The organism is Chitinibacter sp. SCUT-21 (assembly GCA_041874755.1).
Classification (GTDB): Bacteria; Pseudomonadota; Gammaproteobacteria; order Burkholderiales; family Chitinibacteraceae; genus Chitinibacter.
Map to the genome: position 1 here is coordinate 2,305,243 of CP102611.1, position 57,671 is coordinate 2,362,913.

At 50.4% G+C, this 57,671-nt stretch carries 43 protein-coding genes, 3 tRNA genes and 1 riboswitch (2 of these 47 only partly in view); of the genes, 26 read left to right on the forward strand and 20 right to left on the reverse strand.

Features of this window, described 5'->3' with window-relative positions; translation table 11 throughout:
* From NT239_10760 to NT239_10815, 12 genes are all read right to left on the reverse strand, one after another.
* Nucleotides 1-977 carry the 5' portion of a DUF1513 domain-containing protein gene (locus NT239_10760; protein XGA70259.1) on the reverse strand. It extends 97 nt beyond the left edge of the window, so 977 of the gene's 1,074 nt are visible here — the first part of the coding sequence; it begins with the start codon at nt 975-977; its stop codon lies beyond the left edge, outside the window.
* Between the two features lie 3 nt (nt 978-980).
* Nucleotides 981-1,976, reverse strand: coding sequence for a hypothetical protein (locus NT239_10765; protein XGA70260.1), 996 nt, complete (start codon nt 1,974-1,976; stop codon nt 981-983).
* Nucleotides 1,977-1,985: 9 nt separating this feature from the next.
* On the reverse strand, nt 1,986-3,377 hold the full coding sequence (locus tag NT239_10770; GenBank protein XGA70261.1) for a c-type cytochrome: 1,392 nt from the start codon (nt 3,375-3,377) through the stop codon (nt 1,986-1,988).
* 67 nt (nt 3,378-3,444) lie between these two features.
* Nucleotides 3,445-4,584 carry an iron-regulated protein gene (locus NT239_10775; protein XGA70262.1) on the reverse strand — a complete coding sequence of 380 codons (1,140 nt, stop codon included), beginning with the start codon at nt 4,582-4,584 and terminating at the stop codon, nt 3,445-3,447.
* Nucleotides 4,585-4,770: 186 nt separating this feature from the next.
* Nucleotides 4,771-8,439: a response regulator gene (locus tag NT239_10780; protein XGA70263.1), complete on the reverse strand. Its 3,669-nt coding sequence runs from the start codon at nt 8,437-8,439 to the stop codon at nt 4,771-4,773.
* A gap of 74 nt (nt 8,440-8,513) precedes the next feature.
* The gene (locus NT239_10785) at nt 8,514-10,625 is read right to left on the reverse strand and encodes a methyl-accepting chemotaxis protein (GenBank protein ID XGA70264.1); all 2,112 of its coding nucleotides are present in this window, start codon (nt 10,623-10,625) and stop codon (nt 8,514-8,516) included.
* A gap of 11 nt (nt 10,626-10,636) precedes the next feature.
* Nucleotides 10,637-11,110, reverse strand: coding sequence for a chemotaxis protein CheW (locus tag NT239_10790; protein ID XGA70265.1), 474 nt, complete (start codon nt 11,108-11,110; stop codon nt 10,637-10,639).
* 6 nt (nt 11,111-11,116) lie between these two features.
* Nucleotides 11,117-11,476: a response regulator gene (locus tag NT239_10795; protein XGA70266.1), complete on the reverse strand. Its 360-nt coding sequence runs from the start codon at nt 11,474-11,476 to the stop codon at nt 11,117-11,119.
* A 30-nt stretch (nt 11,477-11,506) separates the two neighbouring features.
* On the reverse strand, nt 11,507-12,349 hold the full coding sequence (locus tag NT239_10800; protein ID XGA70267.1) for a response regulator: 843 nt from the start codon (nt 12,347-12,349) through the stop codon (nt 11,507-11,509).
* Between the two features lie 770 nt (nt 12,350-13,119).
* A complete protein-coding gene (locus NT239_10805) occupies nt 13,120-14,079 on the reverse strand; it encodes a DUF533 domain-containing protein (GenBank protein XGA70268.1) in 960 nt (319 codons plus the stop codon).
* An 81-nt stretch (nt 14,080-14,160) separates the two neighbouring features.
* On the reverse strand, nt 14,161-15,024 hold the full coding sequence (locus tag NT239_10810; GenBank protein ID XGA70269.1) for a lipid A biosynthesis lauroyl acyltransferase: 864 nt from the start codon (nt 15,022-15,024) through the stop codon (nt 14,161-14,163).
* Nucleotides 15,021-15,926 (reverse strand): lysophospholipid acyltransferase family protein, encoded by a 906-nt coding sequence (locus NT239_10815; GenBank protein XGA70270.1) that lies wholly within the window; start codon nt 15,924-15,926, stop codon nt 15,021-15,023. Before NT239_10815 ends, NT239_10810 begins: the two co-directional genes overlap by 4 nt.
* A gap of 213 nt (nt 15,927-16,139) precedes the next feature.
* Here NT239_10815 and metK point away from each other — a divergent pair, with 213 nt between their 5' ends.
* The 9 genes from metK to NT239_10860 all read left to right on the forward strand — a co-directional run bounded on the left by metK (nt 16,140) and on the right by NT239_10860 (nt 22,637).
* On the forward strand, nt 16,140-17,309 hold the full coding sequence (metK, locus tag NT239_10820) for a methionine adenosyltransferase (protein ID XGA70271.1): 1,170 nt from the start codon (nt 16,140-16,142) through the stop codon (nt 17,307-17,309).
* Nucleotides 17,310-17,440: 131 nt separating this feature from the next.
* Nucleotides 17,441-17,896 (forward strand): hypothetical protein, encoded by a 456-nt coding sequence (locus tag NT239_10825; GenBank protein ID XGA70272.1) that lies wholly within the window; start codon nt 17,441-17,443, stop codon nt 17,894-17,896.
* Nucleotides 17,897-17,974: 78 nt separating this feature from the next.
* A riboswitch (S-adenosyl-L-homocysteine riboswitch) is annotated at nt 17,975-18,062 on the forward strand.
* Nucleotides 18,063-18,153: 91 nt separating this feature from the next.
* A complete protein-coding gene (ahcY, locus tag NT239_10830) occupies nt 18,154-19,554 on the forward strand; it encodes an adenosylhomocysteinase (GenBank protein XGA72801.1) in 1,401 nt (466 codons plus the stop codon).
* Nucleotides 19,555-19,652: 98 nt separating this feature from the next.
* Nucleotides 19,653-19,937, forward strand: coding sequence for a Rho-binding antiterminator (locus NT239_10835; protein ID XGA70273.1), 285 nt, complete (start codon nt 19,653-19,655; stop codon nt 19,935-19,937).
* A gap of 9 nt (nt 19,938-19,946) precedes the next feature.
* Nucleotides 19,947-20,765, forward strand: a complete 819-nt coding sequence (locus NT239_10840) for a dienelactone hydrolase family protein (protein XGA70274.1) — start codon at nt 19,947-19,949, stop codon at nt 20,763-20,765.
* A gap of 208 nt (nt 20,766-20,973) precedes the next feature.
* Nucleotides 20,974-21,049: transfer RNA gene (locus tag NT239_10845), tRNA-Met, on the forward strand.
* A gap of 105 nt (nt 21,050-21,154) precedes the next feature.
* Nucleotides 21,155-21,230 (forward strand) — tRNA-Met (locus NT239_10850).
* Nucleotides 21,231-21,319: 89 nt separating this feature from the next.
* A tRNA-Met gene (locus NT239_10855) sits at nt 21,320-21,395 on the forward strand.
* A 537-nt stretch (nt 21,396-21,932) separates the two neighbouring features.
* A complete protein-coding gene (locus NT239_10860; GenBank protein XGA70275.1) occupies nt 21,933-22,637 on the forward strand; it encodes a hypothetical protein in 705 nt (234 codons plus the stop codon).
* Nucleotides 22,638-22,735: 98 nt separating this feature from the next.
* On the opposite strand, the gene NT239_10865 is transcribed toward NT239_10860, so the two are convergent.
* A complete protein-coding gene (locus tag NT239_10865) occupies nt 22,736-25,108 on the reverse strand; it encodes a DNA polymerase II (GenBank protein ID XGA70276.1) in 2,373 nt (790 codons plus the stop codon).
* Nucleotides 25,109-26,107: 999 nt separating this feature from the next.
* Between NT239_10865 and NT239_10870 the strand changes: the two genes are divergently transcribed.
* The 5 genes from NT239_10870 (at nt 26,108) to NT239_10890 (ending at nt 29,310) form a co-directional block, all read left to right on the forward strand.
* Nucleotides 26,108-26,335, forward strand: coding sequence for a hypothetical protein (locus NT239_10870; protein ID XGA70277.1), 228 nt, complete (start codon nt 26,108-26,110; stop codon nt 26,333-26,335).
* Between the two features lie 2 nt (nt 26,336-26,337).
* Nucleotides 26,338-27,591: a site-specific integrase gene (locus NT239_10875; protein ID XGA70278.1), complete on the forward strand. Its 1,254-nt coding sequence runs from the start codon at nt 26,338-26,340 to the stop codon at nt 27,589-27,591.
* The gene (locus NT239_10880; GenBank protein XGA70279.1) at nt 27,588-27,719 is read left to right on the forward strand and encodes a hypothetical protein; all 132 of its coding nucleotides are present in this window, start codon (nt 27,588-27,590) and stop codon (nt 27,717-27,719) included. The genes NT239_10875 and NT239_10880 overlap by 4 nt, the downstream gene beginning before the upstream one ends.
* A gap of 4 nt (nt 27,720-27,723) precedes the next feature.
* Nucleotides 27,724-28,716, forward strand: coding sequence for a TraI domain-containing protein (locus tag NT239_10885; GenBank protein ID XGA70280.1), 993 nt, complete (start codon nt 27,724-27,726; stop codon nt 28,714-28,716).
* A 135-nt stretch (nt 28,717-28,851) separates the two neighbouring features.
* The gene (locus NT239_10890; protein XGA70281.1) at nt 28,852-29,310 is read left to right on the forward strand and encodes a hypothetical protein; all 459 of its coding nucleotides are present in this window, start codon (nt 28,852-28,854) and stop codon (nt 29,308-29,310) included.
* Nucleotides 29,311-29,348: 38 nt separating this feature from the next.
* Here NT239_10890 and NT239_10895 read toward each other — a convergent pair whose 3' ends face one another.
* From NT239_10895 to NT239_10905, 3 genes are all read right to left on the reverse strand, one after another.
* Nucleotides 29,349-29,963: an HAD family hydrolase gene (locus NT239_10895; GenBank protein XGA70282.1), complete on the reverse strand. Its 615-nt coding sequence runs from the start codon at nt 29,961-29,963 to the stop codon at nt 29,349-29,351.
* A gap of 220 nt (nt 29,964-30,183) precedes the next feature.
* Entirely contained in the window at nt 30,184-31,578 is a 1,395-nt protein-coding gene (locus tag NT239_10900; protein ID XGA70283.1) for a DUF2130 domain-containing protein, read from the reverse strand.
* Between the two features lie 113 nt (nt 31,579-31,691).
* A complete protein-coding gene (locus NT239_10905) occupies nt 31,692-33,548 on the reverse strand; it encodes a WYL domain-containing protein (GenBank protein ID XGA70284.1) in 1,857 nt (618 codons plus the stop codon).
* A gap of 306 nt (nt 33,549-33,854) precedes the next feature.
* Here NT239_10905 and NT239_10910 point away from each other — a divergent pair, with 306 nt between their 5' ends.
* From NT239_10910 to NT239_10965, 12 genes are all read left to right on the forward strand, one after another.
* Nucleotides 33,855-34,235: an HIT family protein gene (locus tag NT239_10910; GenBank protein XGA70285.1), complete on the forward strand. Its 381-nt coding sequence runs from the start codon at nt 33,855-33,857 to the stop codon at nt 34,233-34,235.
* Nucleotides 34,232-35,209: an HNH endonuclease gene (locus NT239_10915; GenBank protein XGA70286.1), complete on the forward strand. Its 978-nt coding sequence runs from the start codon at nt 34,232-34,234 to the stop codon at nt 35,207-35,209. Before NT239_10910 ends, NT239_10915 begins: the two co-directional genes overlap by 4 nt.
* Nucleotides 35,210-35,297: 88 nt before the next feature.
* On the forward strand, nt 35,298-38,954 hold the full coding sequence (locus NT239_10920) for an ATP-binding protein (protein XGA70287.1): 3,657 nt from the start codon (nt 35,298-35,300) through the stop codon (nt 38,952-38,954).
* The gene (locus NT239_10925) at nt 38,947-39,573 is read left to right on the forward strand and encodes a DUF4194 domain-containing protein (GenBank protein XGA70288.1); all 627 of its coding nucleotides are present in this window, start codon (nt 38,947-38,949) and stop codon (nt 39,571-39,573) included. The genes NT239_10920 and NT239_10925 overlap by 8 nt, the downstream gene beginning before the upstream one ends.
* Nucleotides 39,570-40,820 carry a hypothetical protein gene (locus NT239_10930; protein XGA70289.1) on the forward strand — a complete coding sequence of 417 codons (1,251 nt, stop codon included), beginning with the start codon at nt 39,570-39,572 and terminating at the stop codon, nt 40,818-40,820. Before NT239_10925 ends, NT239_10930 begins: the two co-directional genes overlap by 4 nt.
* Nucleotides 40,805-41,644: a hypothetical protein gene (locus NT239_10935; GenBank protein XGA70290.1), complete on the forward strand. Its 840-nt coding sequence runs from the start codon at nt 40,805-40,807 to the stop codon at nt 41,642-41,644. The genes NT239_10930 and NT239_10935 overlap by 16 nt, the downstream gene beginning before the upstream one ends.
* 113 nt (nt 41,645-41,757) lie before the next feature.
* Entirely contained in the window at nt 41,758-42,657 is a 900-nt protein-coding gene (locus tag NT239_10940; GenBank protein XGA70291.1) for a WYL domain-containing protein, read from the forward strand.
* A 6-nt stretch (nt 42,658-42,663) separates the two neighbouring features.
* Nucleotides 42,664-46,206, forward strand: a complete 3,543-nt coding sequence (locus tag NT239_10945; protein XGA70292.1) for a helicase-related protein — start codon at nt 42,664-42,666, stop codon at nt 46,204-46,206.
* Nucleotides 46,197-47,573: an AAA family ATPase gene (locus NT239_10950; GenBank protein ID XGA70293.1), complete on the forward strand. Its 1,377-nt coding sequence runs from the start codon at nt 46,197-46,199 to the stop codon at nt 47,571-47,573. Before NT239_10945 ends, NT239_10950 begins: the two co-directional genes overlap by 10 nt.
* Entirely contained in the window at nt 47,566-48,174 is a 609-nt protein-coding gene (locus NT239_10955; GenBank protein XGA70294.1) for a TIGR02646 family protein, read from the forward strand. Before NT239_10950 ends, NT239_10955 begins: the two co-directional genes overlap by 8 nt.
* A gap of 12 nt (nt 48,175-48,186) precedes the next feature.
* The gene (locus NT239_10960) at nt 48,187-51,066 is read left to right on the forward strand and encodes a DUF1156 domain-containing protein (protein XGA70295.1); all 2,880 of its coding nucleotides are present in this window, start codon (nt 48,187-48,189) and stop codon (nt 51,064-51,066) included.
* 18 nt (nt 51,067-51,084) lie between these two features.
* Nucleotides 51,085-53,910: a DUF499 domain-containing protein gene (locus NT239_10965; protein ID XGA70296.1), complete on the forward strand. Its 2,826-nt coding sequence runs from the start codon at nt 51,085-51,087 to the stop codon at nt 53,908-53,910.
* Between the two features lie 603 nt (nt 53,911-54,513).
* Here the strand turns inward: NT239_10965 and NT239_10970 are convergent.
* The 4 genes from NT239_10970 to NT239_10985 all read right to left on the reverse strand — a co-directional run.
* Nucleotides 54,514-55,833 (reverse strand): type II toxin-antitoxin system HipA family toxin, encoded by a 1,320-nt coding sequence (locus NT239_10970; protein ID XGA70297.1) that lies wholly within the window; start codon nt 55,831-55,833, stop codon nt 54,514-54,516.
* Nucleotides 55,763-55,942, reverse strand: coding sequence for a helix-turn-helix domain-containing protein (locus NT239_10975; protein XGA70298.1), 180 nt, complete (start codon nt 55,940-55,942; stop codon nt 55,763-55,765). The genes NT239_10970 and NT239_10975 overlap by 71 nt, the downstream gene beginning before the upstream one ends.
* 328 nt (nt 55,943-56,270) lie before the next feature.
* Nucleotides 56,271-57,059, reverse strand: a complete 789-nt coding sequence (locus tag NT239_10980) for a hypothetical protein (protein XGA70299.1) — start codon at nt 57,057-57,059, stop codon at nt 56,271-56,273.
* Between the two features lie 21 nt (nt 57,060-57,080).
* Nucleotides 57,081-57,671 carry the 3' portion of a site-specific integrase gene (locus NT239_10985; protein ID XGA70300.1) on the reverse strand. 4,869 nt of this gene lie beyond the right edge of the window, so the window shows 591 of its 5,460 coding nt (coding positions 4,870-5,460); its start codon lies beyond the right edge, outside the window; it ends in the stop codon at nt 57,081-57,083.

Consider the following 57,671-nt stretch of genomic DNA (forward strand, 5'->3'; position numbering starts at 1 on the left):
CCATTCTCACTGCTAATCCATGCTGTATTGTTGTGGCTAGCAATTCCCGCTGGACGAGGAAGTGAAAGGGTGGGCAAGGGCGCGCCATCACTGCGCCAACGCCCCAGTTGATTACCGCGCAGCGCAGTGATTAAAAACTCATTGCCGACAGCGGCAATACTCGCCCCATAGCCCATCAAGCCTTCGCTTTGCGCCGCCACTGTTAGCCGGCCTGATTGCGGGTTTAATAGCGCTAATAATGGCGCATCACGATGCTGCTTGGCGTTGGGGTACTCCGCCTGCATGGCGATTCCGAGCGTGCCGTCGGCTGCTAAGGCTAAATGGCGCAAGCTCAGTGCTTTATCGCTCAAACTAAATTGGTCAATTACCTTGCCCGAAGGCCATTCAAGCAAGGTGATACTAGCGCTCATCGCGCCCAGATTCAATTTGGTACGGCCTGTTTCGGGTAAAGTTAAAATACCACCGTTGGCAACGGCTAGTATCTTGCCCGGGCTTAGCCATAGCAATTCATGTGGGCCAATACCACCGGATGGTATTTCGCCCAAGCGCTTTAAACTCACTGCATCATAAATCCCGATCAGCCCTGCGCTGGTGTCATCATTATTCTCAGTGGTCAATAGCGTTGAGCCATCGGGCGTGAGTAAGCCATGACCAAAGAAATGCCGATCAAACGCAGCGTCAACCATCTGAAGCACTTCGCCGCGCTGCCAATTGATCCGTGCCAACCAGAGGCCCAGCCGCCGGCTCACGACGATGGCCTCACCATTTGGTAATGGCAAAATCGCATGGCCACGGCTGGGTAGCATGACCCGTTTACCACCTAGCGCACCAAAGCTCGGAGCGCTGATGCTGCCCTCGTTTGCCCAATCGGCACTTAATAAAGTCGGCGTGCTGTTAGCGGCCAAGGCTGGAGGATTGAGGAGTGATAATGCAGTTATTTGCAGCGAACTGCGCAGAAAATCGCGGCGATTGAGCATGACTTAATCCCCATCGCCCTCAGTAAAACCTAAACTCAGGTCTAGTTTTTCAGCAATTTCGTCTTGCAGGCGTTTTTTAAGCTGCACGATGGCTTTATTGCAGTTCATGCGCGCTTTGCTGCTGGCTTTGTCTAATGCGTCAGGTAGCTTGCCACATTCATTTTGCGCCGCACTAATGTCGCTTTGCATCTTTTGGGCCAGTGCCTTGCTGCCTGACTCGTTGAGTTGACGATTTACGCCTTGCATCGCCGTGGCAAAACCGCTGAGTTGCGCAAGTAGCTGTGCTTTAGCGCTATTGCTGCGCCATTCAGCAAATTGCTCGGCGTTGACTGTCTCGGCCGTCGGCATACGTTTGGCAAGACCGGTCAAGCTGGCTAGCATCAGGTTCACGTGCTCAGAAAACATATTCTGGCGAAAGAATGGGTTTTCTGCGCCCAGCTCTTCGCGATAAATCCGCCAGCCATCATCTAGGGTATGCGTTTCTAACGCAATTGCCTTGCTGGTTTTGACGAGATACTCGCAGCGAGTTGGATTTTTTAGCGTGGCTAAAATGGTTTTGGGCTGCGCATCGCCCCACAGCAAGTATTCCGCAGCGGCTAAACCTTGCGTAGCGACATTGCTCGCGCCGCCATTGATCGCAGCTTCGAGTTCAGCTACGCGCACTGGGCGAAAATCAATTTTGCGGCCCAGCCGCGCTAAAACCATCGGCCCAGCTGGTGCGCCATCGAGTGCGCGCCATGCGGTGCTGGTTGCCTGCCAAGCGCTGCGCGCTTGATTCAGTTTGGCATTATCGGGCGCAGCGCACAGCGCCGCGCTGCTGCTGGCCAATTGATCAGCCGCTTGGGTTAGCGCTTGCTGGCGCGGCAAATAACCTTGATCCAGCCAAGCTTGCGCCCACGCAGGATCAGGCACAGGGCCATCGGATTCACCTTCAGTTTGCGCCATGACTTGTGCACTAAGCAGTGCAGAGATGAGTAAAACGATTTGACGTTGTTTCATGGCATGCCCTTAAAGCGAATTTAAGAAGGTCAACAGGTTTTCCCTATCTGCCGCGTTCAGTTTTAGCACATATTGCTTGCTCGCTTCAGCTTCGCCGCCGTGCCAGAGCACTGCTTCCATTAAATTGCGCGCCCGACCATCGTGCAAAAAGCGCGTGTGCCCGTTCACAGTATGTACCAGCCCCAGGCCCCATAGTGGCGGCGTTTTCCATTGGCGACCATTGGCGCGGCCATCTGGTCGACCATCGGCCAAGCCTTCGCCCATATCGTGCAGCAATAAATCGGTATAAGGGTAAATCGTTTGCTTGGCGAGCTGTGGAATCGCTTTAAATTCACCCGTTTTATAGCTTGGCGTATGGCAGCTAACGCAGTTGGCGTCTTTAAAAATCTGTTTGCCGCGCAGCGTGGCTGGGCTGTCGGCGTCGCGGCGGGTGGGTACGGCCAGCGTTTGTGAATACAAAATCACTTGTTTCAGCGTTTTGTCGTCAATCTCCGGTTTACCGCCGCTAGGCGATTTTTTACAGTCTTTTTGCGCCGGCATGCAGTCTTCTTTCGGATTAACGCTCGATGTAATGCCAATATCGCCCAAGAAAGCCCCCGCGCTTTGGTGGCCAATCGATGCGACATTGGCTTTCCAGCCAAAGCGGCCGATCAGCTCTTTTTTGGCAAAGGCGTCGTACACGTAGTTGGGCACGCCTGCGATGCCTTTGTTGTCGGCCTTTTGTTTGGCCGCATTGGCAAGGATGTCGGTCTCGGGTATCGCCTCTAGTAGCCCTAGCCCAATCATCTGCGGAGCAATACGGGGGGAGAGCATCACGTCTTTATGCATAGGCCCGTAGGCTAGATCGGTGATGTGGTACTGAGGTTTGAGCAATTCGTACTTGGTGCCATCGGCAAACTGCCCCGCGATCGGCTCGTACTTAATCTGCACTTTGCCCTCGGGCTTCACATTGGGAATGGCGCGATTATTCAGTTGCCCACCGTAGACTGGATCAGGCTTTTGGCCGGGAATCGACAGGCGAATCAGCAAGGCCATTGGTTGATCTTGCTGGATGCCATTTTTAAAGTCGGGCGGTGCGCCGCGACCATCGAGTGTATGGCAAGCACCGCACGATTGGGCGACAAAGTGCGGGCCTAGGCCATCGCGCGCCTTGGTCGACGATGGTGCTTCTACCCAAGCCTTTTTAAAGAAAGAATTGCCGACGACAAAATCGGTTTTTTGCTGATCGGAGAGGCCGGGGTAGGGCAAGGAGAAAGCATTTTTGCCATGATCGTCGATGGTGCCCACTTCTCCGCCCGGTGTTTCCTCGGCCGGGTCAAACGCGGCGAGCTGCGCAGCGCCTTCAACGGCAAGCACCGAGCCTGCGAGCAAACAGGTGATAAGGGTGAGTTTGGTTTTCATCTTGTTTCCCTAATAATGACAAAACCCCAGCCCGAGGGCTGAGGTTTGGCGTGTCTATTTTTGTGGCTTAAGCGCTGGTATTCAGGCGCTTAATGCCCAGCTCTTTGGCTGCATTGACTAGATTTTTAGTTTGATTTTTCAGCGATTCAACCACCGCTTGCACGCGTTTGCGTCCCGGCGCGTCTTTTTTGCCGACGATTTCGCGATCAAACGGCGCTTGGATCGCTTCGGCTGCTTGCACACTCGTGGCCATATCGCGGCTGACCGCATCCGCTACGTCGGTGTTTTTCTGCGCGACCAAGGCTTTCAAGCTCGCGCCTTCGATCACTTCGCCCGAACGGCGAACAAAGCGACCTTCCCAGACGTTTTGAATGCCTTTGGCGTTGGCGACGATGTCGCGGTGCGTGTTATCCGAGAAGCATGAATGCTCGTCTTCTTGGTTTTGCGTATCCAGCGCCACTTCAATGCGCTCGCCCGCCAACTCACCACGGCTTAAAGTGCCTAGGCTGGTAAAGATTTTCTTAATGCTGTCGTTGCCGCCTTGTTCAAACTGGGCGCGGAAGTTCTTTTGATTGGGCTGCCATTCTTTTTCCACGCTGGCCAAGTCGTCGATCAGCATTTGCGTGACCAATTTCAGGTATTCGCCACGGCGTTTGGCGTTTGGCGCGGTGATGTAATCGGTAAATGGGCGCTGGCCAGCGCTATCGCGGCTCAAGTCTTGGCCCCACAGCAAAAACTCAATCGCATGCCAGCCGGTGGCGATATTTTCTTCGCCGCCGCGCTCGTTCAAGCTACGCAGTTTTGCTTCGGTAATTGGTGTTTTGCTATTGATAATGCCGGCTTTGGCCTTGCCTTTCACGCTGTCGATATACGCTTCGTCGAGTGGCCAAGCGTTGATAAAACCTTCCGGGCCGGTTTCCGAGTCGATCGGGCCACCATAAAAGCGGAAAGCTTCGGTCTGGCCATACCATTCGCGCGCTTCTAGCCACGCGGCTTGTGCGGCTTTTTGCGTGTCGGCAGATGGGTTGGCAAGAAAAGCGTCGATCTTGGCTTGCATCTCGCGCGCACTGCTCAAGCTATCTTGGTAGCCGGCTGCGACTTGAATCGCGTATTGATTAATCACGCTTTGGGTTGTGACTTCAGCTGCGCTAACTGCACTCGCCCACAACACCCCCGCGCTTACCAATGCCAAGCACAATTTTTTCATGACCACGACCATTCTTCGGAAAATTAGTTCCGGTATCCTAGCGCGATTTTTTTCTAAATGCAAATTGTTATCAATAGCAATTTGAGCGCTTGCGCATAATCAATGGGTATTGCTTTGTGGATATTACTTGATAATCTTTTACGGTGAATACCCTAGGTGAGTTGCTGGTCGCAACTCACCTAGGTCTTAGGCTACTTGCTGTTGCTCAAGTAGAGAGAAGGCGTTGTTGAGCAGTACTTCTTCATTAAATGGTTTCACCAGATAGCACGACACCCCAGATAATGTCGCCTGACGACGATGTTTTTCGGTTGAGCGTGAGGTGATCATAATGATAGGAATATGCTGCAAATGCGCTTGTGAGCGGAAATAGGCGGCCAATTCAAGACCATTCATCCTTGGCATTTCCATATCAACCAGCACAATATCAGGCAGCCAATTTTCCAACTGCTCAATTGCATCAAGGCCATCGAGCGCTGGGCGCACTTCAAAGCCTGCGTCGCGCATTACTTGCGTGGTGGCTCGTCGCGCCGAGATTGAATCGTCGACGACTAGCGCACGCGGTAATTGCAACTGACTCTCTTGCGCCGCTGCGCCTTGCAGCGCATTAAGGGCGATCAGCTCGTTATCGAGCAATTCACGCAAATCAACAACCGATGCCACGCCGCCGTCACCCAAAATCGTCGCGCCCAGCACGCCCGGAATACGCGGTACAAATTGGCCCAGATCTTTCACCACAATATCGCGCGAGTCGATCACGCGCTGTACTTGCACCGCTTTTAATGCGCCCGAATCAAGCTGCAATACAATCGCCGGCAGGCCCGATTTGCTGGCTGAAACCGGCGCAGCTGGCAAGCCAAATATCGACTCCAGCTCCAGTAATGGGATTTTATGCTCTGCAATTTGAATATAGCGCTGCTCGTCTTCGACCAGCACTTCGCTGCTTTCAAAGTAGGCCAAGTCCAAAATGCCGCTGCTGGAAATCGCAATACGCTGTTGCTGCGATTCAACCAGCAGTGCATGGCTTGCGACGAGCGAAACAGGGAAGCGCATTTCAATTTGCAAGCCTGTCGCTTGTTCGCTGTGCAAAATCAAATTGCCTTTTAAGGCGTTGACGGTAGAGAGCACGATGTCCATACCGATGCCGCGCCCAGACACTTGGCTGGCTTCGTCGCGGATCGAAAAACCATGGCGCAGAATCAGGCGTGCGGTTTCGTTATGGCTTAATGTGGTATCGGGCGTAATGATGCCGATTCGTTCTGCTTTGCGGCGAATAGCGGGTAAATCCAAGCCCGCGCCATCGTCTTTACAGCGTACAACAATCGAATTGCCTTCACGCGCAAACGATAGCGCGATTTGCCCTTGCTCTGCCTTGCCTTTGGCCGCTCGGAGTTCAGGGGCTTCAATGCCGTGGTCAATCGCATTGCGCAGTACATGCATCAACGGATCGATGATGGTATTGAGCAAATGGCTGTCGACCAAAGTAGTTTCACCTTGCAGCGAGAGTGCCACTTCTTTATCGAGCAAGCGTGCGGTTTGGCGTGCGGCGCGTTGTAGGCGCGCCTCGATGGTGCTGACTGGCACCATGCGGGTGCGCATCACGACTTCTTGGTTATTCACTTGCAAGCGGTGCTGTGCTTCGATCGCTTCGCCCAAGCGTTGATACAGCCCCTCTGTTTCCAAGGCCAGCTCGCGCGAGTCGGTGGTGGCCTCGGTCAGGCGACGTGAAATCGAATGCAGCTCGTTATAGCTTTCAAATTCAAGACTATCGAAATCTTGATGAGACGCCGCGCTCGTCTGACCCAAACTGCGCGCTTCGATGCGCTGCTCTAGCTCGCCAACCAGATGCTGTACGGTTTGATTTTGCGCGCGCATGCGTTGATTGACGGTGACTGATTGCGCTAATAGCTCACGCATTTGCGCGACCGAGACGATAGACTCCCCCAAAAGATTGAGCATTTCATCGACCAGGCGTGCAGGAATGCGCACCATCGCCTCAATCTGCTCCGTCTGTTCGGGCTGAGCAGGTGGTGTAGGGCTGTGAGGTATTGGTTGTGGACTATTTTCAATTGGCGCTTGGGCGGCAATACCCTCGGTGTCGATGTGATTGGCGCAATCGAGAATTCGCTGAAATAGTGCCAGGCTATCGCTTGGGGTGGGTCCAGCGCCCATCAGTGCTTCGGCCATGCTTTCGAGGCAATCGCCCGCTTCGGTCAGCAGATTGGCCGTGGGGGCGTCTGGCATTTGGGCCGCTTCCGATAAGGCAATCAGAATGTCTTCCAAATGATGCGTTAAATTCGCCACGCCCGCGATGCCCACAGTATTGGCTGCGCCTTTGAGTGTATGGGCGGCACGTTTGGCGATATCCAAATCGGCGAGCGTACCTCGGCCAGAAACAACTTTTTGCATCGCTTGGGCAAACGCGCCGGCTTGGATGGGTAATTCTTGTAGCAAACCTTCCATTAGCTCAGCGCTGATATCATCGGGTACGGCCAGTGATACATCCGCTGGGGCGGCGATTTTTTGGCGCTCAGGCCAATCGCTAGGCGCACTAGTGCTAATGGTTTGCGCCAGCAGCGCGCTGCGCAGCACTTCCAATTCCGCTTCACGCGTGTCGCCCAGCAATAACAAGATGCCCATTAGTGCATCCACGCACGCTTCGTCGTGCGGCGCGGTGCAGTATTGGCTGAGCCAAGGCGCAAGCTCAACTAAGCCGATACCGTAATCGGCAAGCCAGTTGGGCGCGGCAATGTCGCGCACGCAGCTTTGGATGGCTTGCAAATAGTTAGCCAAAGGATGCATGCCAATGGCTGCGCAAGCTTGTTCTAAACGCTCGAGCAATTCACACAGATCGTCTGCCGAATCTGAGTTTTGGCCCAGAATTTCATTCATTTGCTCTGCGATCAGAGCCAGCTCGTCGTGCAAGATGGCGAGCATTTCGCTATTGACCGATGCGGCGGCTTGCGCGTCGTTGATGGGCTCTGGCAGGGTGATTTCTTCGTCGACTACTGTATTTGCAGCAGGGGCCGCCTTATCCGCAGTGAGCGGAGCGGACAGAAAAAGCGCATCAATGCGCTGCAAGAGCGCATTCAGATCGTCCTCGGCAATCATGCTGGCATCGAGCAAGAGCAAAGGTAATTGCTCAGTGAGTACCGCGCGAGGTAATCCCTCGCAGGCATGGATGGACTGCAATAAATAGCGACTAACTGTGTCGAGCACGGTGTTGTGCTGGGTTTGTGCCGCGATCGAGACGGCGAGCAATGAATCGCATAGCGCAGTGCTGGACCAGTCGCTATTGAGTAGCAAGCCAATATCATCGAGCATGCTCAATACATCTAGCTCTTCAAGCTCGATCAATGCTGCGCTGGCCTCGAGCTCGGCTAAATCATTAAGCCATTGCTCACTACTTGGGCTTTCGTGCTGTGGCGCGGTGCTGGCATTCAAATTGAGTAATTGGCTGCTGATCACCGAGTCTTGCGTGAGCCAATCAGCAAAAATCGTCAGATCTTCGCCAGCTAAGGGGGCGCTCCAGGCGGCATCGCTCATTAACTCGAGCAATTGCTGCGCATGTGCTTGGCTCGGCTCGATGGCAAAGTTTGCGACCACGAGCGCGAGTTCCGCAGGTGGAGTGAACGCTGCGGAGTCGGCCGCGGATTGTTTGATTTGTTCGGCCAGCATATTACAGCTGCTCCAGAGACCTGCCTGATCCGCTTGTTCGGCGAAGATGGCCAGCTCATGCAGTGCGGCAATCGCAATCTGGAGCGAGGCTTGTCCTTGCTCGGTAGATTGAGCAGATTGGCAGTGGTCGATGGCCGTGGCAAGTGCTGTTAACGGCGCAGCAGATGATTCAGCGAGCACAGGTTACCCTTTGTATGACGAAGATGGAGAATCAATGGCAGTAGCTGGCGGGTGCGACGCACCCGCTCAGCTGATTAGCCTGGTAGTTTGAATACACGAACGGCGGAAAGAAGACCGCGGGCATACTCCACCAGACTATGCGTCTGAATAGCCTGATCTTTAAGCTTTACAGCCGTATACTGCGTGGATGCATTAATAGCTTCCGCACGAGTGACCAAGTCGCGATTCACTCGTACTTGCGCTTCGGATGCGGCTGCAATTTGCTGTACGGCTTTTACCAGTTGAGCCGTGTTTTGCTCAGTCACTTCCATCTGCTGACCAGCTTGCTCAGCCAGACGTGAGCCGTGAACGACCTGCTCAATCGCTTGATTCATCGCGCTCACCGTTTCTGCGGTATCGGCCTGAATATTGTGTACCAGCGATGAAATCTGTTGCGTGGCTTGGCGCGCATTTTCAGCCAGACGCTGTACCTCGTCGGCAACCACCGCGAAGCCACGACCTGCTTCACCGGCTGAAGCGGCGTGCATCGACGCGTTCAAGGCCAGAATATGCGTCCGTTCCGAGATCGAGTTAATCAAGTTCACGGCCAGTGAAATCTCTTGCGAGCGCTCACCCAGACGCTTAATGCGTTTTTCCGTTTCACGGATCGTTTCGCGGGTGTTGTTAATCCCGTTTACCGTGGTGTTTACCGTTTCCATCGCCTGACGCGTGGTTTTCATCGCATGCTCGGCCGATTGGTTGGCGCTGCGTGCAACGGCGGCAATCTTGGTCATTGAGTCGGCGGCGACGGTCAGTGCTTTGGCGGTTTTTTCGACTTCTTCACTTTCTTTGGCCGAGATTTCTACAATCTCATCACTGTGCTCTTTCACCAATAGCGATGCTTGCGTCACGTCGGCAGACAGATCGGATACGCGCTGCAATACTTTGGCGGTTTCAGATGACAGCAAGTTCAAGGCGTCGGCAACTGGGCCAGTTACGTCTTCGGTGACCGGTACTTTGTGCGTCAAATCTTTACGCGCCAAAACGGCTACGGCTTGCAGTAGGTTCAATACCGCGTCATTCAGTTTTTCATTTTCATCGACAATCGCTTGCTGAACGGCATTACGCTCGTCAATCATGCGGTCAAACGAGCGGCCTAGCTCGCCCAATTCGTCGAGTTGTTGCATGTCGGCGCGTACATCTTCGCCGCTAGCGAGTGCTTCAACGGTGTTGTGCAAATGCTCGACCGGCTGGCGAATGCCTTTGGCAATCACGCTCACCAAGGTCGCTAGCAAGATTGCGATGGCCAGCAAGACGATGGTAAATACTGTCGCAGAAATGTTTTTCAGCGTTTCACTGAATGATTTCTCGGCCTCGACCGCTGCAAGAGCCACTTTATCGAGCTCGGCAATCACCGTTTCGGGTTTGTCGGTGGCCTTATTGGCTTCTTTTTCGGCTTGACGTGCCGCCAGATAAGCATCGGCGTAGGCATCAAAGGCGAGGTTGTATTGCACAAATAAAGTGCTAATTGCGTCTTTATTTGGGATATTTGAGCGACTTAGAATTGCGCTAAATTTGGCGCGTTCAGCGACGTGTTGCTCACGATACTGATTATCTTCACGTTGAATAAAGTCTTTTTCATGACGACGCAGATTCAGTTTGGAAATCTCCAATTCAGCTGCGTTATTGCCAATTTGATCTTCAAGCTCACGAATGGCTTGGCGCATGACCTTGTGCAGGCCAGTGTCCTCATTAAAACCCGCTTCTTGTAGTTTGCGAGCGGATACGTCGAATTTTTCTTTGTACTGCTTAATCGCCTGCGCCATTTCACGCGCTTTATCGGTACTGGCTTGATCGGGTGACAAAGCAATCATGCTTTCGATAGCTTGCAATAGCTTGGCCACTTGCTCGTTATGCTGTTTTAAATAACGGGCTTTGTCGGTTTTAAAGGGTAGATAAAAGTTTTTCTCATCACGACGAACTTGTACGTAGTTAACGTCAGTTTCTTTGAGTGTCAGCTCAAACTGATTCATCTTGTCCGTACGATTTTCGGCGTATAAGTCCAAGGCAAAGGTCAGTACGTAAATTAAACCGAGCAAGGCAAAACCGCCGGTAATCACGCGCGAAAGCGTTTGGGTACGCCATGCAACCGAACGCTGCCCTAGTGCTTCTTCAAGCCGAAGCACTAAGCTTTGATACAAATTCATAATGGTGTCCTTTATTTGCTGGGGGCCTGCCGAGCGGCCAAATCACGAAATAGCGGTAAAAAATCAATTTCGAGCCAGTATTGCTGTTGCTGCTGCCAGATATTGCGCAGGTGCGGTTTGAGTATTTCGGGTACTGGAGCATCGGGCACAAGTACTAAATTGCTGAGTGCTTGCGGATAGCTCTGTACTAGCATCCCCACGGCACCGGGGTGTTGGCCCAGCATAAGTAGCTGTCCATCTTCCTGGCTTTGGCCGCCGATCAGCACGCCAAAGTCAAACACCGGGAGTAGGGCTCCGCGCACATTACTCACCCCACGTAGCGCCGATGGCGCTAATAGGACGCGTGTGATCGTCTGATCATGAAGTAGCTCAGCGGATAAACCTTGAGGGAGTAGCAAGTGCACGCCACCCGCAATCACGCCGTAAGCGCGTGATGCGCTGGGCGTGACTGAGGCTGTGAGCTTGGCTTGAATGGTGGCGTCCATTGGCGATTACGCGAGCGCTTTAAGCTGGTCGATTAATTGATCGGCCGAGTAAGGCTTAACCACATAGCCTTTTGCGCCCTGCATCTGCCCCCAAACGCGGTCGGCTTTTTGGCCTTTGCTGGTGACAAACACAATTGGAATATCTTTGGTTGATGGCTCTTCGCTGAGCAAGCGGCAAGCTTCGTAGCCGTCCATATCGGGCATAACGATGTCGAGGAAAATAATGTTTGGCTTATCGGCTTTGGCCTTTTTAACCGCTTCGCTACCGGTTGAGGCGGTCGATACAAAACAGCCTACATCGGTCAGGATGGTGCGCAAATTGGTCAAATCAGCTGGAGAGTCGTCAACGACGAGTACTTTTTTCATGGGTATTCCTTGGGGTAAAGGTGGACTGGTTTAAATGGGTTGAGCCGTTGGCATTAGCGGTAGATCACTAATGGCGTTTTGCGGCAGATATTTGTGCACGACTTCTTTAAAAAGCGTGCTATCAACAGGTTTGGTCAGATAAGTGCTGCAGCCGGCGAGCGTGCCGCGCACGCGATCAAACGGCGAGCTTTTACTCGTTAGCATGATGATTGGCGTGCTCTTGGTGCTGCGTTGTTTGCGAATCGTGCGACAAACTTGATAGCCATCGACATTGGGTAGGACCACATCGAGAAAAATCATGTCGTAGAACTGTTTTGCGGCAAGCTCCATCCCTAGCTCACCGGTTTCAGCGCAATCGACCACGCCCCCCAGCAGTTTCAAAAACAGCTCTAGCTGTTTGCGTACGGTTGGGCTGTCGTCGACGATTAAAGCGCGAAATGATTGACGGCTGGCTTGGCTGGAAAGCACTTGGCTGATCAAGTGGTTGTTATTTGAATCACGCTCTTGCAACTCCGCCGCGCCAATTCGTGCTAGCTCGGGCGTAAAGTTGTGCGCGGTAATCGTGACGGTTTCAAGCAGTTTCAATAGTGCACTGGGCAACATGGGGCGCTTTAAATGGAACCCTTGCTCGCTCGGGGTACGCGAGGCATAAATAACGGGCGAGTGATGCAGCTGTGCGAGCCGACGATGAATATCGAGCGCCGAGTCAGACTCGGCATTGACGATGTAAATGTCGGGTGTTTGCTGGAGATCATTCAGCACATGATAAGCACGTGGACGATTCGCGGTGAGTGCACAAATGCTTTTCACAAGGCGAATTTCAGGCTCGCTTAGGCCAATTAAGGTTATTGCAAAGGATCTGCGCTGGTTCATGGTGTTAGTCTGCTTTTGCAGCGCGCACGCACTCCACCCCGTTACCCAGAAAATAAGATCTGGCGGGACTACATTTTTTTGGGCCGCACAAAGCCAGCCTACGATAGGCGCGATTGCCAATCAGGAGGAGGGAAGTGTGATCCAGTAAAATAGCTTGAATTGATTAAGTTCTGATAATCAGTACTTTAGCTTGTGGTGTTCGGCGAGCTGCATGTAGGTTTGCGTACGTATAGTTATGTTATGTAATTATTATTACATACTAATAATTGGCAAAAATTAGCCGCTTGTCGGTGAGGTTGAACTTGATAATTACGTAATCAAACTACCAAAATGATTACGTCATATTTCGACCGTAATTACGTTATGCGAATGAAATGCGAAACAATGCAATGTTTGAAATGATCAATGTACAGGAAAACCCTAGTATTTTTGACAAAAATTCAGTCGTTCTTTCTTGGATGTTTTTGGGGGCTGTCTGCACTTTAAAGGTGTGATCTTGCTCACACTCTGTGCGGCGGGGGTGTTAAGTAAGGCGCGTATGGGGGATGAACGGTTGCTGCAGTGCGGCCAGGAAGGTAATCCAAGCCCGCATCAGTGTGATTTTGCGTACTAGCTAAGACGTATTGCGTCTTAGCCGAGGGCGCGCAATATTACAGATTTAACTGCATAAATGCAAATTACTCTCAGTTGTATTGATTGAGATGTTTGGCCCGCATTGAGGGGTATTGTTATGCGGGCTATCGGATATTGGGTATTTGACACTATACCTGCTAGCCTTTTACCGGCGACATAATCTCGCTGGCGTTCAAAGTACTGGCGCGACGCTGAATTTCGGGTAGGTATTGCTGCTGCAGATTTTTGGCGGGGCCCAAGGTGTCTTGGAACGATTGCTTCAGTAATGCGGCGCTCATCGTGCGGCCACCAGCGTAATAGCGTTTGGCCACTTGGCCGAGCGCATACGTTGACGCGAACGAGAACGCGATGCCTGTTGCCGCGCCGCCGAGGGTTTTGCCCCATTTGCCACCGACTTTGCCAAACAGCCCGCCGACCAGTTGGCGACCAAATTGCTCCAGATATTGCGAGGTAAGGCCGACGCCAACGGTGGACAAGAATTCGCGGATATGGCCTTGATCCAGTTCGTAGCCGTAGCGCTGGCCAATGTTGTAAACCAATTTAATTTGCAGCGGAATAATCGCGACCGACGCCCAAGTTTGCGGCAAGAGTTCGAGCGCGCCGTTCAAAATCGACGCTTTCAAAATTTGGCTATCCAGCGCCGCTTCGTCAACGCGGGCCTGCGGCGCAGCGTTTGGCGCTGGAATAGGTGCTGGAGTAGCTGCAGGGTAGGCGCTGTACGCGGCTTGCGCCAGATGATCGGCCTGCGTTTCAAATTCGCTGGTTTGTGCGCTGCCAAGCTGGAGCGCACTTTTGAGTTGCGCCAAAAATTCGCGCTCCGCTGCGCTGGTGCTGCCGTCGGCATCGCACACGCACACCGCCATTTCATAAGCAAATTGGCGCTCGGCTGGGTCTTGTAGCTGCTGGCACACTTGCGGCAAATTCACGCGCTTAAACAGCACATCTTGATACAGACGCGATAAATCCATGCTGGTGCTGGCACCGAGCGATTGCGCTAGGCCACGAATATGCTCGCGTTCGGTTTCGTCGTTATTGCCATCGGCAAATGCGGCCATCATGGCAATCGTCAGAATGGCTTGTTGTTGCTGAGCTTGCATGAAAAACCCTCTTTGCTAAGAAATGGTGACGATGTCTTGCTAGACCCATGTCAGCGCAGAGGGTTCCCGGGCTGGTAGTTTTTACTTATACAGGCTGGCTTCGCCTTCGGGGCGGGTTTTGAAGCGGCGGTGCAGCCAATAATATTGCGTTGGGTGCTCGATGGCGATTTCTTCGATAAAGCGATTCATTCGATCGGTATCGGCTTGTAAGTCGCCGCTCGGGTAGTTCTCCCACACCGGGTAATAACGCGAGACAAATTCGCCTTTGCCAACGGTGGTAATCACTGGTATCACCACCGCGTTGGTCATTTCAGCCAGCTTGCCGAGCATTGGGATCGTTGCCGCTGGAACGCCAAAAAACGGCGAGAAAATCGATTGCTGCGGGCCCATATCTTGATCGGGCAGGTAGTAAAACGGCATTTTCGATTTGAGCGTGCGCACAATCGGGCGGATGCCGTCGGTGCGTTTGATCAGCACTGGGTCGTTAAAACGCGAACGGATTTGCAGGCTGATTTCATGGAAAACACCGCGCTGCTCGGCGTACATGCTCGCGCCTTTGTGGTCCATCGTGTACGCAACGCCACCAAAATCTAAGCCGAGAAAATGCGGCACCAACATGATAATCGCTTTGTCCTGCTGCGCGGTGAAGTGCTCCATACCCTCTACGCGTATCAGCTTACGAAGTCGATTAGGGTTGGCGTGTAGCAAGATACTGTAGCCCAGCATCACGCTAGTCATATCAATAAAATGCTGGCGTAGCACTTGGCGGCGCTGCGCTTCAGACCAAGCGGGGAAACACAGCTCCAGATTGCGCAGGCCAATTTTGCGGCGGCGTTTTACCAACACAAATAGCAATGAGCCGATGGGAATCGCGATCCATTGCATAACGCGAAACGGTAGCCAGTGCAGCAGCCAGAGCAGGGCGGTGACGAGTTTAAGCTTCATGCTGCGTCTCCTGCATTGCTGTCTGATGGCGTTGAATCGGGTGGCAACGGCGCACCCGCTGGATGTTTATAGCGGCTATAGCTCCAGAAATATTGCTCGGGAATTTGGCGCACCAAATCTTCGATGTTTTGGTTCATCAGCGCTGCGTCGTGCTCGGCATCGCCAGTAAATTCGCCGACAAAGGGCTGGACATGAAAACGATAGCCGCGGCCAATGCCGAGGCGCTCGGTGTAGCAGGGCAGCACAATAGCGTTGCTGGCTTTGGCCATTTTAGCGAGCAAGCCCATGGTGTACGCCGGTTTGCCAAAAAACGGTACCCACGTGCCTTCACCGCCGCCTGGTACTTGGTCGGGCAGCAGGTAGGCGACACCGCCTTGCTTTAGTGTTTTGAGTAAGACGCGAACGCCCGAGGCGTTCGCCGGCGCAGGCTCAGCGCCGCCGCGCGAGCGCGAGTAAATCATCAGCGGCTCAAGATAAGCTTGCTTGGGTGGTCGGTATAGCGGTGCAAGCTTTTTCGGTATTAGCCCAGCGACACATACCCCGGTCATTTCTAGCGCGCCTAGATGTGGGGACATAAAAATAATCGGGCGCTCGCTCGCCAGCGCCGCTTCAACGTGTTCCCAGCCGCGCTTTTCTTTGACCAAGGTCAGCAGTTCATCAATTGGTCTCATCCAGTGCGGTAAAAATTCTAATGCTGCAACACCGTGCGCAGGAATACTTGACTTGATTAATCGGTTATAATCAGAGCTATTTTTTGCGATCGCACTTTGTTTTAGATTGGTTCGTAGCACGCGGCGGTGACGGGCGGAGCCCCACCAGACCAACCAGCCAACGATCCAGCCTAGCGCTTGCAGCAAGGGCAGTGGCAGTCGAGCAACTAATTTTGAGAGCGTCAGCAGCATATATTTATGTGGTGTTGGGTAATCTAAATTTTGAAAAACCGTCGCGAGCGACGAAAAGACGAGGAAGGCTTGTCGCGATAACCGAGATAGTATGAGTTATACATCGAGGTTTGAGCGAGAAACGGACGAAGTATTTTCGTTGCTCAGCAGGTTTGTGCCGATTGTAGCTGCGATTGGCCCATTAGGGGTCATGTAACCGAGGGTAATACAGCAATGAAAGATTTTTTATTTACATCTGAGTCGGTATCAGAAGGCCATCCAGATAAAGTAGCCGACCAAATTTCCGACGCGATTTTGGACGCCATCTTGGCGCAAGACAAAACCGCGCGCGTGGCGGCTGAAACGCTGGTGAACACCGGTCTGGTGGTTTTGGCGGGTGAAATTACCACTAGCGCCAATATCGACTACATCCAAATTGCTCGCGATACCATTAAGCGCATTGGCTACGACCATTCTGACATTGGTTTTGATTACAAAACCTGCGCGGTGTTGGTGGCTTATGACAAGCAATCACCGGATATCGCGCAAGGCGTCAACGAAGGCCAAGGTCTGGATCTGGACATGGGTGCCGGCGACCAAGGCTTGATGTTCGGCTATGCCTGCGATGAAACGCCGCAGCTGATGCCAGCATCGATTTACTACGCACACCGCTTGGTACAACGCCAAGCCGAGTTGCGCAAAGACGGCCGCCTGCCATGGTTGCGCCCAGATGCCAAATCACAGGTGACGCTGCGTTACGACGGTGAAACCGGTAAGGTCAAAGAAGTTGACACGATTGTGCTGTCGACTCAGCACCACCCAGATGTATCGCACGCGCAATTGTCAGAAGCAGTCATTGAGCACGTGATCAAGCCAGTATTGCCACCAGAGTGGATTACTGAAAACACCAAATTCTTGGTGAACCCAACGGGTCGTTTCGTTATCGGTGGCCCAATGGGCGATTGCGGTCTGACTGGCCGTAAAATCATCGTCGATACATACGGTGGTGCGGCACCACACGGCGGCGGCGCATTCTCGGGTAAGGATCCATCGAAAGTGGATCGCTCGGCAGCTTACGCAATGCGTTATGTGGCGAAAAACATTGTTGCGGCAGGCATCGCGAAACAATGTTTGGTGCAAGTGTCGTACGCGATTGGCGTGGCGCAACCGGTATCGATCATGGTCGATACTTGGGATACTGGCGTAATTCCAAACGATCAAATCGTTGAATTGATTAAAGCGAACTTCGATCTGCGTCCAAAAGGCATTATCCAGATGCTCGATCTGCAGCGTCCGGTGTACAGCCGCACTGCAGCGTACGGCCACTTCGGTCGTGAAGAACCTGATTTCTCTTGGGAGCGTACAGATAAGGTTGAGCAGCTTAAAGCTGCTGCCGGCCTGTAATCTCGCACCAGCCAACAAGCCGCCTTCGGGCGGCTTTTTTACGCCTTTTTGTATAGGAACGAGATTCAGATCAAGTTCATTGACCAGTCCATGTGCTGTAATAAGGCCATAAATAAATGAAGGAGAACAGCATGAGCATAGTCACTCGACTCGCATCCCCGCCCGAATACCGCAAATTGGCGTCGTGGTTTAAAGAGGCCGGTAAGGCCGAGCCCACACTTGCGGATATGGTTTTGCTCGCCGAAGAGGCCGAAAGTTTGTGCGGCGCTTTGCGGGTCGTGATGGCGCGCGGCCTGATTCGCATCGATAGCGTGATTGCGCGCGATGATGAAGTCTTGGCGATGCTGCTGCAGCAATCGGCACGCTGGGTTGGCCGTGAAAAATGCTGGGTCTTGGCATCGAATGCCGCTCTGCCAGTGTATTTGGCTGCAGGCTTTGTTCAGCAAGAGATTGCTGAAGATACCCTGAGGCAAGAGGCCGAAGTAAAAGGCATGCATGTTTTGGCGCGCGAAGCTGAATCACAGGCTGACGCCACCGAAGAGATCGCACAAGCGGCCAGCGGCGGCTCAGCGTTGGCGGCAGACTAGCCGATTTGCCTAACCGTTAATCGGTATTTTCACGGTAAGCTGGGCAGCCAGCTGCGCTTTTTTGCGCTAGAATTGCGGCTTACCGAGGGGCGCTGCAGCCGCTGGTCTTATCCAGACCATGCGTGTCAGGCTCGGTTCTATCCAATTCCAACGGCGCTCACCTATCGTAAACCCTGCCGGGTTCGATGACCGTCGCGCAGCTAATCGCATGCTGTCGACTTAAGGTGAGCATCGACCCGGCCACATGGAGCATTATCGTGGCCGAATTTAAAGACTATCACGTAGCCGATATTAGCCTTGCCGCCTGGGGCCGCAAAGAGCTGAGCATTGCCGAAACTGAAATGCCGGGCCTGATGTCTGTGCGCGACCAATTTGGCGCACAGCAGCCATTGAAAGGCGCGCGCATTGCCGGTTCATTGCACATGACGATCCAAACCGGCGTTTTGATCGAAGCGCTGAAAGCTTTGGGCGCTGATGTACGTTGGGTATCGTGCAATATTTTCTCGACGCAAGATCACGCAGCTGCGGCGATTGCTGCGGCGGGCACGCCAGTATTCGCGTACAAAGGCGAATCGCTGGAAGAATACTGGGAATTCACGCACCGTATTTTTGACTTCGGTAACGGCGAATTTGCCAATATGATTTTGGACGACGGCGGTGATGCAACGCTGTTGCTGCATTTGGGCGCGCGCGCTGAAAGCGATCTGAGCCTGGTTGCCAATCCTACCAACGAAGAAGAAACCGTACTGTACGCAGCGATCAAAGCGCAAATCGCCAAAGATCCAACCTGGTACTCAACACGCCTGAAACACATCATCGGTGTAACCGAAGAAACCACCACCGGCGTACACCGTCTGTACCAAATGCACGAGCAAGGCAAGCTGGCTTTCCCTGCGATCAACGTGAACGATTCGGTTACTAAATCAAAATTCGACAACCTATACGGCTGCCGCGAATCATTGGTTGACGGTATCAAGCGCGCGACTGACGTGATGATCGCCGGTAAAGTGGCGGTGGTCTTGGGCTACGGCGACGTGGGCAAGGGTTGTGCGCAATCATTGCGCGGCCTGGGTGCTACGGTTTGGGTTACAGAAATTGACCCAATCTGCGCGCTGCAAGCGGCAATGGAAGGCTACCGCGTCGTTCGCATGGACGAAATCGCTGGCGAAGCTGATATTTTCGTTACGACCACCGGCAACGTTGGCGTGATTACGCACGATCATATGAAAGCGATGCGTCACAACGCGATCGTTTGTAATATCGGCCACTTCGACTCTGAAATCGAAGTCGCGAGCCTGCGCCAATACAATTGGGACAATATCAAGCCACAAGTTGACCACATCGAATTCCCAGACGGCAAACGCATCATCTTGTTGGCCGAAGGCCGCTTGGTGAACTTGGGTTGCGCAACGGGTCACCCATCATTCGTGATGTCAAACTCGTTTGCTAACCAAGTTTTGGCGCAAATCGAGTTGTTCACTAAACGTGAGCAATATCCAGTCGGCGTTTACGTGCTGCCAAAACACTTGGATGAAATGGTAGCGCGTCTGCACTTGCAAAAAATCGGCGCGAAGTTGACGGTATTGTCGGCCGAGCAAGCTGCCTACATCGGCGTGCCAGTGGAAGGCCCTTACAAGCCAGCTCACTACCGCTATTAATTGCTAGGGTTGTGATAAAAAAACGCCCCTTGTGGGCGTTTTTTGCATTTTGGCGCCTTGGCGACCAAACTGTATTTCTGTCGAAATTGAAGTGAAGCATGATGAGTAGCGAATACCAGCCAATTGCTTGCGCCGCTTATGATTATCTAGAAATCGCTTGTATGCACCATGAGCCGGTTCGTATTGAATTGCACGACGGCTCGCAAATCGAAGCGACAGCCAGCAATGTGCGTGTCAGCGAACATGTTGAGTATTTTGATGTGCTGTGCGCAGGGCAAGCCCAATCAATTCGCTTGGATATGATTGCCGCGATAAGCTCATTGGCGCAGCCGCCGCGATTTCAAACCGTTCAAATTAGCCCACCACCTGATTCTTTAGATTGAGGAAGACGTATGAGCACAGATTCTCGCCGTGATTTTCTAAAAGCTAGCTTGGCCAGTGGTTTTGCCCTGGCCGTAAAGCCTGTTGCTGCCAGCACGATTGTGACGGATGGCGAAGGCCTGAATGCGGGGATGGTGATGATTGGCGATATGCCTGCGTATCGTGCGCAACCGAATAATGCGCAAGGCACTTTGCCAACAGTGATTGTGATTCAGGAAATCTTTGGGGTGCATGAGCATATTCAAGACTTGTGTCGCCGTCTGGCCAAGGCGGGCTATTTGGCGATTGCGCCTGAGTTGTTCTTCCGACAAGGCGATCCGCGCTCGTACGCGGAAGTGAACGATTTGATTAAAGAGCTGGTGAGTAAAATACCCGATGCGCAGGTGATGAGTGATTTGGACGCGACCGCGGCATGGGCCGCTAACAATGGCGGCGATGCACAACGACTGGCGGTTACCGGTTTTTGCTGGGGAGGGCGCATTACTTGGCTTTATGCCGCGCACAACGCTAATTTAAAGGCTGGCGTCGCATGGTATGGCCGATTAATGGGGCAAACGTCGGAATTAACGCCAAAACACCCCATTGATGTGGCGAAACAGCTGAAAGCGCCGGTGTTGGGTTTGTATGCGGGTCAAGATAAAGGCATTAGCTTGGAGTCGGTCGAAAAAATGAAGGCTGCTTTAAGATTGCAGCAACAGCCCTATGGGATGTCGGTCTATGAAGAGGCAACTCATGGTTTTAATGCCGATTACCGCTCAAGTTATCACGCCGCCGCAGCGCAAGACGGCTGGCGCAGTATGTTGCGTTGGTTTCAGCGATTCGGGGTGTGATTTTTTCTAGGGTATATGTCTCTGGGTATTTACTGTAAATCTGTTTGTCGATATACCCGTGATAGATCTTGATTCGCAATGACTGATTTCGGTGCTTAGCCTAGGTTGCAAAAACGCGCACTGAAGCGCAAATAGGGGCGGCTCAAGCACTTGATTGGAAATTAAAATTGACAGGCGGGCTATTAGCCTATATAGTTCGCCCCTCTGTCGCGGGATGGAGCAGTTGGCAGCTCGTCGGGCTCATAACCCGAAGGTCACAGGTTCGAGTCCTGTTCCCGCAACCAGACAAATTCCTCAAAAATCGCTTCGATGTGCAACTTAGTCGCTGTGACAATGTGTGACGCAGCAAGCGGTTTTTCTCAGTAGCAATACTGATCGCCAAGTACAGACGCGGGATGGAGCAGTTGGCAGCTCGTCGGGCTCATAACCCGAAGGTCACAGGTTCGAGTCCTGTTCCCGCAACCAAAACCGCCAGTTTCCAATCATTTTCTTGTGACGTTGATGATTAAAACTGGGAATTTATTGGATGCGTCGACCAATAAATAGCAAACAGACGCGGGATGGAGCAGTTGGCAGCTCGTCGGGCTCATAACCCGAAGGTCATAGGTTCGAGTCCTATTCCCGCAACCAAAAATGAAAAAACCTAGGTCTCAAGCCTAGGTTTTTTTTCGTCCAGAATTTGCCAAAAACGTCACAAACTCGATTTGTGACGTTTTCTGTGCCAAATCTGTGACAAGCACCGTGACGAAATAGGCCATTTTTGACCTTAACCCACCTGTGACGTTTTTTACGTCGCACAGCACATTTGCGCTGTTTGAATATCACTCGAAAATGCTTCTCTGGGATGTAAAAGCACTTTATCTACTTTCGATATTTAGCCGTCTCGGCTCAGATGACTTTGATGGCGGAGCTACAGGAGCGGCTTCAGGGAGCTCATTGGCGGATCAGACAGAAGACCCCTCTACCAGCCTCTCTGGGTGGCTTTTACGGTCTGTTGTCAGGTGTGTTTCTCTACTCCGCCGAGATGGCTTAACTCCACCTGTTGTTACACCGCTTTGTTTGCATAAATACTGGCTGATGCAAGCATCCCATTTCCATCGCTTCAACTTTATGTGGATGGATCGCCATTCAGTTTACAATGGTGCGATCAATCGATAGAGCGCACGCATGATTTACTTCTTTACTGGCGCAGGCATGGCTGCTGATTCGGGTTTGCCAACATTTCGTGCGAGTGATGGCCTGTGGGAAAAGCACGATATCAATTTGGTCTGCAATTTCGATCGCTATCGCCTCGACACGAATGTCCGTGAGCTAACGCGTGAATTCTACAATGCTCGGAAACTTCAATACGGCGATGCACAACCGCACGCTGGTTACGCTGCAATTGCACAATTGCAGCGGAAAACACCAGTCACGGTCATCACCACCAATATTGATTTGCTCCATGAAAAAGCGGGAACTCAAGACGTCATCCACCTGCATGGGCAGGTGGATCAAATGTCCTGTGCCGCCTGTTTGCATTACTGGCACATTGGCGATGAGGCATTCCAACAAGATGATTGCCCCGCCTGCGGTAGTGGCATCACTAAACCGGGCATTGTCTTTTTTGGTGAGCCAGCGCCTCAATATGAAACCCTCTACCAAATTGCCAACGATTTAACTGAGAATGATATTTTTGTCGTCGTTGGTACTAGCCTGAATGTTGTCGACCCGATTCATCTAATCCGCTCGATGCAACGACTCCCGCGCATCGTGATGATCGACCCCAATATTCCCAATTCTGCACGTCAATATGGGGCGGAGTGTATTGCTGCACCAGCGCTACAGGGGGTTTGTGACTGGATAGCCTCTTTGGATGCCAATCAAGATTGATTGGGCCTTACAAGCTAATTCTAGTTACTGTAGTGGCACACTGAATCTTGCCACCTGATTCGAGGTGTTATGCGGCACATCGTCAGCGATTAGCTGACTCAGAATAGCTGCCGCTGACGACTAATTAAGCTTTCAAAGTTATCTTGAAGCAATGGTAATATCGCATCGGCAATTGGCTTGAGCTGAGATGCAATGTAGTGTTCGTAATCGATTTTTTGCCGGCGGGCTTCGAGTGGTTCAGGGCCTGTGCCTGTCATTACATAGCTGATCCACCCGCCTTTTTGATATTGCTGAGGGCGTCCATGCTGTCGGTTGTACTCATCAGCGATTCGCGCCGCGCGAACATGGGGTGGTACGTTGCGCTGGTAGTCTGCTATCGGCCGGCGTAGTCGCTTGCGGTAAACCAGCAATTCATCTAATTCGCCATTCAGTGTGCGCTCAACATATTCCCTGATGAAGTCCTGATAAGGTTGCTGCCTGAAAATCCGACCGTAGAGTGCCTGCTGAAACTGCTGGGCGAGTGGCGTCCAGTCGGTGCGCACGGTTTCCAGCCCCTTGTAGACGACTTCATCCGTACCATCTGCGCGCATCGTGAGACCTGCATAACGCTTTTTGCTGCCTTCTTCGGTGCCACGGATGGTGGGCATGAAGAAACGACAGTAGTGTTTCTCAAACTGCAGTTCGAGGGCGCTTTCTAAACCAAATTTCGATTGTAGATATTGCTGCCACCATTGATTAATGAGCTTCGCTAGTTGGTGGCCAATGTCTGCAGCCTGCTCCTCAGAATGCGCATGCTTTAGCCAGACGAAAGTCGAATCGGTATCGCCGTAAATCACGGCATAACCTTGCTGTTCGATCAACTCACGGGTTTTGTGCATAATTTCATGCCCACGCATCGTAATCGATGAAGCAAGGCGAGGGTCGAAGAATCGACAGCCGCTAGAGCCAAGCACCCCATAGAACGAGTTCATAATGATTTTCAGTGCCTGCGACAGCGGTGCATTAGATTCGCGTTTTGCGTCCTCCCTTCCTTGCGAGATTTGGCTCACAATCGCTGGCAAACAGTGTTTGGTGCGTGAGAAGCGCGCCCCCACAAAGCCCGGTACCGAAAACTCATCTTCTGGATGCTGTATGCCTTCGATCAAGCCCACAGGGTCAATCAAAAAACTGCGGATGATCGAGGGATAGAGGCTCTTATAGTCGAGCACCAGTACCGAATCATATAGCCCCGGCTGCGAATTCATCACAAACCCACCTGGACTGGGTTGCCCGTGAACATCGCCCCAATTTGGCGCCACATAGCCTAAGCGATGCATCAATGGCAGATAGCGGTGAGTAAATGCTGCGACTGAACCACCACTGCGATCGATTGCTAGGCCAGTGACTGTCGCGCGTTCGAGCAGAAAGGGGATGAGCTCGGTTTTCGCAAAAATGCGCGTAACCAGTTCGCAGTCTTTGAGATTGTATTTGGCCAGCGCAGGTTTATCTTGCTCGAAACGGCGTTGGATTTCATCCATCCGCTGATAAGGATTGTCACTGGCCTTGCCTTCGCCAAGCAGGGTTTGGGATACGTATTCCAAACTGAACGATGGGAAACTCCAGGTGGCGGATTTCAGCGCTTCGATACCGTCAATAATCAGCCGGCCTGCCACACTGGCAAAGAAATGGTCTTGCTGGGGATGTTTTCGCCATTCCATGGCGCTGCCGTCTCGCCCGAGGCGCAGCGGTATGCGATATTGCTCGGCGTGTTGTTGCAGAACGCGCAGATCAAACTGCACCAAATTCCAGCCGATAATGGCGTCTGGATCATGGGTCGTAATCCAACGATTTAATTGCTCCAGCAATTGAGGGCGGCTTTCACAGTAGGTGAGCGTGAAGTCAAGTGGCCGATCCTCCCCGTTTTGCGGGCCAAGCATATACACCTGCCGTTGGCCGCAGCCTTCTAGCGCAATCGAATACAGCTCGCCGCGTGCGCTGGTTTCAATATCAAGGGATACCAAGCGGAGCTGGGGACGATAGCCCGAATCAGGTCTAAGGTCGCTATTAATCACGGTACTTTTACCTTCGGGCTGATCATGAAACCAGACCGGTCCGGTGATGAAGCGCTCCATCAAGTAGCGATCGGGAGGAAAAATATCGGCTTCATAGACGTCGATGCCAGCCTGCCGCAATTGCCTCTCTAGCCTGCCCAGATGCTTGTATTGATGGGTATAAAGACCCAGTATCGGCCGATGCTGAAAATCAGATAGCGCAAGTGGGCGAAGTTCTGCATGTCGCATTTCGCCATGTTTTTGGCTACTTAAGATGGCTTGCGCCTGCTCGCGCTGGCAGGCCGGAATGAAGGCAGTAGAGCGCTGATGGCTTAAGCGCACGTGGCGTGGCCCACGATCGGTTGCCAGCCAAAAATCAAGCTCGGTCTCTGTCTCGGTATCGCGCCATTGGCGTGTCAGAAGAAATCCCTTTTGAAGCATGCTCTGGGATACGGCCTTGTTTCAATTATCTGGATAGTTTGCCTAGTCTTTGTGATCTTCGTCTGTGGTGGGTACGTAGACAATCAACTCCCCCACCTCACACCCGAAATATGCACACAGCTTATCAATATTATCAGTGACCGTACTGTAGCCTTTTTGGCCCGCAATTTTCGATAAAGTCATTCGGTTTATCCCACAAGACTCTGCGACTTCTACCAATGTAATGCGGCGATCTTCCTGAAACTCTTTCTCTGCCATGAGTTCTTTAACGCGAAATCTGAGCATATAGACCACCAAATGATTAAAAATATTATCAAAAGATACTTGATTTGCTCTTTTTGATGCTGTAGATTTTTATCACATGCTAATAATTATTAGCATGTGATAAAAGGATAGATCAAAGGAGTATTCCATGTCTCATAACTATCTTACTACTGAGCAGCTCGCAGAGCGACTTCAATATAACGGCCGCACAATCCATAACAAGTTGGTTGATCCGTGCTTGATTGGGGGGCGGCATTATGTCCGATCATTTGGCCGGCGCAAAATGCTGTCCATTTGGAAGCGATTCACCAAACTCACCCTCGAAATAAACAAAACGTGTTGGTCATCGTTCAGTCTTTTCATCGTCTGGGGCAGCGTCAGGGATGTACTCAAAGATGTCTTCTACTCGACACCCAAAATAGGCACACAACCTATTCATTGCATCCAGCTCAATTCGCACAGCCGTTTCTTCATACAGCAGAGTGATAGTCCCTCTATGCAGGCCTGTTGCGCGGGCCACATCAGCAACTCGAACTTTCTTTTCACCCATTAACCGGGATAGGTGACAACGAATCATGTTGTTTAATCCTAAATAATTTCGCCCTAAACGACATGTTTTGCTTGACGACGACGTTTTGTGGCGTATTATGTTATTCAGGACGACATAATTTTCTTGCAGTGAACTTTATTGTGTCCTGGCCTCTTTATTTGAGTTTATCACGAAGGAGTTTGATCATGAGTACCACTTACCTCACTACTGAAGAACTTGCTGCACGTATTCATTACGATGCTCGCACTATCCGTAATCAATTGGTTGATAACTGCCTTATTGAGGGCCGTCACTACATCAAACCATTTGGTCGCCGCAAATTCCTCTTCATTTGGGAAATGATTGAGCGCGACATGCTGGAAGGCGCAACGGATTCCATTGCAATGCCTACAGCAGAAGCCCTAGGGGAATAGCCATGGGCCAAATTAGGACACGTAAAGAAACGGGGACGCTCTATTTTGATTTTGTTTACAACGGTACACGTTGCCGTGAGCAAACCAATTTATTGCCGAGCACAAACAACCTCAAGAAGCTGCAAAAAACACTTGAGCGGATTGAGTTAGATATCGCAATGGGGCGCTTTGAATACGATAAGTTCTTTCCCAATAGCAGGCTAGCGGCCAAATTCGCGCCGGAACGAACGAATACCCCAAAGGCGGTTACAGTTGTTCCAGTCAAAGAATCTACTGCTGATGAAGGGAAAGGGCCTTTCTTTAACTCATTTATTTTGGAGTGGTTGCAGGAGAGCCAAATCAGTTGGCGTCGATCACACTTGGTGAACATCCAAGGCATGATTGATAAGTACTACATCCCTGCATTTGGTCATATTCGGGTCGGCGCTGTCACTCGCGCTGATTTGCTCAAATTCCGGTCATCACTCGCCAAAGTATCCGGCCGGAATGGGAACATTACTTTATCTGCTAACCGTATCAACAAGATCATGGATCCGTTGCGTAGGGTGTTTGAGGAAGCAGCCGACCGTTATGACTTTAACACGCCTTTTGTACGGATCAAACCGCTCAAGGTGCCGCGCTCTGATGTGCAGCCTTTTACGCTCGCTGAAGTGCGTCAAATTATCGAGTCGGTGCGACCCGACTTTAAGAACTACTACACGGTGCGTTTTTTTAGCGGAATGCGTACGGGTGAGATCGATGGCTTGAAGTGGAAATACGTCGATTTCGAACGACGCGTGATTATGGTGCGCGAAACGATTGTGGCTGGTGAAGAGGATTACACCAAAACCGATTCGTCTCAGCGTGATATCGCAATGTGCGGTCCGGTCTTTGACGCGTTAGAGAATCAATATCGGGCCACTGGGACTATGTCGGAATACGTGTTCTGCAATTTGCAGGGCTTACCGATTGATCATAACAACATCACCAAGCGAGTTTGGTATCCCTTACTTGCCCATCTTGGGCTAGAGAAACGCCGTCCCTATCAATCTCGGCATACCGCCGCAACGCTGTGGCTGGCGGCCGGTGAAGCACCAGAATGGATTGCACGCCAGATGGGGCATGCCAATACCGAAATGCTGTTCAAGGTGTATTCCCGCTATGTGCCGAATCTGACCCGTCGTGATGGATCGGCATTTGAGCGTTTGCTGCTACAAGGTCAATCCAGTTTACCCAGCCAAGTTATCGAGGCAATCAAGCAGGAGGTACAAGCATGAGCGAGCACATCTATTTTGCCGAATCAGGCTTGCCCAAATTACGCCCTGATTATGCCGCTGCGCGCACCATCAATGTCGTACAGCGTTTGGTATTGCCATCAAATCATCCCAAAGCAGTAAAGGAGTAAAGTCATGACGCATACTTCAATCCTTGAACAAGCCGAGTTAGGCAAACTGTATGGCCTGCATCGAATCAAAGGCTATTACCGACTCACAGGTTTATTGGCTCATTTAGATAGCTACGGCCGGCCGTGGTGGCAAATCAGGCTCTCTGATTGCACTGGCACATTGGTCGTTGAATATCGTCCCAGCGAATTAAGCTCGTTCAGCGCCAATGACGCACCAGCAGCCTTGCCGTGGGGAATTCGTCATGGCGGCCTAGTACAGCTTGAGGCCAAAGTAGCGCAGCAAGATGCCGGTTACTTTACGGGGCGAGTAGTGTGGCTTCAGCCTGTGCTTGAGGTTCGCGTTCAGCCTATTTTGGCGAGATTACCGTTTCTCTCTACCTTGCCACGCAGCCATTGCCCTCGTACTGAATTACTCGATCGATTAGTTCATCAAGTGCGAACACTCAAAAGTGATTGCTTAAAACGTTTTGTCAGTATGGTCTTGGAGCAATCGCATGTCGTCGTCGGCTTTCTCTCTGTACCCGCCAGCTATCGGCATCATCATGCCTATGCTGGGGGATTATTGGCTCATTCGCTTGAAATGATGGCAACCCTGGCTGTCTTACCAGCGTTGAATGAGCAAGAGCGTGAAGTCGCCATGGTAGCTGGGCTATTGCATGATCTGGGTAAGGCTTGGACATTAAATGCCGAAGGTGAGCCCACTGACCTCGGCTACCTCGTCGCACATGAACACCTCACGCTTGAATTATGTGGACCTGCCCTAGTTTGGCTTGATGAACATGCACCTGAGCTGGCTTTGGCTCTGCGGCATATCTGGTGCAATTTAACTCCTAGCACCCGATTTAATGCTCAGCCTGTTCTGCCCTTGGTGCATGCAGTGCGAATGGCCGATCAATTGAGCGCCGATCTAGACCACAAACGATACTGGCCAAAGCGCTTCAATTTGACGACGGTGGCTAACGCCGATGTTGAAGTATTCGGTGCATTGCACGGCTAAAGAAAAGATCTGAGATTTAACACCATCAACGGCGCACAAAAGTGCGCCTTTTGCGTTTTGTGAGATCATCAGTCGCTAAATTTCGGTTATGGTAAGACACTAGCGCATTTCGCATTCAATCTGTTCTAGGAGCCGATGATGTACATGCAGGAAAGACAAACTCGTGCCCGCGACTTTGCTGCTTTTTTAAAAGAAGAAGGCTTTTTACCTAAAAATTTCGACTCTCGCCCTGTGGAGCAAATCATCATCACTGATTTGACTCACATTGATGCGCTTGCTGAAGTATCGCCAGAAGGTCGACCTGTCTATCTAAGTGGTGTGCTTGAAGGATTTGATTTACTGCTTTTGAAGGCTGCCGATTTGACCGGCAGCGTTGAGCAGTTTGAGGAGGTCTTAAGGCACTCACGTCTGCCAGCACCTGAAACGGCGGCCATTCGCAAAACAATGGGTGCCGTGCTACGAGAATGGCTTGATGAATACACACAAATCCATGGCGAAGAGTTAGTGCTCCAAATTGATGCGCGCGACGGATGTTGCTACATCGCTATACCATCAGAACTGCGTGTAGACATCTTGGAAAGTTTTTTGAGGTGAAAAATTGGGGCTGCTCAACAGCCAAGTTCATGAAGCGCTCACAAGACGTCCGCGAGCAGGTCCTTGAGCTGTTGGCCATGTAGCCGATCGAGTAATCGACCATCCATGCCCATCGTCTTGGCGCCATCCCGATCTGCGTACGCCGAGTCACCGATAAAAATACAGTCCCCAGCTGCTAGCTTAAGCTTGTCCAATACGTATTGGTAAATTTGAGGCTCGGGCTTGATGTGGCCGAGCTGATAACTCATTGCATATACATCCGCATCGGGTAGTAAATCCATTACTCTCGCTCCATAGGACTGAGCCAGATTTGAGCAAATAGCAATGCGACATCCGCGTTGGCGAAGCGCTGCGAATGTATCTGCCACGTCGGCAAAGCAGGCGATGCTGTTCAAATCGGCCAGCAAAGCGGCTTCACAAGCCGCCAATTGATCAGCGGACACCGTTACGCCCAAGTGCGCTGCTAACTCGGCCAGACCCCCGTCAAACGTCAAAATGGTACGTGAATCGTCTGCTTGAGGCTGTCGCCCTTGCGTGCGCAAATACCGCATCAGCAATAGATACGGATGATGCTGCTGACCGATTCCCAGCAAAGTACCAAAGACATCAAAAATGACCGCTTTGGGGTGATCAGACAATGGATTCATCATCATTTGGCAATTGACTCGCGCCATTTACGGCTGAGACGTGGGCCTTTTCTTGTTAGATCGCACAACAAGCCACAGCGCAGCTAAGGCAAAGATCAGTAGTAAGCCCAGGGCAGGCAATAGATCAGTGATGGTCATATTTTCTCCTTATCGTTTTCTGTACTGGTCGATCTAACGATAGTTGTTCAAGTAACCTTGTTGCTAAGGTGATGCCCTGGCGTTGTAGTTAATCCAGATCTTTCAGCTCAGCAAACTTGCTGGCCATCGTTGGATTATTGCGCGTGAGCTTTTTGATCGTGACGTCTTGGGCCTTATCATTGGCGAGGCGCAGATTCCGGTCGGTGCCGAGCAGTGCTTCTTTGGTTTTTTGTAGATGGTCGATTGATTTATCGATTTCATCAATCGCCGTTTGGAAGCGTCTTGAGGCCAACTCATAGTTTTTACCAAACGCAGATTTGAAGTTATCTAGCTCCAGCTCGAAATTGGTAATGTCGATGTTCTGCGCTTTGACCAGGGCCAGCTCTGATTTGTACTGCAGCGAGTTCATCGCCGCATTGCGCAGCAGAGTGATGATCGGAATAAAAAACTGCGGTCGTACCACATACATTTTTGGGTAGCGGTGAAACACGTCGACAATCCCAGTGTTGTAGAGTTCGCTCTCTGGCTCCAGTAGTGAAACTAAAACCGCATATTCGCAGCCTTTTTCGGCGCGGTCTTTGTCGAGCTCTTTCAAGAAATCTTCGTTTTTCTTTTTGGTGGCGGTGGTATCGCTCTCGTTCTTCATCTCGAACATGATCGAAACGATCTCATTCCCCGCTTCATCGCTATCGCGGAAAATATAGTCGCCTTTACTGCCGCTGCGCGCGTCATTGTCTTTTTCAAAGTAGGCGCGTGGGAAAGCAGTCGCGCGAATGCGGTTAAATTCAACCTCGCAATGCTGTTCCAGCGTTTCACCAATCATCTTGGTCGATAGCTTGGCCTTCATGTCGCGCAGACGTTCAATTGCATCGTCGCGATCTTTGATTTGGGTTTCGTAGCGCTCTTTCAGCGATTGCTCGGCCAATGTTTTTTCTAGTTCAACGTGTTGAAGTCGGCTGCGCAGCGCTTCGCGCTCTTTTTCAACGGCGCTGACCGCTTGTGTGACCGCTAATTGTTGCGACACCTGACCAGCTTGCAATTGCGCTTTGAGTGCTTGGATTTCAGCGTCTTTGGTCGCGGCGGCTTTTTGCAACGCATTGTCGCGCTGCGCTTCAGCCAGTCTGGCTGCTGCTTCCATGTCTTGCTTGGCCTTGGCCAACTCGCTGGCCACCGCGTCACGCTGCTTTTCAACTTCTTTCAGGGCTTCACTCACCGCCAATTGCTGCGCCACGGCAGTGGCTTCGAGCTTGGCTTTCAATTCCTGAATTTCAGCTTCCTTGGTGGCTGCATCGCGTTGCAATTCGTTGGCAATTTGCGCTTGTGCTAGCGCGACGGCGTTTTTCTTATCCTGCTCGGCCAGCGCAAGGCGTTCGTGGATTTGTTTTTCAAAATCCGCATCGCGCACCTGCTTCAAAATATCGGCATAGCCTGCTTCGTCAATGGTGAAGGCGGTATTGCAATGAGGGCAGATGATGTCGTGCATGCTGGTAGCCTTTATCAAAAATGTAAATTCAATTGCACTGTGTGAGTATGGGGAAGCCGGTCACCCACGCGGATTTTTATGGTGAAGACCTTGGCATCGTGCAGTCTCAAGCCTTATTCGCGCGGGCGCATGGACTGAATCAATTGCAACCCATTTAAAGCGCCTGTTTGCAGGCTAATCGTGCCTGCTGGCCCATCGGGTTCGGTCGGGTTAATGCGAATCAGGCTTGGATTCAGCTGTTGTTGCTGAGTCAAAATGCGTTCATTCAAACGGCGAATGGTCGCTATCGCTGTGCCTGCACCCATTTCAATGATGACTAGGCGCTTGGGACGGTGCAGCCATTGATTCATCCGCTGCTGCTGTTCGACACAACGATCTTGCTGCCATTCCCAATCGCTAAACATCAGGATATTCGGGCGCATCAGTGCGCCACAATCAGGGCAGGTGGGCATTGTGCTTAAGATGCGGCACGCATCGGCATCGATCTGTGGTTCAAACCAATCTGCCGATTCAATCTTGCCGTTGCAAGCGTTGAGGCATTGTAGATGGTGAATCGAGCCATGACATTCGACGATTCTTTTAGAATCGAAACCCGCCTTTTGAAATTGCCCATCCACATTGCTGGTGTAGACCTGATAACCATGCTCTAGCTGTTCACCCCATTCGCGTAGCAAATGAAAGCCGGCGTGCGGAATTGTTGCGCGATACAGATTGAGCCGATGACCATAAAATCCCCACGCCAACGTTGGGTCGTTTTTGAAAGTGTGTGGGCTGGCGACATCGGTAAATGCAATCTGGGCTTTGCCTAGGGCAGGGTAGGCCTGCCAGAAACCGTGATCCCCCCGAAAATCAGGCAAGCCCGAATCAACACCCATGCCTGCGCCAGCGGTGATCAATAAGGCATCGGCTTGCTCAAGCACCTGCGCCGCCTGCTTGGCCGCAGCATGTAGTGGGCTTAAATTGAGCGCGGGCGCTGAGATGATTTTTGTATCATCACTCGCACTATATATGGCCTGCATCTGATTGATTTTATCGCGCAGCGCACTGCGCAAACCGCTGGGGGCTAGTACCTCAACATCCGCCCCATGGCGGAGAATATCCATTAACAGTTCGCGCTCATCGCTGTAGGGAATGCGCAATAAATAGCGTCCATCGGCTAACCATTCACTGTTTTGGTCTTGATGCCAAGTTTCTTTGCACACATAGCGGGCTCGCTCAGTCGAGAAACACAGCTCGGCCCATTGCACGGTTTTACCAGCAAAAATGCCGTAACCACTGCCTAGTTCGTCATCTAAATCGGCATCAGCAATCGTGAGTGCGGCATCATCGAGTAGCTGCACCGCTTCAATCGCATCCAGTGAAAATGAGCGCAGCGCATAACGCTCATGACACCAAGCATCCAAATACCAATTATCACGGTAATGCACCAAGCGTTGCGGTGAGACGAGTCGTTCACTGGCGGCATTGCGTGAACGGACAAAATAGTTAAAGCGCAATTGGCGGCGCTGCAATACCGCCATCGCAATCGGGCCAAAGTTGGCGGGCTCATACGGGCGGGACGTTGAACGCAAAATGCGAATACGCTGGCCGATCTGCTCGGCGGGGACATCGCTGGTATCGAGCATGGTATGCAAGCGCGACAGCAAAGGCGCAATTTGCGCACCGAGCAGGCTAGGCTCTAGCTGCTCAAGCAAATGCTGCATGGTGAGTAATGCATGCACTTCCGATGATGAAAACCACAATCCGGGCAATTCAAACTTTGGGCCAGTATATGCCTGAGCGAAACGATAACCGCCAGCTTCACGATCATACTCAATGGGGGCATTGAGCCTGTCGCGCAAGTATTCCAAATCGCGTTTGAACGTGGCCAGCGATATGCCTAGCTCATCTAGAAACACCCGACGCGGCACGACCTTGCGATCTTGCAGTAACTGGTTAATCCGGTAAAAGCGCTCGTTCTGGCTCATCATCAACTCACCGTTTAGCAATCAAGCTAGTGTAAGTGAAAAATAAGATAGTCGCACAAATACTAGCTCATCATATGAGCTAGTTATGAAGGTAGAGTGCAACCATTCATTTCAGGTGGGGGTGATCAAATGGATTACAGCAAAATCAGTGCCGATGGGTGGGTCTTGTTTGTGTGTGCGGCAGCCATCCCGTTTCTGTTGCACTTACTATGATTTACGCCAAGTGCAATATTGAGCACAATAGTCAGCATCAGTTTGGGGTTGCTGAAAGATTAATCAGAATTCCCCATTAATCAAAGAGCCCCTCTCATGTCCTGCCCATTTTGCGCTATACCCGCCGAGCGAATCATTGATCGTAATGAATCAGGCTTTGTCATTCGTGATGGCTTCCCTGTCTCACCGGGGCATACGCTGATTATTCCGCACCGGCATATCGGCTCGTTTTTTGAGCTAAGCCGACCAGAGCGTGATGATTTATTTGATTTGCTCGACCAGGCCAAACTTGTGCTTGATCGTGAATTCAAACCAAACGCATACAACATCGGCATCAACGACGGCCCTGCAGCTGGGCAAACCGTGCCACATTTGCATATCCACCTCATCCCCCGATTTGAAGGTGATATGGCTGATCCACGCGGCGGGGTGCGGTATGTGATTCCAGATAAAGCTAAATATTGGAAAGACGAATGACACTCGCGCAATACTGCAGCCAATTTCAAAAAATTCGTCGTGCCAACGGGACTGCATTTAGCGACTTAACGCTAAAAAAGGCGCCGCATAAACCGCTGCTACTCTTGGCTGTTTTGGATATGGTGGGGCGAAAACAAATTACTTCGCCTTTTATCAGCATCGCTGATGAAATGACTGAATTGAATGCTTTGTTCGGCAGTTTCTGGCATAAGCTGATGCCGGTGACCCATACCAGCAGTATTGGTTTTCCATTCTCAAAAATGGGGAATGAGCCTTTCTGGCATTTGGTGCCTCTCCCCGATAAAACAGTAACAAAAGAACTCATTGATAAGATGAGTACGGTATCTCAATTGCGCCAACATGTGATGGGGGCTCAGCTTGATGAGGCCTTATTTGTCTTAATGCAAGACGCACAATCTCGGGAAACCTTGATCGATACGCTCATTGGCACGCACTTTTCTCCAGAAGCTCAGGCGCTGCTACGAGCAGAAATGGGCGAGCAAGATACGATTTTCCAATACAGCCTAGAGCTAGAGCAGCAAGCCCAGCACAAAGTACGCGATAGCTCGAGCGTTGCAAAATACACCGTGCAAGTTAGAGATCAGGGTTTTCGCAAGGCCGTGGTGCGTTGTTATGACCATCGTTGCGCCATGTGTGGCACTCGCATCGTCACACCCGAAGGCTATACCGCCGTCGATGCCGCACATATCGAGCCATGGAGCGTGTCGCAAAACGATCAAATTACTAATGGCATGGCACTTTGCAAGTTGTGCCACTGGGCATTTGATACGGGTGTAGTTGGTGTGCGCACTGACTTTAGCATTGCGGTCGCGCGACAAATTGGCCATATGCCCAATGCGCCAGGTTTTATTCCAACCTTGGCAGGTCGCACACTGATACTTCCCAAGGAAGTTCATTTACGCCCCAAACCTGAAAACTTCGAATGGCATCGGAAGACGTTCTCAGTGGCATAAACCGCCATAACAGAACCCACCAAATGGGAGCTATTGCCTGATAGTTTCCAGTTTATCGGCACATTTTTGTATCTAGGAAACTAGCAAAATGGCATCAGATTTAATATCAAAACCCTGCTTTGAGCTCAAACGACTCATTCTGATCGACTCACTTAGCATCGGCAGGATTATTGAATTTCCCGTTGATGGCGGTGCCGTTTTGACCGGGCGTAATGGCCGTGGCAAAACATCAATGCTGCAATTATTGATGTTGTTTTACGGTGAAAGTCCGAATCGTATTGTGACCACCGAAGCGGGCAAGCAGAGCTTTACTGGCTACTATCTGCCTCGAACCACTTCTTATATTGTCTTTGAATATCAGCGCCCTGATGGTGGGCTGCGCATGGTGGTGGCGTATGCGGATAGGCATGGTGAAAAGGTATGTTTTCGTTTGGTGCGTGAAGGCTTTGATCCCAAGCAGTTCGTGACTGCTGATGGGGCGTTCGTGCCTGCGCCACAATTGGTGCGCCATTTAAAGCTAAATGGCTTTCGCTGTCATGAACAGCAGATTGAGTCTTTGGCTGAATATCGCGCCATCATGCTGGCCACACACAGCAGTACCGGCGATCGCAAACGCTTGCGTGAGATTCGTGAGTTATCTTCGGATTATGGTTTTACGGTGCCGAATAAACCGTTGCACCAGATCGAAAAAATCATCACTGGCATGTTTCGCCGCAAAACCAATTTTGAAGATCTGCAGAGCATGGTGGTGGAATGCACCAGTGATACTCAACAAACACTGAGTATGACGGCGGATCGCAAAAAGCTGGAAGATTGGCCGCGTCACTATGCCGCCTACACTTCGGTCATGATGCTTGAACCGGTCATGAACCAAGCAGATCAAGCGGCACAGCGGCTGGAAGCCACTCGAGCTAGTTTGGGCGAAGTCAAAGGCAAGCTGACTTCACTGCTCGCACACCTAGAAGACCAATCGTATTGCTTAGTAGAGCAAAAATCCAAGCTCGATAATGAGCATCAGCAGGCGCTTAATCGATACACCAAAGCGCGTGATCAACTAAATGGCAAAAAGATCGATGCCGGCAAGCATGCTCAGTATGCCGAAGGTAAAGCTACCGAGTTGCAGCAGACGTGGGATACGTATGAGCAACAAGGTATTCGGGCTAGCGATGAGTTAGTGAAGAGAGCCACTGATTTACGCGATGAAAAACAGCAGCTCGAAAAACGGCATGAAACGTTGCTGGGTGAGCAAAGTGAAATTGCACAACGTTATGAAACCCTAAAGCAAAAGCAGCAAGCTAGTTTCTATGCGATTAAAGAAGATCTAGATCAGCAGGCAGAGCAAGCGCGACAACAGTTTGAAGCGTTCCAACATCAGCTAGACCAAAAAGTAGCGGGTCAGCGACTTGATTTGGAGACTGCGCAAAAGGCGCAGCGAGAGCCATATTCCTCAGCCTTAGCCCACGCTCAAGTAGCGGTTGGTTCTTGGCAGGCACAACTCAACAACCCGCAAGTACCAGCAAAAGATCAGGCTTTGGTCGAAGCCAAGCAGCAGGCGCTGACCGATGCGTTAGAAAAGAAAAACCAACTCTCTACTGTCCAGCAAGAAAAAGCAGCTGCGTTTAGCGCGGCCAAAGGCAATTTCGAGCGGCAAGAGCGCAAAGTTGAAGACAAGAAAAAAGAACTCACCAAATTAGAGTCCGCACTGCTAGAGACGCAACGCTTTGCGATGCCTGAGCCGGGGACGCTCCTGCATTTCTTGCGATCTGAATGTCCAGACTGGACACAAGATATTGCCCGCGTGATTGATGGTGAGCTGTTAACGCGCACGGATTTAAGCCCGCAGTTTATTGAACGACTTGATTCGCTGTATGGGCTAAACCTTGATTTATCTAAACTGGCGCCGCATGAGCGGGCCGATGAATCGGCTGTGCAATTTGAAATTGAGCAGCAGCAACGCCACGTCGTTTTATGTCGTACCGCGCTGGAGGCAGAGGAAGCATCATTGCGTCAATCCAGCGCTGTGTGTACTCAAACTGAAACGGCGATGCGGCAACATGAGCAAGTCTTCTTACAGGCTAAAAATCACGTCGACAACATTAAGGGTGAATTGGCATCTGCGAAGCAGCAGCTGAATGAGCAACGCAATCTCGCCAAGGCGAATGCGGAAGCGGGCTTGGCCAAGGCCAAGCAAGCCTGCGAGAAAAGTCAGCTCACGCTTGAAGAGTTTGACCGTGCGTGTCGTGAGGCTCGTGATGAACTCGAGCAAAGAGCAAGGCAGGAAAAAATCGCGCTTTCGGAGCAAAAACGTATTGCGATCGATGCGCTCAATGCCAAAGAGAAAGCAGCCAGGTTCGCCCTCGATCAAACGCTGGAGCATTTGAATTCAGAATGCCGTTCAGCGTTGCAGGCGCAGGGAATTGATACTGCGCGATTGCAAGCAATCACAGATCGTTTGCAGGCGATTGATCAAGATCTTAGCAAAATCAAATCAGTCATTGAATTAGTGCAGGGCTGGCGACTCTGGCTGCGCGATGAATGGCCTAAACGCGAAAGCTGGCTAGAAGAAGGGCGCCAATATCGTGAGCAGGAAGAGGCTCTCAACCTGCAGCTCAAAACATTAGATCGTGAATGGAAAGAGGATGAGGCGCGTTATTTAGCGCAGTTTGAACAATTCAAGCAACAAATCCAAAAACTCGAACAGCAACAACAATTGACGCGAACTCGGCTGGACAAAATGGCGGTATATACCGCGATCGAAGCCAGTCAGTTTGATCCAAGTTGGACACTGGATCTACTGGTGGGGCTGGCGAATAAGGCTGAGGATGATGAGCGACAGAGCAAAGCCGAAGTGCGTCGTTTAGTCGGAGAGCTTAAGCGCGGTTTTGCGAAAACTCCAGGGGCAAAACCTTATGAGTTTATGGAGCTAAATCGCCTTGGACTGATCGATGCGCCCGATGAAGAGTGGGTGCCACTATTCAGAACTTGGTTTACTGATGAGCATCGAACTATGCAGCGAATTTTGCTGATGGATGCACGTTTGATTGCAGGCACCGTAATTCAATTTCATCGAACCATGGATGATTTCCATAAAAAGGTGCTGCAATTTAATCGCGAACTACAAAGCCATCTTGATCAGAATATTTCTTTTGAAAGCATCAGCCATGTGAAGGTTGAGGTAGTCTCAACGATCCGAGAGTTAGCCTATTGGCAGTCGATCTGCGACATGGCCGAGGCGAATCATCATTGGGTTAATGGCATGAGTAATGAGCTACCTCCTGCTGCGTTTGCGAAAACGCTGGATGACTTGTTGAGCCACTGGGAAACGAAATCCGGAATTCAGGCGGATTTAAAGCAGCTCATTCGGATTCAGGGTGAGGTAACTGAAAATGGTAACCAGCGCCAATTTAGGAAGGCATCCGATCTGGAAGCGGTCTCATCGAATGGCTTGTCCTACCTAGTTTTAGTCAGCATTTTTGTCGCCTTCATCAACCGAATTCGCCGTGATGCCAATGTCAATATTGTCTGGGCTTTGGATGAGCTTAAAGACCTCGATAGTGGCAATGTGGTGCATCTGATCGAGCTCTTGAAGCGTAATCAAATTACGCTGGTTTCGGCGTTTCCAGATCCTGACCCAGAAACCTTAGAGTTGTTTAATCATTGCTTTACGGTGGAGCCCGATCGACGCTTGATGCAAGTGCGCGTTGCCGATCCATTCTTACTGGACGAGGAGCCTGTTCATGTTTGAGCATACGGTGCGGCTTTTGCTTGAAGGGGTGTTTATTTGTGAGATTACGCATCATGAAGCATTTGCTTTTTTGAATCACCCCGCCAATCAGCAAGCTGTGAATGATTATTTGGGGAAAATCGGCTTAAGACTGGCCAGTACTGCGCACGGCGGGGCGTTTTTTGCTGCGCACATTGAAACAGGTGGACCTGAGAAAAAAGCGGCAAAAGAAGTGTTCACCAAAATAAAGCATGAGCTTCGCCCCTTGGTGGCCTTTCTGGAATTAGTTATGCGTGCCTCGCAAAAGGACGATGTGATTTGCGCAGGCTCTGTGATTGAAACAGCAAGCTTGATGTTGTCGATCGACAGTAATCCAACGCTGCGTAGTGATCTTCAATCACTGGCCAATTTGGTTAAAGGCCCCGCCGCTGATAGTTCAGATCGCGCCCGATTTAATAAAGTACTGAATCGCTTTAAGGATGAAGGATATTTGTTTCTGGCCAATAGTGAGCGCGAGATTTATCAAGTTACAGGCAAGATTGAATTCATTATGGAGGCCATTGCGTTCTTGTCTGAGCATGAAAAAATCGGTCTCGAAGACGAGGAAGCTGAAGTCACCAGCCAAGGATCATTGCTGTGACCACGGGTGTTGAGAATATTGCGGCCTATCTGGAGGTCCTCCATAAGCATCGGGATCTCGTCGCCGATGCGTACATCAATGGCGGTGTTACGCTGACCGATGAAACCCAGCGTGCTTTGTATTTACTCAAGCAACACCGAGCCCTAGTGCCCTCAATGCAAGATGAGTTTCGCCTCAATTCAAGTTTAAGCCGTCACTTGGATGAAGTGTTTCTGCGTCAGCGCAATTACGCCGTCAGTGCTAACTTTGCCGAGCAAATTGATCGTTTGCCACAATTGATTGATGAGTATCTGAAGGCGTGCCTTGATAATCGTTCTGAAGATCGAGATACATACTCTGACGACTTTAAATCGGGCGTGTTTGAACTCGCAGAAGGACTTGATTCGTTCTTGGCGTTAATGCGCTCTTTGGCGGATAACCGGTTTGCCAATGTCAGTACCCTTGAGCAGAAAAAACGTCAGAACGAGTTTTACCTCGGCAAGTGCGAACAAATAGGCATCGCTTTAGGTGCATTGCAAGCTACGGCATTACTAGAGCAGCTGACTGGCTCATCCTTATTGCAGCCTTTGCTGGATATCTATCAGAGCCAGATCCTAGAGCGTTTGCCGCAGTGGCGTGCTTCGCTCATGGATATTTCTACTGTCTTAAAAGAGTATCTGTATCGCTTGCGCCAAGTCGAGCCGCAGGCACAGCGCTTGCGTGCCTTTGCGCAGTTTCTGCGTAAAAATCCAGACTATAGTCTGCCCGATGTCGATGAGCTCAATCATTTGCCAGATTGGTGCTCGGTATATGCAGGGCTTAAATTAAGGACGCACGCCGATTTATCAGATAACACCAGCCGTGATGCTTTAGTCGAAGTCGCCCAATCTATCCCTGCGCCCAAGTTGCGATTCACCGTAGAACGGCAAGCTGGGCAAATGATTGCAGATGAGGCAAAAGAGCGCGTCAATATCATTGCGCCATCCCCCGTTCAGCGTGCGTTTGCTTTGTATTTAAAGGATGTACGAGCCGCTCAGAAGGCGATTTCGGCCATTGAATGGCTTCGGGCAACGCCCGAATATCAATCGGTGGATGAGGCCGCGTGGTTGATTTATGTATTGCATGCTTGGCAGATTTTAGAAGCCAAGAAGAAAACGAGCGATTTAACGCTGCGCCGCATGGAAATGAATGTCACCTATTCAGGTCTGAGTGAGGCGATGTCTGGAAATCTCATTGTGACTGATGTCGAAATATGGAAAAAAGCTTAATCAAAACCTTGCTGCGCATCGTGCATAGTCCCGATGAAAAAACGGCGTCTTCGCGTGGATTGGCGCAATTTGCCAATACACATCAAATTGGTCGCCAGCAGGGTAGAAGCTATATCTTTAGTTTGGCCGACAAGCAAATCATTAAAAAGCTGCTCAAAATCGAAGAAGGGATTGATGCTGACTCCACACAGCCTGATGCGTGGGATGGACTAAGTCGAACCGACAGTTTGGCACTAGGTGGTAATGAGAAACTGAGCCAAGCGTGTGTGCGATTAAACCGAGTTGCCGTTAAAGCTTTGCTGGGCAGGCCCTTATGCCTAGGTGATGAGAAGTTAAAACTACCTACCGCAAGTCATTTGGAATTAGATTGGCAGCAAGTGGCAGAACTCAATCGGCATGATGGTGTGATGCTGGTGGAAAACTGGGAAGCCTTTGAAAAGATTCACCAACTGCAGTTTGAGCCAAATATACCGAGCAGCAATCCACTTGTGCTGTTTCGTGGCATGCCGCAGGTCTATAGCCAAAATTATGTGGTCGCGCTCTTGGAACAACTAAAACTACCTGTCTTTGCTTTCGTAGATTACGACCCTGCCGGTTTGATGATTGCCGTAAACACCCCATTTTTCACAAAATTGGTCGTGCCGCCAGAGGCCATGCTTGAGGCCGCATTCAGTAAATGTACCAACTCAGAGCGCTTTCAAAAGCAGTTGCCAGAAACCCAAGCCCTGCTTGAACAATGCACCCATCCCGAGATTCGCCACTATTGGCAAATCTATAAACAGGCAGGAGTAGCCTTGCCTCAAGAATATGTTTGCCGAACCTGAGAACAAAGCTTGTGGGTTCTATATTTGCAAATTCGTTAGATTGTTATTTTGATAACCATATACTACGCAAAAATAATAGTATATAGTCCACAAAGAAGCTTTCAAAGACTGAAATGACCCCTTCCGAGCAACTGTCTTCTTTGTCCCAGTCCCAGCGCGATCGACTTGCATTTGTAGAGTTGCGCCTGTGGTTTATGGGTGACATTCGCCGTCAAGATATTGTTGATAGGTTCGGCGTTCAATCTGCCGCGGCCTCAAGAGATTTAGCAATCTACAAAGAGTTAGCGCCGCACAACATCGACTATGACCTAAAAGCAAAATCCTATACCTATCAGGATACATTCAAACCAATATTTGAACATGCGGTCCAGCGTGTTTTGACTTGGTTGACCGAAGGATTTGGCGATGGCTCAACAGTTGCACGACCAGTGCTAGGTGGTCTTGAGATTCCTGTTTCGATTTGCAAACCATCTTTGACAGTTTTGGCAGCTTTGACTAGAGCTATCAGTGCTCGTCGCCCAGTAACGATCAAATACTACTCGATGAGCAGCGGAGAGTCTGAGCGTGTAATCGTTCCCTTTGCGCTCGTTGATACGGGTCTTCGTTGGCACACCAGAGCATTTGACAGGAAAACTGGAGAATTTCGCGATTTCGTTGTCACTAGGATCGAAAATCTAGTTTTTCTTAATGAAGAGCCGAAACCTAACGAACTTCCAGATCAAGACTTTCAGTGGACGCGAGTTGTTGAGCTGGATTTGGTTCCGCACCCACGATTGTCTCGTCCTGAGATTATTGAGATGGATTACGGAATGCAAGATGGTGCTTTAAAGGTCAAACTCCGAGCGGCAATAGCTGGTTATACGCTTCATAAATGGAGCGTAGATTGTTCTGCGGATCATAGTTTGCGTGGACATGAATTCCGCTTGTGGTTAAAGGATCATTGGGCTGTATACGGTGTTAAAAGTATGCTGCTAGCGCCAGGCTATGAAATACCGACGATGGATAGAGGTTAATACACAGTGCTTAAACTTGAAGACATTAAAATTGATGCTCAACTTCGCGGATTAATTGCAGAAGAAATCGTACGTATTGTGCAGGTCATGCCTGTTGGTGAGCATGCCGTCACGGTGTACTACAAAGACAGTCAGGGACGACTTGGCGAACAAATGCTGTTTCGCAACGATGAGTTTCGACTTGAATTGGCTCAGTCGGGTCGTCCATGGTCATTTGACGCTTCAGGAGCAGAGTTTAAGTTAGGTTTAGAGGCCTACCGTATCAACCAAGCTCATCTTTTTGACCCAATGATGGCGGTTCATACTTCGAATGTAGAGCCATTGCCACACCAAATTTCAGCTGTGTATGAAGCAATGTTGCCTCGACAGCCATTACGCTTTGTTTTGGCGGATGATCCCGGTGCGGGCAAGACCATCATGGCGGGCCTATTGATTCGTGAGCTATTGATGCGAGCGGATGCTAAGCGAATTTTGATCGTATCGCCCGGCTCGCTAAGTGATCAGTGGCAAGATGAGTTACTTGAGAAATTTGGTGTCCAATTTGAGATTTTCAGCCGTGAAAAGCAAGAGCAATCAGCCACGGGCAATTACTTTGATGAAACAAACCTGTTGATCTGCCGCCTTGATCAGTTATCCAGAAATCAGGAATACCAAGAAAAGTTAAAGAGTACCGAGTGGGATCTCATCATTGTCGATGAGGCCCATAAGCTATCAGCCAATTATTTTGGAAATAAGGTCAATAAAACAGCCCGATTCGAACTGGGTGAACTGCTGGGAACAATTACTCGGCATTTCTTGCTCATGACAGCGACACCACACAATGGCAAGGAAGAAGACTTCCAAATTTGGTTGTCATTGCTTGATGGTGATCGCTTTTATGGCAAGTTCCGTGAAGGCGCGCACAAGGTCGATGTATCCGACATGATGCGTCGCATGGTGAAAGAAGAGCTACTCAAATTTGATGGTACAAAGCTGTTCCCTGAGCGCAGAGCTATCACTGCGAGCTATGAGCTATCTGATGCTGAAGCTGCACTGTATGCAGCCGTGACCGACTATGTCCGCAACGAAATGAATCGTGCGGACAAACTTGATGGTAAGCGAAAAGGCACGGTTGGTTTTGCATTAACTCAATTGCAGCGCCGCCTCGCATCAAGCCCTGAAGCGATTTATCAGTCGTTAAAACGTCGGCACAAACGTCTGGAAAGTCGGCTTGAAGAAATGCGATTGGAAGCGCGTGGCCACAAGGTCAGTAAGGGCGTTGCTGAAACGCTGGGTGAATACACGGTTAAAAAAACAATCGAGATACCAGACAACCTCGATGACTTAGATGATGAGTTAAGTGCAAACGAGTATGAGCTGTATGCGGAACAGGTTGCGGATCAAGCCACAGCAGCAGCAACTGCGGTTGAGCTTGAAGCTGAAATCTTAATTCTTAAAGATTTAGAAGAACAAGCAGCTGCCGTCGTTCACTCGGGAAAAGATAAAAAGTGGGAAGAGTTATCTCACTTGCTGCAAGAGTCTCCTGAGATGTACACCTCGCATGGAACACGCAGAAAATTAATTATTTTCACAGAGCATCGTGACACACTTAATTATTTAGTGGGTCGGATTGGAACTCTGTTGGGTAGAGCGCAAGCGATTGTCACCATTCATGGGGGCACCAATCGTGATGAGCGAAGAAAAGCGCAGGAAGAATTTCGCAATAACCCCGATGTGTTGGTATTGGTCGCCACAGATGCGGCAGGCGAAGGCGTGAACTTGCAAAATGCCAACTTGATGGTGAACTACGATCTTCCTTGGAACCCTAACCGGCTGGAGCAGCGCTTCGGTCGTGTGCATCGGATTGGTCAGACTGAGGTTTGCCATTTATGGAACTTGCTCGCTAAAGGCACACGCGAAGGTGAAGTTTTCCAAAAGCTGTTTGAAAAGCTAGAAATCGAAAGTAAAGCGCTGGGCGGCAAAGTTTTCGATATCCTTGGTGAAGCCTTCGAGAATCGTTCGCTCAAAGAATTATTGATCGAAGCAATTCGATATGGCGAAGATCCTGTGCGTCGTCACGAGTGGGAAAACACCATCGACCATACACTCGATGCTGAGCACTTGAAAGAAATCCTGCGACGCAATGCGCTAGTTGAGCAGCATATGAGCTTGGATGATCTTTATGCAGTGAAAGAGGAAATGGAACGTGCAGAGGCCCGACGTTTACAGCCTTACTTTATTCGGGCCTTTTTCCTCGAAGCATTCCAATCACTTCAAGGGCAATTGCGTGCACGAGAAAGTGGTCGCTATGAAGTCATTCACGTGCCCGGCGTTATTCGTGAACGCGATAGAGTGATTGGCACAACACGAACACCAGTGCTAGGGAAATATTCGCGCATTTGTTTTGAAAAGCAAAATGTACGCATTCCGGGTAAGGATATGGCGGATCTGATCCATCCCGCTCACCCATTAATGCATGCAACAACCGATTTGATTCTTGCCGCACATCGCAGCAAACTCAAACAAGGCGCAGTATTGGTTGATCCCAACGACGATGGTATCGAGCCGAAAATTCTGTTCATGATTGATCACGTAGTACGTGAGTCCGATCCAGCAAATCCGCATGTCGCATCGCGTCGATTGCAGTTCGTGACTATTGATCAGCATGGCGTAGCAAGCAATGCAGGTTGGGCTCCCCACCTTGATTTGCAGCCTATTGATCAATACGATCATCAACTCATACAAGATGTTCTACGGGCCGCATGGATTACAGCTGACCTAGAAAACATTGCGCTCAATTATGCTTCACAACATTTAGTGCCAGAGCATTACAGCGAAGTCAAAGGTCGGCGCGAACGCCAGTCAGATAAAATATTACAAGCTGTCCATGAACGACTGATCAAAGAAATCAATCATTGGCAGGGTAATTACCTAAAGCTCACCGAAGACGTGGCAGCGGGTAAACAACCGCGCATGCAGCCCGAAAATGCCCGACGCCGTGTTGATGAGCTAACAGCTCGTCTACAGCAACGTACCAGTGAGCTAACCGCGCTGAGAAACGTTGTATCAAGCACGCCGGTAGTAATCGGGGGCGCATTGTTAATTCCTGCTGGATTATTAGCGCAACGTAAAGGTGAAACAACCTTCTGCGTGGATGCAGCAGCACGTAGCCGAGTCGAGCAACTAGCGATGCAAGCGGTAATGCAATATGAGGTTTCGCTAGGCAATACAGTGAAAGATGTATCGGCAGAAAAATGTGGTTGGGATATTTCCTCCCGACCTCCTTCTACTGACGCTTGCCCTATGCCAACGGATCGTCATATTGAAGTCAAAGGGCGAGCTAAAGGTCAGAGTACAATCACGGTCACTCGCAACGAAATTATCTATGGATTAAATCAGTCGGATAAGTTCATTTTGGCCATCGTCATCGTCGATGGGGATGCAGTTGAAGGACCGTATTACATACGCAAGCCATTCACATCCGAGCCAGATTTTGGCGTGGCCAGCATTAACTATGATTTGGCTGATTTGCTATCTAAAGCAGAACCGGCAGGAAAAACATGCAACTAAATACTTTGCAGTTAAAAAATTTTCGCTGTTTCGAATCTTTCAAAATCGAATTCGAGCCTAAATTGACCGTTCTGGTTGCATCTAACGGGGCTGGTAAAACTTCGATTCTCGATGCAATTGCGGTTGCTCTTGGACCGTATTTAGGGTCTTTTGATCAAGGCGTCGGTAAGCATTTTCTCGCCAGTGACATTCGATTAACGCGCGTGCGTGAAACTCAATCGAATGAAATGGAATATGCGCCTACTGGTATTGCACTCCAAGCATCGGGCGTATTTACGGCTGTAAATATGAAGCTTGGCTTGATTGACAATGAACCGACTCACCATACGTGGTCGCGCTCACTGGCTGGGCCCACAAAATCAAAAACGACAATCAAAGAAGCAAAGGTTTTGATTGACTACGGCAAGCACATGCAGTTTTTGGTAAAAGAAGGCAAGGATGCTGTCTTGCCTGTTTTGGCTTACTACGGCACAGGACGACTTTGGCAGCAAAAAAAGCTTACAATTGGTAAGCTGCCAAAGACATCTAGAACGCTTGGGTATACTGATTGCCTTGATCCTGCCTCTAGCTATAAATCACTGGTTGAGTGGTTTCGTTACTGGAACATCAATGCGCTGAATGCAAAACTCAAAGCTACGCAAGCTGGTCTGCCATACATACCGGGTGAGTTTGACGCTTACATCGCATCGGTTACCAATGCAGTCAATCTTTGTCTTATGCCATCAGGCTGGAAGAATCTGACGTACTCATTCAATCAGGAAGAGTTGGTCGCTGAGCATGAACATTATGGTGTATTACCAGTAGAGCAGCTGAGTGACGGTATACGCAATATGATCGGTATGGTGGCTGATATTGCGTTTCGAGCAACGAAGCTCAACCCACAACTTGGATCATCTGCATCATCATCGACGCCGGGTATTGTTTTGATCGACGAAGTAGACATGCACCTACATCCCGAATGGCAGCAGGTCGTTTTGCTGGGACTCAGGGCTGCCTTTCCCTGCATCCAATTCATCGTTACCACCCACAGCCCGCAAGTGCTCAGTACCGTATCCAAAGCGCACATTCGCGTCATTGTTCAGACTGAAAACGGCTGGCAGGCCGAGAAACCGGATATGAGCCCACTGGGTCGCGCAGCTGGTGATGCACTTGCTCAGATCATGCTCACGCATCAGCATCCGCCGCTGGAAGAATTGCTTAGTCAGGTACGAACTTATGAGCAAATGGTAAAAGCTGGTCACGAACATTCCGATAATGCAAAAGGTTTATTGCAATCGCTGACTGTGCAAGGCTATGAAATCCCTGAGGCTGATTTAGCGCTCTGGCGCTTTCTCGCTCAGCACGGTTCAGGAGCTGCCAATGGTTGAATTGCAACACACCCAACCTGAACCCACAGTGCTGGCAGCCTACAAAGGCATCTACCCGTCTGAAACCAATTTTGACGCTAAAACGTTTATCGATGTGAAGCCAGCCATTCGGGCTGCTTTGAATAAAGACCAAGGCGGCTTGTGTGTTTATTGTGAACGCAAGTTGTCGGCTACACGCGGTCAGATTGACCACATCAAGCCCAAATCCGGCCCCAATGCCCAACCGGCACTAACTTTTACTTACAGTAATTATGCGCACAGCTGCATTACTGAAGGCAGACAAAGCACTTGCGGACAGCAGAAAAAACATGGAGTGCTACCTATAGAGCCTACTCTTGGGTGTAATACGCAATGGGTTTTGAGTACCAGCGATGGCAAACTTGAGCCCAAATTAGGCCTGACGAGGAAGCAACAAGCCCCTGTTCGGCTCACTTGCGACATGCTCGGTCTGAATACCAATGCTGTTTTAGTCGCAGAACGTTTGGAATGGGCACAAAAATATATCGAAGTATTGAAGCTTGCAGCTGCCCAAGGCAATCCAGCATTGGCAAATCAATTTCTGCAGATTGCGCCGTTCCGGCACATTCTGAAAACAATCTAAATAAGAACAACTATGACCCACCCCATCAAAACCCCGAAAAAACTTATTGAAACCAGCTTGCCGCTGGATGCGATCAACGAAGCTTGTGCTCACGAAAAGCAACCTGGTATTGGTGCGCATCCTAGAGGCTTGCATTTGTGGTGGGCGCGTCGCCCGCTGGCTGCAGCGCGGGCAGTGATTTTTGCGCAGATGGTGAACGACCCCGGCTACGAGCGATATTTGGGGCGTGGGGTGAACAAGGAAAAAGCTCAGCTAGAGCGCGAGCGGCTGTTCGATATCATTCGCAAGTTGGTGCAGTGGGAAAACACGAATAACGAGCAAGTGCTGGCCGAGGCGCGGGCGGAAATCTGGAAAAGCTGGCGGGAAACCTGCGAGCTGAATAAAGGCCATCCGCAAGCGGCGGAGCTATTCAACCCAGAGCAACTGCCAGCCTTCCACGATCCGTTCGCCGGTGGTGGTGCGCTACCGCTGGAAGCGCAGCGGCTGGGGCTGGAGAGCCATGCCTCCGATCTGAACCCGGTGGCGGTGCTGATCAACAAGGCGATGATCGAAATCCCGCCCAAGTTCGCAGGCCGCGCACCGGTCGGCCCACTGGATCCAACTGCAAAGAGTATTACCAAAGATGCTTTTGAGAATTGGAATGGCGCGAAAGGCCTGGCGGAAGATGTACGTCGCTACGGGGTATGGGTGCGCAGTCAAGCAATAAAAAGGATTGGACACTTATACCCAAAGGTTGATTTGCCGACTGAGCACGGCGGTGGCAAGGCAACTGTGATTGCTTGGCTGTGGGCCCGCACGGTAAAAAGCCCCAACCCGGCCTTTAGTCAGATCGACGTGCCACTGGCTTCGACCTTCATCTTATCCAGCAAGGCGGGCAAGGAAAGCTATGTCGAGCCCGTGATTGAAGGCAGCAACTATCGCTTTACTGTCAAACAAGGTACACCGCCAGCTAACGCCAAAAGTGGTACCAAAGCCGAAGGCCGTGGAGCTAATTTTTTATGCCTGATGTCTGGATCACCAATTAGCGGCGATTACATCAAGGCAGAAGGTCAAGCCGGTCGGATGGGGGCACGTCTAATGGCCGTGGTGGCTGAAGGCAAGCGTGGCCGCATCTATCTGGCCCCCAGCGAGGACATGGTTGCTATTGCGGAACAAGCGCAGCCGGAATGGCGGCCACTGGGCGATGTTCCTGCACGCTTGACTGGTGGCACGTGTGTTCCCTACGGGTTGAAAGAATGGGGCGACCTCTTCACCCCGCGCCAGTTGGTGGCGTTGACGACATTTTCCGATCTGGTCTCCGAAGCGCGCGGCAAAATCCGTGAGGACGCACTCAAGGCCGGCATGCCCGACGACGGCCTCCCCCTCGCTCAAGGCGGCACAGGTGCCACTGCCTATGCTGATGCGGTGGCGGTGTATTTGGCTTTTGCAATTGACCGACTTGTCGATTATGGAAGTTCGATTGCAACTTGGAAACCGTCTGGTGAACAAGTCATGCAGACTTATAAGCGGCAGGCAATTCCAATGACTTGGGATTTCCCAGAATCTAATTTTTTGGCAACAAAAGCCATTTGTTGGGATAACGCGGTCAAATATTCTGCTGATAATTTACTTTCAACGGCAGGAGCAGTTCCGCGAATAGTCGGTTCTGCTTGCCAGCATGATGCCCAGACCCAAGAGATTAGCATTTGTAAGGTAATTTCAACTGACCCTCCGTACTACGACAATATCGGTTATGCCGACCTGTCTGACTTTTTTTACGTCTGGCTGCGCCGTGCGTTGCGCCCGGTCTATCCCGAGCTGTTTGCCACGATGGCCGTTCCGAAAGCCGAAGAGCTGGTCGCTACGCCGTATCGCCACGGCAATAAGGACAAGGCTGAACAGTTTTTCCTGACCGGCATGACCGCTGCGATGCACCAACTGGCCGAGCAGGCGCATGGCGCATTCCCAGTCACCATTTATTACGCCTTCAAGGCGTCGGAAACTACCGATAAAGGCACGGGCAATACCGGCTGGGAAACTTTTCTGGACGCCGTCCTACGCGCCGGGTTTGCCATTACTGGCACTTGGCCTATGCGCACCGAACTGGCCAATCGCATGATTGGCTCCGGCACCAATGCCCTGGCATCCAGCATCGTGCTGGTGTGCCGCAAGCGCTCCGCCGATGCTCCGACCGTGTCGCTGCGCGAGTTTGTCAAAGAACTGAAAGCCGAGCTGACCGAGGCGGTGGAGGTGATGATTGGCGGCGCGGAAGGCATTTCTCCCGTCGCGCCGGTCGATCTGGCGCAAGCCGTGATCGGCCCCGGCATGGCTGTGTTCTCCAAGTACGCGCAAGTGCTGAAAGCCGACGGTAGTGCCATGACGGTGCATGAGGCGCTGCTGCAGATTAACAAGCTACTGACCGAGGGCGGCGATGATTTCGACGCCGACACCCAGTTCTGCCTGGCGTGGTTTGACCAGCAAGGCTGGAGTGTGGGCGAATTTGGCGTGGCCGATGTGTTGGCGCGTGCCAAGGGCACGTCGGTCGGTGGTTGCGCCGAAGCGGGTGTGGTCGAATCTGGCGCGGGCAAGGTACGGCTAATGAAGCCAGAAGAATACCCAGCCGATTGGGACCCGAAAAATGACAAGCGCCAACCCGTCTGGGAAGCCTGCCATCATCTGATCCGCGTACTCAGCCGCAGCGGCGAAACAGAAACTGGTGGATTATTGGCCCGCATACCCGACAAAGCCGAAGCAGTTCGCTCGCTAGCCTATCGCCTATATACCCTATGCGAGCGCAAGGGCTGGGCAGAAGAAGCCCGTAGCTACAACGAGCTAGTGACCAGCTGGCCAGCGATTGTGGCTGCTTCGCATGAAGTGGGGCATGTCGAGACCCAACCAGAACTAGATTTCTAAAAATACAAGAGAACAACCATGAGTCTGAAACCTTGGCGCGAAATCGCCCGACCCCATGCTGATGTATTGAATGGAACGTTTAAGCAGTCGGAATTTGCTGCGGACATTACCCAAGTGAGTAATGGTACAGCGCCGACTGAATATACTGACCCAGAGCAGTTTTTTGCCCGAACCTTCATCACCGAAGGCATGCGCTTGCTCTTGATTTCGGTGGCGCAGCGCTTGGCTGGTCTGGGTGGAGATCCGGTGATTCAGCTGCAAACAGCATTTGGTGGCGGTAAAACGCACACCATGCTGGCGGTATATCACTTGGCATCGCGCAAGGTAGCGGCAGATCAGTTGACGGGCATCCCCCCCATTTTAGATGCAGCTGGTATTAGCAGCTTACCCACTGCGCGAGTGGCTGTGATTGATGGTATCCGCTTATCTCCTAGCCAGCCAATCAAGCATGGTGATATTGAAGCGAATACACTGTGGGGTGAACTGGCCTGGCAGTTGCTAGGCGCAGAAGGCTATGCCAAGGTAATGGCTAGCGATCAAGATGGCACTTCGCCGGGCAAAGAAGTTTTGGTCGATCTACTGAGCAGTGCTGCACCGTGCGTTATCCTGATTGACGAGTTAGTGGCTTATATTCGCCAACTTGAGGTTGGGAAGCAATTTAAGGGTGGCACATTTGATAGCAATATCACCTTTATTCAGGCATTAACTGAGGCATTGAAGGCTGTACCGAATGCCTTGTTGTTGGCTTCGTTGCCTGAATCTGAGCTTGAAGTGGGTGGCACAATGGGCCAACGCGCCCTTGATTCGCTGGAAAAATACTTTGCTCGGGTTGAGTCGGTATGGAAACCGGTTGGGCCGGAAGAGGCATTCGAAATTGTACGCCGTCGTTTGTTTGAATATGCAGGGGATCCAGCGCAAGTTGAAGGTATTGCGCGGCAGTTTTGCAATTTCTACCAGCAGAATGCGACCAAGTTTCCAACGGAAACGCAATCCAATGTGTACTTCGACCGAATCTGCCGCTCGTTCCCGATTCACCCGGAAGTGTTTGACCGGCTGTACGAGGATTGGTCCACGCTGGACAAATTCCAGCGCACCCGTGGCGTTTTGCAGTACATGGCGATTGTGATTCACCGTTTGTGGAACAGCGATAACCGTGATGCGCTGATCATGCCCGGCAGCCTGCCGCTGGATGATTCCAATGTTAGTAATAAGAGCATCCACTACTTGCCACAAGGTTGGGAGCCGGTGATTCAACGTGAAGTGGATGGCGAGCGTTCGATCCCTCACGATATTGATGGTCATAACCCGTTGTTTGGCAGCGTGCAAGCTGCACGTCGTGCTGCTCGTACGATTTTCCTAGGCAGTGCTCCTTCTAGCAATGCGCAGACCGTGCGTGGCTTAAAAGAAGAACGCATCTTGCTAGGAGCCGTTCAGCCTAGTCAAAACATTGGTGCTTTCTCGGATGTACTGAAGCGGCTGCGTGATCGCATGCATTACCTGTATGCAGATCAGGATCGATACTGGTTGGATACCAAACCCAATCTTCGTCGCGAAATGGAAAGTCGGAAGCAAAATATCAGTGACCGAGATGAATTGTTACCACAGTTAAAAATGCGCGTGAATGCTGCATTTGGTACGTCCCACCACTTTACAGGTATTCATGTTTTTGCAGGGTCTGCAGATGTGCCAGACGAATATGGCACTGGCCCTCGTTTGGTGGTCTTGGGTACTGATGCAGCCTATAGCAACACCAAAACCGACCAAGCGCGAGCTGCTGCGCAGGAAATTTTGTTTAACCGTGGTGCGACGCCCCGCCAAAAACAAAACCGGTTGATATTCCTCGCGCCAGATTTTGATACGGTGAGTCGACTCAAAGAGCAAGGCCGCATCTATTTGGCTTGGAAATCGATTGTTCATGATATTGAGTTGGGCACTTTAGTGCAGGATATTGCCCACTTGAATCAAGCCAAACGCAACCGAGATGGTGCCGAGCAAACACTGAAACAGTTGGTGCGCGAAGCTTATAAATGGCTACTGGCTCCGACCCAAGAGTGGGTGAAGGATAAGTTTGAGTTGCATTGGGAAGTGATTGCAATTTCACCTTCTGCGGGAAATTTAGTGCAGGAAATCGAGTCAACCTTGCGTGAAGAAGAGTGGGTTATTTATGAGTGGGCTCCAATTCATTTGCGTAATGTGCTGAAGAAGTGGTACTTGAAAGACAGTATTGAAGACGTAAGTGCGCTAAAAGTTTGGCAAGACATGGGGCAATACCTTTACCTGCCACGTTTAGCGCATGATGACGTAATGCGTAAAGCCATTGCTAATGGCATTGCTAGTGAAGATTTCTTTGGATATGCCGCAGCAAAAGATGGCGATAAATACCTAGGTTTCGTGTTTGGAAAAAATGGCATTTCTGCGCTTGATTCAGAATGTGTGCTGATTGATCGCGAAGTAGCGATGGCATACCGAGAAAAAATGAAGCCTGCAGCTGTCGTGCCCCCTATTGACACACCAAGTGGTGGTGCTCCAATTGGTGGAACACAACCAAAGGGTAACGAGAATACGCCTGCAGACATTGATATTACTTCGCCAGCTACTGCTAACGAAACACCAAAGAAACAGTTTTTTGGCTCAGTTAAGCTCAACCCTGTGCAAGCAAAAATGGATTTTGCGCAGGTTATTGATGAAGTCATTCAGCAATTTTCTGCACAATATGGTACAGAAGTTGAGATTACCATTGATATTGCAGCAAAATCATCAACTGGCTTTGCTGATAACCTGCAGCGTAGTGTTAAGGAAAACTGCTCTGTTTTGAAATTCACAACCAGCGAATTCGACTACTAGCGTGCCTATTTCAATGCTCGCGAGGGTAAGCCGCCCTCGCGACAACCACTTTTAGCCTAGTTTGATGCAAAGCAGTTGGAATTTACAGCCAGTGTGCAGGAATCTGAAGCTCAAACCTGTTCGCTGGATATTGAAGCAAGCTGATTATTTCCTTGTGCCTGTTTGTGTCATAAGGCTCATTGGCTGTTCTGTTATCCAGTAGTCCTTTCAACTCAGGTAGGTTATACAGCCCCAACTTGTATAAGTTACCCCATGTGGCCTCGCCAAAAAGGTTGTAAACCACTTGGGTACTATCGCGCTCACTGGCTAGGCGTTTTTTCCCCGTAATCAGCTTTGCAGCTGCTTCTGCCGTGTTTTTGTCTTCATAAGTGTGAAGATGAAGCATGTTAATAATAATGCCTGTCGTGTTGAAAATTAAACGCTAAATCGTAACATGCAACGAAAACTAGATGCAGAGTCGCATCAGGTTTCGCGGAGGTTGTTTTGCTTGACTCAGACCAACATGTCCTGCCCGCTGTGATTACATAATTTTCGCGCGGATTGAAATTGCCCCACGGGCAGCGGATAAAGTCTTGGACTGGTGTTATCTTATTTAATCTTGCCTCATCCAGTTGATGTCAGTCGCATCACCGTCCGAGTTGCTCTTTGCTCAATCAATAATGCAATCTGTTCGACAATTGGTTGATTTACAAATGGCTCATTAGATTGAAGCGCTCTTGCTGCAACTGGGAGTCGTTTGCAAAACTCGAGCACTCTCTTCCTGGTTTGTGCGACCGAGAGACCTGCTGACTGTGCAAATTGATCCCAGTGTCGTGCCTGTACTTCGTTAAATTTGTATTTACTACCTATTTTCATGGCCATTTTGGGCGTCAAATCCGCATAAACTGCGGTCGATAATAAATCGTAGAATGGCGCTAAAACAGGCATCTTGTCGCGATAGAGTAGTGAAAAATTCTTTCCATGGGCATCATGATTGCCAATAAGCGCATTGAAAATGACGATATCGAGCAGCCTGAGTACATGCAAAGCATTCGGCTTTGTGGCGCGACGTACTAATTCAAAACACTGGGCCAGATCAGGCCCGCCTTCGTTTTGATATTTCATTTCCGGCACAACGGCGAGTGCCTGGCAAAAATCCTCTTGATGCAAACGCTGCAATTGCCCTGCGTGATCTACTGTACGGTCATAGCGTTCGACAAGTAAAAATGATTGCGCGCCAACAGAATGAATCTGCACCTTGGCCGATTGCAACCCCATCAACTCAGCCAATGACATGCAAAACGCTTCATTGACAACGCTGTCACTAATCCCCGCGATGGCTGGTTTTAAAATATACGAGCTGGGTGCGCCTGCGCGCGGTAGTCCAATACGATTACCATCAAATACGACAGGCAATTTATCTTGCGCACCTGCCAATGACAGCCGCAAACCATCTTGACCTGCCAGCATCGGTCGACGTGGCAACTGCTCCAGAATGTTGAGTAATTCATGATCACTCAACCACTGGACCGAGCCTTTTTCAGTCGTTATGGGCAAAGTCTGTTCGTCGGGTGCCAAGAAGGTCACTGCGCCTGCGCACTCGCCACCAATCCGATCGAGCAGTGCAAAATCATTTTGTCTCGATATCTGAAACTGCTTGGCAATGAGTTGCCGCATTTGCCCTTCAGGTAAAAGCCCTGCAAAAAAAGGCCTAGTCACTACATCGTCAAACGCATCGGTTTGCAAAGGCAGTGCAATTGAAAGTGGTTTTGCATCAGGGTGAACCAACCATGCAGCATGGTATTGGAAGCTCAATCGGCCATTGACCAGCGAAAGCGTGCCCACACGCTCTTGAAACAGCCAAACCTCAAGTTCATGCGCCATCTGAGTTCTCCTCTGGTGGAATTGGCAAACCGCTAATCTGGAGGGTTCCACCGAGCGCATCGATGACACGCAATACCGTTTCCAATCTGAGCGTCGGTTTACCCGCTTCAAGATCAACAATAAAACGAACACCAACTCCAGCAGCGAGTGCCAGCTGAGGTTGCGTCAAGCCTAGCTGCTTACGGGCAGATCTGATCGCAGATCCTAAGTGCAGGGGTGTTTGAATTTGAGTAATCATCTTGAGCAAGTCGAGTTTCCCGTTCGGGAATTATAGCCAGATCAAAACCGATTTCAATGCAAAATTTCCCGTTCAGGAAATTAAATGATTTAACTCGGGTGAATGCGTGAAAATTTCCCGATCGGGATTGTCTTGAGGCGCGTGGCCTACGCGCCCACGGGTTTGAGCTTATGTTGAGCTTTGATTGTCTATGCAGCCCGTGAGGGTGTCCATAAAAGTGGGTAGAGCAGCAGGCAACAGGAGTAGGCCGACCTTTGGGTTAATCAATCATCGGGGATAGCGCACTCTGTCTTTCAGACAAATCGAGTTCTGAGAGTTGTGTAACTTTAACAAATTCACCTGTTATTCTTGTAGTGTTCGCACCAATCGTTTGCGTTTTCTTTATGAAATCAACTCTAACTGCTTGGCGGAGTTTCGCCAACTCAAATATTGCATCCTCATGCTCAATTAAATATTTCAATGTAATAACGCATCTATTTTTGGTGGTCAGCACAATTTCAAAATTTGAATAGCTATGATTCTTAATCAATCCAATCGCATATTCATCATCATCATACATTAGTGTGATATTGACCCTTGGGAGAGGATCCACAGGTATCGGATCGTCACCGAACCCCACCAGAATTGGCTCTTTTAAATCCATCCTGGCCCGCATGAATTGAACTATGTCGCCTGATTCCTTTTTGGCAATGTGTTCCGCAATTAACCTATCGACTTCATTTGGATTGCGATCAATAATTGCAACGCAGATATCAGACGAATGATTGAGGTCTCTTTGGATCTTTGATTTAAAGTTTTCAATTAAATTGTCGGTCGTACCCAGTAAATCGCCCTCTATTTTTAAAAGCGCTTGACTAAAAAACTTACCATTTGCGATCTTGACTTTTTTGCTTTTAACATATTTACTGCCAAACAAAGCGGTTAGAATAGAGCTCGCTTTTTTGTTGTGTACGTGCACTTCTTTTTCATCATAGACAATGGCCTCGGGCGAAGCATCTGCACTAACGTGCAACGGAATGATTGATTGAGCTTCCAGACTTTTACTCATCCTAATTACTCCACTTAGTTATTACAACTCATTGAACAAGGCTATTTTAATAGCGCTCAAAAACATCAGCCTGTGAAATTGAACCATGCTTAGTGATCTGGACGATTTATTAATATTTTCGCCTTCAAATTGCATAAATATTTGAGGGGTTACAATTTTGCCTCTCTTTCCCCAGGTAGTGCTTTTAAAGCGATATGATCGCTCAATAATTGCATCTACTTGATTAAAGCATGCATAATTTCCATGACGCGCATTAATGGCTGCGCAAATCCACTTTGGGTCAAGTAACGAGACAAAGTTAATTAATTTTTCTCTGTCACTGTCTGATTGTATTAATAATCCTGCAATTTTATAATTGTAATGTTCACTCCAAACTGCAATGCCATCAACAACCACATGGTCGTCCAAATACAGCCCTTCAAATTGCTTTAAAAGGCGCAAGAATATAGCCGGGTAACCACATCGGGCTCTGAATATGGCTGCCGAGAAATGCTTAATTAGATCAAATTGGATGTTCTCTGCAATGCCACTAGCCAATCGCTGTATTCTTTCCACAAGCTGAGCATCCATGCAGAAATGCTGAGCGATTTCAGTGATAGAAAACCCTTGCTG

Excerpts from the sequence above, each read along its gene's own strand:
- NT239_10805 (XGA70268.1), bottom strand. The coding sequence starts at position 14,079 with ATGCAAGCTCAGCAACAACAAGCCATTCTGACGATTGCCATGATGGCC.
- NT239_10840 (XGA70274.1), top strand. The coding sequence starts at position 19,947 with ATGAGCACAGATTCTCGCCGTGATTTTCTAAAAGCTAGCTTGGCCAGT.
- NT239_10925 (XGA70288.1), top strand. The coding sequence starts at position 38,947 with ATGTTTGAGCATACGGTGCGGCTTTTGCTTGAAGGGGTGTTTATTTGT.
- NT239_10775 (XGA70262.1), bottom strand. The coding sequence starts at position 4,584 with ATGAAAAAATTGTGCTTGGCATTGGTAAGCGCGGGGGTGTTGTGGGCG.
- metK (XGA70271.1), top strand. The coding sequence starts at position 16,140 with ATGAAAGATTTTTTATTTACATCTGAGTCGGTATCAGAAGGCCATCCA.
- NT239_10910 (XGA70285.1), top strand. The coding sequence starts at position 33,855 with ATGTCCTGCCCATTTTGCGCTATACCCGCCGAGCGAATCATTGATCGT.
- NT239_10965 (XGA70296.1), top strand. The coding sequence starts at position 51,085 with ATGAGTCTGAAACCTTGGCGCGAAATCGCCCGACCCCATGCTGATGTA.
- NT239_10875 (XGA70278.1), top strand. The coding sequence starts at position 26,338 with ATGGGCCAAATTAGGACACGTAAAGAAACGGGGACGCTCTATTTTGAT.
- NT239_10935 (XGA70290.1), top strand. The coding sequence starts at position 40,805 with ATGGAAAAAAGCTTAATCAAAACCTTGCTGCGCATCGTGCATAGTCCC.
- NT239_10860 (XGA70275.1), top strand. The coding sequence starts at position 21,933 with ATGATTTACTTCTTTACTGGCGCAGGCATGGCTGCTGATTCGGGTTTG.
- NT239_10920 (XGA70287.1), top strand. The coding sequence starts at position 35,298 with ATGGCATCAGATTTAATATCAAAACCCTGCTTTGAGCTCAAACGACTC.
- NT239_10905 (XGA70284.1), bottom strand. The coding sequence starts at position 33,548 with ATGATGAGCCAGAACGAGCGCTTTTACCGGATTAACCAGTTACTGCAA.
- NT239_10970 (XGA70297.1), bottom strand. The coding sequence starts at position 55,833 with ATGCGCTCGGTGGAACCCTCCAGATTAGCGGTTTGCCAATTCCACCAG.
- NT239_10770 (XGA70261.1), bottom strand. The coding sequence starts at position 3,377 with ATGAAAACCAAACTCACCCTTATCACCTGTTTGCTCGCAGGCTCGGTG.
- NT239_10980 (XGA70299.1), bottom strand. The coding sequence starts at position 57,059 with ATGAGTAAAAGTCTGGAAGCTCAATCAATCATTCCGTTGCACGTTAGT.
- NT239_10785 (XGA70264.1), bottom strand. The coding sequence starts at position 10,625 with ATGAATTTGTATCAAAGCTTAGTGCTTCGGCTTGAAGAAGCACTAGGG.
- NT239_10880 (XGA70279.1), top strand. The coding sequence starts at position 27,588 with ATGAGCGAGCACATCTATTTTGCCGAATCAGGCTTGCCCAAATTACGC.
- NT239_10900 (XGA70283.1), bottom strand. The coding sequence starts at position 31,578 with ATGCACGACATCATCTGCCCTCATTGCAATACCGCCTTCACCATTGAC.
- NT239_10825 (XGA70272.1), top strand. The coding sequence starts at position 17,441 with ATGAGCATAGTCACTCGACTCGCATCCCCGCCCGAATACCGCAAATTG.
- NT239_10795 (XGA70266.1), bottom strand. The coding sequence starts at position 11,476 with ATGAAAAAAGTACTCGTCGTTGACGACTCTCCAGCTGATTTGACCAAT.
- NT239_10895 (XGA70282.1), bottom strand. The coding sequence starts at position 29,963 with ATGATGATGAATCCATTGTCTGATCACCCCAAAGCGGTCATTTTTGAT.
- NT239_10950 (XGA70293.1), top strand. The coding sequence starts at position 46,197 with ATGCAACTAAATACTTTGCAGTTAAAAAATTTTCGCTGTTTCGAATCT.
- NT239_10890 (XGA70281.1), top strand. The coding sequence starts at position 28,852 with ATGATGTACATGCAGGAAAGACAAACTCGTGCCCGCGACTTTGCTGCT.
- NT239_10940 (XGA70291.1), top strand. The coding sequence starts at position 41,758 with ATGACCCCTTCCGAGCAACTGTCTTCTTTGTCCCAGTCCCAGCGCGAT.
- NT239_10915 (XGA70286.1), top strand. The coding sequence starts at position 34,232 with ATGACACTCGCGCAATACTGCAGCCAATTTCAAAAAATTCGTCGTGCC.
- NT239_10790 (XGA70265.1), bottom strand. The coding sequence starts at position 11,110 with ATGGACGCCACCATTCAAGCCAAGCTCACAGCCTCAGTCACGCCCAGC.
- NT239_10885 (XGA70280.1), top strand. The coding sequence starts at position 27,724 with ATGACGCATACTTCAATCCTTGAACAAGCCGAGTTAGGCAAACTGTAT.
- NT239_10865 (XGA70276.1), bottom strand. The coding sequence starts at position 25,108 with ATGCTTCAAAAGGGATTTCTTCTGACACGCCAATGGCGCGATACCGAG.
- NT239_10960 (XGA70295.1), top strand. The coding sequence starts at position 48,187 with ATGACCCACCCCATCAAAACCCCGAAAAAACTTATTGAAACCAGCTTG.
- NT239_10800 (XGA70267.1), bottom strand. The coding sequence starts at position 12,349 with ATGAACCAGCGCAGATCCTTTGCAATAACCTTAATTGGCCTAAGCGAG.
- NT239_10815 (XGA70270.1), bottom strand. The coding sequence starts at position 15,926 with ATGCTGCTGACGCTCTCAAAATTAGTTGCTCGACTGCCACTGCCCTTG.
- NT239_10765 (XGA70260.1), bottom strand. The coding sequence starts at position 1,976 with ATGAAACAACGTCAAATCGTTTTACTCATCTCTGCACTGCTTAGTGCA.
- NT239_10835 (XGA70273.1), top strand. The coding sequence starts at position 19,653 with ATGATGAGTAGCGAATACCAGCCAATTGCTTGCGCCGCTTATGATTAT.
- NT239_10955 (XGA70294.1), top strand. The coding sequence starts at position 47,566 with ATGGTTGAATTGCAACACACCCAACCTGAACCCACAGTGCTGGCAGCC.
- NT239_10810 (XGA70269.1), bottom strand. The coding sequence starts at position 15,024 with ATGAAGCTTAAACTCGTCACCGCCCTGCTCTGGCTGCTGCACTGGCTA.
- NT239_10870 (XGA70277.1), top strand. The coding sequence starts at position 26,108 with ATGAGTACCACTTACCTCACTACTGAAGAACTTGCTGCACGTATTCAT.